The 56,302-nt window shown below is 63.6% G+C and carries 55 protein-coding genes and 1 riboswitch (2 of these 56 cut by a window edge); of the genes, 24 read left to right on the top strand and 31 right to left on the bottom strand.

The features are described from left to right. The 5 genes in view from NKJ15_RS06640 to NKJ15_RS06660 are tightly spaced (each overlapping or abutting the next) and all read right to left on the bottom strand, a layout consistent with a single transcriptional unit that may run on beyond the window. On the bottom strand, positions 1–1,162 hold the 5' portion of the coding sequence (locus NKJ15_RS06640; RefSeq protein WP_352768487.1) for an NAD(P)/FAD-dependent oxidoreductase. The gene continues 131 nt to the left of window position 1, outside the view; only the first 1,162 of its 1,293 coding nucleotides appear in the window; the start codon lies at positions 1,160–1,162; its stop codon lies beyond the left edge, outside the window. Beyond that, positions 1,159–2,136: a branched-chain amino acid ABC transporter permease gene (locus NKJ15_RS06645; protein WP_352768774.1), complete on the bottom strand. Its 978-nt coding sequence runs from the start codon at positions 2,134–2,136 to the stop codon at positions 1,159–1,161. Before NKJ15_RS06645 ends, NKJ15_RS06640 begins: the two co-directional genes overlap by 4 nt. Beyond that, a complete protein-coding gene (locus NKJ15_RS06650; protein ID WP_352814644.1) occupies positions 2,133–3,041 on the bottom strand; it encodes a branched-chain amino acid ABC transporter permease in 909 nt (302 codons plus the stop codon). Before NKJ15_RS06650 ends, NKJ15_RS06645 begins: the two co-directional genes overlap by 4 nt. Then, positions 3,038–3,787, bottom strand: coding sequence for an ABC transporter ATP-binding protein (locus tag NKJ15_RS06655; RefSeq protein WP_352472217.1), 750 nt, complete (start codon positions 3,785–3,787; stop codon positions 3,038–3,040). Before NKJ15_RS06655 ends, NKJ15_RS06650 begins: the two co-directional genes overlap by 4 nt. Further along, positions 3,784–4,581, bottom strand: coding sequence for an ABC transporter ATP-binding protein (locus NKJ15_RS06660; protein ID WP_352502974.1), 798 nt, complete (start codon positions 4,579–4,581; stop codon positions 3,784–3,786). Before NKJ15_RS06660 ends, NKJ15_RS06655 begins: the two co-directional genes overlap by 4 nt. A 125-nt stretch (positions 4,582–4,706) precedes the next feature. Between NKJ15_RS06660 and NKJ15_RS06665 the strand changes: the two genes are divergently transcribed. From NKJ15_RS06665 to NKJ15_RS06690, 6 genes are read left to right on the top strand one after another with little or no spacing between them, the layout of a single operon-like run. Beyond that, positions 4,707–5,444, top strand: a complete 738-nt coding sequence (locus NKJ15_RS06665) for a GntR family transcriptional regulator (protein WP_352502975.1) — start codon at positions 4,707–4,709, stop codon at positions 5,442–5,444. Next, positions 5,441–5,929 (top strand): DUF3830 family protein, encoded by a 489-nt coding sequence (locus NKJ15_RS06670; RefSeq protein WP_352452384.1) that lies wholly within the window; start codon positions 5,441–5,443, stop codon positions 5,927–5,929. The genes NKJ15_RS06665 and NKJ15_RS06670 overlap by 4 nt, the downstream gene beginning before the upstream one ends. Beyond that, on the top strand, positions 5,930–6,289 hold the full coding sequence (locus NKJ15_RS06675) for a TIGR04076 family protein (protein ID WP_352472221.1): 360 nt from the start codon (positions 5,930–5,932) through the stop codon (positions 6,287–6,289). Then, positions 6,286–7,341, top strand: a complete 1,056-nt coding sequence (locus tag NKJ15_RS06680; RefSeq protein WP_352502977.1) for an aldo/keto reductase — start codon at positions 6,286–6,288, stop codon at positions 7,339–7,341. The genes NKJ15_RS06675 and NKJ15_RS06680 overlap by 4 nt, the downstream gene beginning before the upstream one ends. An 8-nt stretch (positions 7,342–7,349) precedes the next feature. Further along, the gene (locus NKJ15_RS06685) at positions 7,350–7,778 is read left to right on the top strand and encodes a DUF4440 domain-containing protein (protein ID WP_352472224.1); all 429 of its coding nucleotides are present in this window, start codon (positions 7,350–7,352) and stop codon (positions 7,776–7,778) included. 48 nt (positions 7,779–7,826) lie between these two features. Next, positions 7,827–9,086, top strand: coding sequence for an ABC transporter substrate-binding protein (locus NKJ15_RS06690; RefSeq protein ID WP_352472226.1), 1,260 nt, complete (start codon positions 7,827–7,829; stop codon positions 9,084–9,086). Here the strand turns inward: NKJ15_RS06690 and NKJ15_RS06695 are convergent. Then, complete coding sequence (locus tag NKJ15_RS06695) at positions 9,080–9,343, bottom strand: sigma-70 region 4 domain-containing protein (RefSeq protein WP_352503014.1); 264 nt, start codon at positions 9,341–9,343, stop codon at positions 9,080–9,082. The two genes, NKJ15_RS06690 and NKJ15_RS06695, sit on opposite strands and share 7 nt — an antisense overlap. A 202-nt stretch (positions 9,344–9,545) precedes the next feature. Beyond that, positions 9,546–10,085: an Lrp/AsnC family transcriptional regulator gene (locus NKJ15_RS06700; RefSeq protein ID WP_352452390.1), complete on the bottom strand. Its 540-nt coding sequence runs from the start codon at positions 10,083–10,085 to the stop codon at positions 9,546–9,548. A 48-nt stretch (positions 10,086–10,133) separates the two neighbouring features. Here NKJ15_RS06700 and NKJ15_RS06705 point away from each other — a divergent pair, with 48 nt between their 5' ends. Next, entirely contained in the window at positions 10,134–11,309 is a 1,176-nt protein-coding gene (locus tag NKJ15_RS06705) for an MFS transporter (RefSeq protein WP_352814648.1), read from the top strand. Positions 11,310–11,358: 49 nt separating this feature from the next. Next, complete coding sequence (locus NKJ15_RS06710; RefSeq protein WP_352502980.1) at positions 11,359–11,790, top strand: GNAT family N-acetyltransferase; 432 nt, start codon at positions 11,359–11,361, stop codon at positions 11,788–11,790. On the opposite strand, the gene NKJ15_RS06715 is transcribed toward NKJ15_RS06710, so the two are convergent. The 9 genes from NKJ15_RS06715 to murA all read right to left on the bottom strand — a co-directional run bounded on the left by NKJ15_RS06715 (position 11,787) and on the right by murA (position 22,442). After that, entirely contained in the window at positions 11,787–12,917 is a 1,131-nt protein-coding gene (locus NKJ15_RS06715; RefSeq protein WP_352542249.1) for an anhydro-N-acetylmuramic acid kinase, read from the bottom strand. The genes NKJ15_RS06710 and NKJ15_RS06715 overlap by 4 nt on opposite strands. Positions 12,918–12,922: 5 nt before the next feature. Further along, complete coding sequence (locus tag NKJ15_RS06720) at positions 12,923–13,924, bottom strand: serine hydrolase domain-containing protein (protein WP_352502982.1); 1,002 nt, start codon at positions 13,922–13,924, stop codon at positions 12,923–12,925. 68 nt (positions 13,925–13,992) lie between these two features. Beyond that, positions 13,993–15,741 (bottom strand): ABC transporter ATP-binding protein, encoded by a 1,749-nt coding sequence (locus NKJ15_RS06725; protein ID WP_352814650.1) that lies wholly within the window; start codon positions 15,739–15,741, stop codon positions 13,993–13,995. Continuing rightward, a complete protein-coding gene (locus tag NKJ15_RS06730) occupies positions 15,738–16,577 on the bottom strand; it encodes an ABC transporter permease (RefSeq protein ID WP_352502984.1) in 840 nt (279 codons plus the stop codon). Before NKJ15_RS06730 ends, NKJ15_RS06725 begins: the two co-directional genes overlap by 4 nt. Then, positions 16,577–17,536 carry an ABC transporter permease gene (locus tag NKJ15_RS06735; RefSeq protein ID WP_352502985.1) on the bottom strand — a complete coding sequence of 320 codons (960 nt, stop codon included), beginning with the start codon at positions 17,534–17,536 and terminating at the stop codon, positions 16,577–16,579. Before NKJ15_RS06735 ends, NKJ15_RS06730 begins: the two co-directional genes overlap by 1 nt. Positions 17,537–17,570: 34 nt before the next feature. Beyond that, positions 17,571–19,091 carry an ABC transporter substrate-binding protein gene (locus tag NKJ15_RS06740; RefSeq protein WP_352502986.1) on the bottom strand — a complete coding sequence of 507 codons (1,521 nt, stop codon included), beginning with the start codon at positions 19,089–19,091 and terminating at the stop codon, positions 17,571–17,573. Between the two features lie 99 nt (positions 19,092–19,190). Further along, positions 19,191–20,114, bottom strand: coding sequence for an N-acetylmuramic acid 6-phosphate etherase (gene murQ / locus NKJ15_RS06745; RefSeq protein ID WP_352542256.1), 924 nt, complete (start codon positions 20,112–20,114; stop codon positions 19,191–19,193). A 184-nt stretch (positions 20,115–20,298) separates the two neighbouring features. After that, the gene (locus NKJ15_RS06750) at positions 20,299–21,189 is read right to left on the bottom strand and encodes a glucosamine kinase nucleotide-binding domain-containing protein (protein ID WP_352542245.1); all 891 of its coding nucleotides are present in this window, start codon (positions 21,187–21,189) and stop codon (positions 20,299–20,301) included. After that, entirely contained in the window at positions 21,186–22,442 is a 1,257-nt protein-coding gene (gene murA, locus NKJ15_RS06755; protein WP_352542244.1) for a UDP-N-acetylglucosamine 1-carboxyvinyltransferase, read from the bottom strand. The genes NKJ15_RS06750 and murA overlap by 4 nt, the downstream gene beginning before the upstream one ends. Before the next feature lie 187 nt (positions 22,443–22,629). Here murA and NKJ15_RS06760 point away from each other — a divergent pair, with 187 nt between their 5' ends. The 3 genes from NKJ15_RS06760 to NKJ15_RS06770 all read left to right on the top strand — a co-directional run bounded on the left by NKJ15_RS06760 (position 22,630) and on the right by NKJ15_RS06770 (position 25,766). Continuing rightward, positions 22,630–23,478, top strand: a complete 849-nt coding sequence (locus NKJ15_RS06760) for a MurR/RpiR family transcriptional regulator (RefSeq protein WP_352542243.1) — start codon at positions 22,630–22,632, stop codon at positions 23,476–23,478. 236 nt (positions 23,479–23,714) lie between these two features. Then, complete coding sequence (locus NKJ15_RS06765) at positions 23,715–24,824, top strand: carbohydrate kinase (protein ID WP_352680983.1); 1,110 nt, start codon at positions 23,715–23,717, stop codon at positions 24,822–24,824. A gap of 12 nt (positions 24,825–24,836) precedes the next feature. After that, positions 24,837–25,766: a pseudouridine-5'-phosphate glycosidase gene (locus NKJ15_RS06770; RefSeq protein ID WP_352502990.1), complete on the top strand. Its 930-nt coding sequence runs from the start codon at positions 24,837–24,839 to the stop codon at positions 25,764–25,766. 35 nt (positions 25,767–25,801) lie between these two features. Here the strand turns inward: NKJ15_RS06770 and NKJ15_RS06775 are convergent, their stop codons facing one another. The 7 genes from NKJ15_RS06775 to NKJ15_RS06805 form a co-directional block, all read right to left on the bottom strand. After that, positions 25,802–27,193 carry an FAD-binding oxidoreductase gene (locus NKJ15_RS06775; RefSeq protein WP_352680985.1) on the bottom strand — a complete coding sequence of 464 codons (1,392 nt, stop codon included), beginning with the start codon at positions 27,191–27,193 and terminating at the stop codon, positions 25,802–25,804. A 604-nt stretch (positions 27,194–27,797) separates the two neighbouring features. After that, a complete protein-coding gene (locus tag NKJ15_RS06780; protein WP_352542240.1) occupies positions 27,798–29,078 on the bottom strand; it encodes an amylo-alpha-1,6-glucosidase in 1,281 nt (426 codons plus the stop codon). A gap of 31 nt (positions 29,079–29,109) precedes the next feature. Further along, positions 29,110–30,150, bottom strand: coding sequence for an ABC transporter ATP-binding protein (locus tag NKJ15_RS06785; protein WP_352542239.1), 1,041 nt, complete (start codon positions 30,148–30,150; stop codon positions 29,110–29,112). A 21-nt stretch (positions 30,151–30,171) separates the two neighbouring features. After that, positions 30,172–31,014, bottom strand: a complete 843-nt coding sequence (locus NKJ15_RS06790) for a carbohydrate ABC transporter permease (protein WP_352680989.1) — start codon at positions 31,012–31,014, stop codon at positions 30,172–30,174. Beyond that, positions 31,011–31,856, bottom strand: a complete 846-nt coding sequence (locus NKJ15_RS06795; RefSeq protein ID WP_352472253.1) for a carbohydrate ABC transporter permease — start codon at positions 31,854–31,856, stop codon at positions 31,011–31,013. The genes NKJ15_RS06790 and NKJ15_RS06795 overlap by 4 nt, the downstream gene beginning before the upstream one ends. Before the next feature lie 75 nt (positions 31,857–31,931). Further along, a complete protein-coding gene (locus NKJ15_RS06800) occupies positions 31,932–33,200 on the bottom strand; it encodes an ABC transporter substrate-binding protein (protein WP_352814656.1) in 1,269 nt (422 codons plus the stop codon). A 36-nt stretch (positions 33,201–33,236) separates the two neighbouring features. Further along, entirely contained in the window at positions 33,237–34,280 is a 1,044-nt protein-coding gene (locus NKJ15_RS06805; RefSeq protein WP_352612238.1) for a substrate-binding domain-containing protein, read from the bottom strand. A 226-nt stretch (positions 34,281–34,506) separates the two neighbouring features. Here NKJ15_RS06805 and NKJ15_RS06810 point away from each other — a divergent pair, with 226 nt between their 5' ends. The 10 genes from NKJ15_RS06810 (at position 34,507) to NKJ15_RS06855 (ending at position 46,243) form a co-directional block, all read left to right on the top strand. Then, complete coding sequence (locus NKJ15_RS06810) at positions 34,507–35,481, top strand: sugar-binding transcriptional regulator (protein WP_023676028.1); 975 nt, start codon at positions 34,507–34,509, stop codon at positions 35,479–35,481. Between the two features lie 44 nt (positions 35,482–35,525). Continuing rightward, on the top strand, positions 35,526–36,971 hold the full coding sequence (locus tag NKJ15_RS06815; protein ID WP_352455241.1) for an ABC transporter substrate-binding protein: 1,446 nt from the start codon (positions 35,526–35,528) through the stop codon (positions 36,969–36,971). 152 nt (positions 36,972–37,123) lie between these two features. Beyond that, complete coding sequence (locus NKJ15_RS06820) at positions 37,124–38,047, top strand: carbohydrate ABC transporter permease (protein WP_352452414.1); 924 nt, start codon at positions 37,124–37,126, stop codon at positions 38,045–38,047. A gap of 9 nt (positions 38,048–38,056) precedes the next feature. Next, positions 38,057–38,914: a carbohydrate ABC transporter permease gene (locus NKJ15_RS06825; protein WP_023676025.1), complete on the top strand. Its 858-nt coding sequence runs from the start codon at positions 38,057–38,059 to the stop codon at positions 38,912–38,914. 4 nt (positions 38,915–38,918) lie between these two features. Further along, positions 38,919–40,037, top strand: coding sequence for an ABC transporter ATP-binding protein (locus tag NKJ15_RS06830; protein ID WP_352680993.1), 1,119 nt, complete (start codon positions 38,919–38,921; stop codon positions 40,035–40,037). Then, on the top strand, positions 40,034–41,158 hold the full coding sequence (locus tag NKJ15_RS06835) for an ABC transporter ATP-binding protein (protein WP_352680995.1): 1,125 nt from the start codon (positions 40,034–40,036) through the stop codon (positions 41,156–41,158). The genes NKJ15_RS06830 and NKJ15_RS06835 overlap by 4 nt, the downstream gene beginning before the upstream one ends. Beyond that, positions 41,158–42,720, top strand: coding sequence for an FGGY-family carbohydrate kinase (locus NKJ15_RS06840; protein WP_352814659.1), 1,563 nt, complete (start codon positions 41,158–41,160; stop codon positions 42,718–42,720). Before NKJ15_RS06835 ends, NKJ15_RS06840 begins: the two co-directional genes overlap by 1 nt. 7 nt (positions 42,721–42,727) lie before the next feature. Beyond that, positions 42,728–43,768, top strand: a complete 1,041-nt coding sequence (locus tag NKJ15_RS06845; protein WP_352814661.1) for a 2-hydroxyacid dehydrogenase — start codon at positions 42,728–42,730, stop codon at positions 43,766–43,768. A 19-nt stretch (positions 43,769–43,787) separates the two neighbouring features. Beyond that, a complete protein-coding gene (locus NKJ15_RS06850) occupies positions 43,788–45,305 on the top strand; it encodes a glycerol-3-phosphate dehydrogenase (protein ID WP_352542233.1) in 1,518 nt (505 codons plus the stop codon). Continuing rightward, on the top strand, positions 45,305–46,243 hold the full coding sequence (locus NKJ15_RS06855) for a sugar phosphate isomerase/epimerase family protein (protein ID WP_352472317.1): 939 nt from the start codon (positions 45,305–45,307) through the stop codon (positions 46,241–46,243). Before NKJ15_RS06850 ends, NKJ15_RS06855 begins: the two co-directional genes overlap by 1 nt. 47 nt (positions 46,244–46,290) lie before the next feature. On the opposite strand, the gene fba is transcribed toward NKJ15_RS06855, so the two are convergent. After that, positions 46,291–47,355: a class II fructose-bisphosphate aldolase gene (fba, locus tag NKJ15_RS06860; RefSeq protein WP_352472270.1), complete on the bottom strand. Its 1,065-nt coding sequence runs from the start codon at positions 47,353–47,355 to the stop codon at positions 46,291–46,293. 255 nt (positions 47,356–47,610) lie between these two features. Between fba and NKJ15_RS06865 the strand changes: the two genes are divergently transcribed. The 3 genes from NKJ15_RS06865 to derI are packed head-to-tail and all read left to right on the top strand — an operon-like array spanning position 47,611 to position 49,614. Continuing rightward, positions 47,611–48,375 carry a DeoR/GlpR family DNA-binding transcription regulator gene (locus NKJ15_RS06865; protein ID WP_023676017.1) on the top strand — a complete coding sequence of 255 codons (765 nt, stop codon included), beginning with the start codon at positions 47,611–47,613 and terminating at the stop codon, positions 48,373–48,375. 10 nt (positions 48,376–48,385) lie between these two features. Beyond that, entirely contained in the window at positions 48,386–49,144 is a 759-nt protein-coding gene (locus tag NKJ15_RS06870; RefSeq protein ID WP_352472271.1) for a triose-phosphate isomerase, read from the top strand. A gap of 26 nt (positions 49,145–49,170) precedes the next feature. Then, on the top strand, positions 49,171–49,614 hold the full coding sequence (gene derI, locus NKJ15_RS06875; RefSeq protein ID WP_023676015.1) for a D-erythrulose-4-phosphate isomerase: 444 nt from the start codon (positions 49,171–49,173) through the stop codon (positions 49,612–49,614). Here derI and dhaL read toward each other — a convergent pair. The 7 genes from dhaL to NKJ15_RS06910 form a co-directional block, all read right to left on the bottom strand. Further along, positions 49,611–50,249 (bottom strand): dihydroxyacetone kinase subunit DhaL, encoded by a 639-nt coding sequence (gene dhaL / locus NKJ15_RS06880; protein ID WP_352472272.1) that lies wholly within the window; start codon positions 50,247–50,249, stop codon positions 49,611–49,613. The two genes, derI and dhaL, sit on opposite strands and share 4 nt — an antisense overlap. Positions 50,250–50,258: 9 nt before the next feature. Next, positions 50,259–51,266, bottom strand: a complete 1,008-nt coding sequence (locus tag NKJ15_RS06885; RefSeq protein WP_352768455.1) for a dihydroxyacetone kinase subunit DhaK — start codon at positions 51,264–51,266, stop codon at positions 50,259–50,261. A gap of 69 nt (positions 51,267–51,335) precedes the next feature. Beyond that, the gene (locus NKJ15_RS06890; protein ID WP_352681001.1) at positions 51,336–51,809 is read right to left on the bottom strand and encodes a 6,7-dimethyl-8-ribityllumazine synthase; all 474 of its coding nucleotides are present in this window, start codon (positions 51,807–51,809) and stop codon (positions 51,336–51,338) included. A 77-nt stretch (positions 51,810–51,886) separates the two neighbouring features. Further along, positions 51,887–52,033, bottom strand: a riboswitch (FMN riboswitch). A 116-nt stretch (positions 52,034–52,149) separates the two neighbouring features. Continuing rightward, complete coding sequence (locus NKJ15_RS06895; protein WP_352472275.1) at positions 52,150–54,459, bottom strand: xanthine dehydrogenase family protein molybdopterin-binding subunit; 2,310 nt, start codon at positions 54,457–54,459, stop codon at positions 52,150–52,152. A gap of 98 nt (positions 54,460–54,557) precedes the next feature. Next, complete coding sequence (locus NKJ15_RS06900) at positions 54,558–55,028, bottom strand: nuclear transport factor 2 family protein (RefSeq protein WP_352472276.1); 471 nt, start codon at positions 55,026–55,028, stop codon at positions 54,558–54,560. Between the two features lie 71 nt (positions 55,029–55,099). After that, positions 55,100–56,086, bottom strand: a complete 987-nt coding sequence (locus NKJ15_RS06905) for an FAD binding domain-containing protein (protein WP_352681004.1) — start codon at positions 56,084–56,086, stop codon at positions 55,100–55,102. Positions 56,087–56,089: 3 nt separating this feature from the next. Further along, positions 56,090–56,302: the 3' end of a 2Fe-2S iron-sulfur cluster-binding protein gene (locus tag NKJ15_RS06910; RefSeq protein WP_352681006.1), read on the bottom strand. It continues 447 nt past the right edge of the window; only the last 213 of its 660 coding nucleotides appear in the window; the start codon falls outside the window, past its right edge — the gene reads right to left on this strand; the stop codon is at positions 56,090–56,092.

A 56,302-nucleotide genomic window follows, 5' to 3' on the forward strand; every position in this document is an offset into this window, starting at 1 on the left:
CAGCCCAATCCGCAAGCACCTTGCCCATCGCAGTGGTCATGGCGATGCCGCGTCCGTTGCACGCCAAGCCGGCGATCAGCCCGGGGCCGAGATCGCCGAGGTGCGGCAGGAAGTCGGGCTCGACGGCAGCCATCCCCGACCAGCTGTATTCAAGCGGCGGGATGTCCGGGAGATCGAGATGCCCGGCAAGCCGCCGCCAGATCGCCCGCGGCACCCGCGTGTCGGCACCGGGGCCAAAAACATGCATGCCGCCGGTGATCAGCCTGTTTTCGCCGTCGAAGCGGAAGGTGAAGAGATTGCGTCTTGTGTCGCCGACGCCTTGCCCGCCAGGAAGCAGGCGAGTGCGTATTTCGCGCGGCAGCGGCGCTGTCGCGATCTGGAAGATTTTCAGCGGGATGTAGGTTCGCTCAAGCGTGCGGTTCAGCGACCCGCCATAGGCATTGGTGGCGACCAGCACTTTTTCGGCACGCACCGAACCGGCAGCCGTCTTCAAAGCCCAACCATCGCCTATGTGATCGATCGACGCGACACGCGTATTCTCGAAGATGCGCGCTCCGGCCTTTTCCGCCGCGTCGGCCAATCCGCGCGCATATTCGACCGGATTGAGGACGCCACCCGATCTGTCGATCCAGCCGCCGAGATAACCGCGAACGCCGGTCAGCTCTTCGACCGCCTGTCCGTCCAGCGCAACAGCCGGCCTTCCGCGCCTTGCCCATTGTTCGGCGCGCGATCTGGTCTTTTGCAAAGCGGCCGGTGAATGGGCTGGTTGTATCCAGCCGCTCTGGACAGAATCGCATTCGATGGCATGCCGCCTGATCAGGTCGAAGACGAGGTCGGCGCTGCCGGCGGCGAAATCGACAAGGCGTTCACCGCGTTCGGGGCCGAGCTGGGCAATGATATTGTCGGGGTCTCTTTTCGCGAAATTCGGCACGACGAAGCCGGCATTCCTGCCGGTTGCCCCCCAGGCGATGATTTCCGCCTCGAGGACGGCAACCGAGTTGCCTTTCTCGGCACTGTGCAGCGCGGTGGAAAGGCCTAAAAAACCGCCGCCGACAATTGCCAGATCGACATCGAGTGCGCCTTCGAGGGTGGGCCGGTCGCGGCGACTGCGGCTGACGGCATGCCAAAGGGAAACGCCGTGCGGCCCGGTCACGCCGTTCATGAGCCGCTCTCGCTCGGGGCCACGCGTCGACGTTTGCCGAACCTTGGACGCCGCGGCCTGTCGCCAAACAGGCCGTTCGGCCTGACCAGAAGGATGACGCACAGCATCACGCCGATGGCGACGATCTGCAGCGAAGCGGCGCGGGCCTGCTGTTCCGGCGAGAACAACATACTGGTCAGGGCTCCCGATCCGGCCCATATCGCCCAGACCAGGATGCTGCCGATGACGGCGCCGATGTTGCTGCCCGAGCCACCGACGATCAGCATCACCCAGACCTGGAAAGTCAGCGCCGGCAAATAATTGTCCGGGGCGATGAAGCCGGTGAAATGCGCCTGCAGCGCACCGGCAAGCCCCATGATGGCGCCACCGACGGCAAAGGCCTGGACGCGGTAGAACCGTGCGCTTTTGCCTAGGGATATCGCGGCCCGCTCATCCTCGCGAAGCGCCTTCAACACGCGCCCCCACGGGCTGCGCGACAGATGCTCCAGCGCGAGATAGACGATCAGCGTCACCACCGAGACGATTGCAAGGTTCGAAAGGTTGAACAGCAACGGCGTTTCGGCAAGACCGCCGAACGGACGCGGAATAAAGCCGATGCCGAACGGCCCGCCGGTCAGCTTCTGGGCATTGAGCGCTACCAGTTGCACGACGACGGCGACGCCGAAAGTAGTGATCGCCAGATAGTCCGATCTCAGGCGTAGCGTGGCAATGCCGGTGATGGCGGCGGTGACGCCGCCCAACAGCATGGCGCCAAGCCAGCCGATAAGGATCGGCAGGTCGAAGCCGCCCAGGCGCGCGGCATCGTCGGGCGTGGTCAGCAGCGCCGAGGTGTAGGCGCCGATGGCAACGAAGCCGGCGACCCCGACATTGAAAAGCCCGGTCAGCCCCCATTGCAGATTGAGCCCGAGCGTGATGAGCGAAAAGATCAGCGCGGTGGTCAGGAAGAAGGCGCCGTAGCCGAGCAGATCCATCAGCGTTCCCTCACTCCGAAAAGGCCGATGGGCCGCACGAACAGCACCGCCATCAGGATGATGAACGAGGCGGCTGCCCGCCATTCGGCGCCGATCAAATGCACGGCAGCCGCTTCGGCCATGCCGATGATCAGGCCGCCGAGAACGGCGCCAGGCACGCTGCCGATGCCGCCGAGGATGGCGGCCGCGAACATCGGCAGCAGCATCTCGAAACCCATGAACGGGCGGATCTGGATGAGAATGCCGATCATGACGCCGGCGACGCAGGCCAGCGCGCCGCCGATGATCCAGGTGACGCGCACCACCCTGGCGACGTCGATGCCGACGATGCGGGCAAGTGCCGCGTTCTGACTCAATGCCTGCATCGAGCGGCCGGTCTGGGTCCGCGTCATCAGGAGATGCACGCCGAGCACCAGCACGGCGGTCAGCAGCAGCAGCGCGATCTGGTCCGGGGTGATGCGGATGCCGAAACCTATCGGCATGGCGATCTGGATCGCCCGGCTGAAATAGGTCGGACGCGAGGTGAAGATGAATTCGAGCAGGCTTCTCAGCGCCATCGAGGCGCCGAAGCTGGCCATCACCACGATGATCGCCTGGCCCTTGGCCCGCAGCCGCGCGAACAGCACCATGTCGAGCACCAGCCCCAGCAGGCCGGTGGCCGCCATGCCGATGATGAGCGCGACGATCAGCGGCCAACCGAATGAGAGGGGCGCGATCGGCGCGATCTTGCCGAAAATCGCGCCAATGGCGCCAACCACGGCGAGCGTCGCATAGGCGCCCCAGGCCATGAAGTCGCCATGGGCGAAGTTCGAGAAGCGCAGGATCGAATAGGTGAGTGTCACGCCGATGGCGCCGAGGCCGATCATCGAGCCTGCCAACAGTCCGTCGACGACGAATTGCAGGTTCATGCCGCGCTTCCTTGTCCAAGATCGAGGCGGCGCTGGCCAAGATAGAGTTCAGCCACGACCGGGTCGCTCCAGAGCTCGGAGGCGACGCCTTGGTGCCGCTCCTTGCCCTCAACCAGCACATAGGCGCGGTCTCCAATGGCAAGCGCTGCCTTGGCGTTCTGTTCGACCAGCAGGATGGTGACGCCGGACTTTCGGATGCCGGCCAGCATCTCGAACACCATCGCCACGAATTTCGGCGACAGGCCGGCCGACGGCTCGTCGAGCACCAGCACCTTGGGATGGACAATCAACGCCCGGGCGACGCCCAGCATCTGCCGCTGTCCACCCGACAGATTGCCCGCGGCCGTTCTGCGCTGACGGGCGAGATCGGGAAAGGCCGCATACATCTCCTCGATGCGGGCTGGGACCTCGCGCGGCCTCAGGATGCCGCAGGCGACCCTGAGATTGTCCTCGACCGACATCAGCGGGAAGATGTTCTCTGTCTGTGGCACGAAGGCAAGGCCACGGCGGACCATGATGTGAGCGGGCGACGCCGTGATATCCTTGCCGTCCAGCAGCACCGTGCCGCCGGTGATCGGGACAAGGCCGGCGATGGCCTTGATAAGGCTCGACTTGCCGGCGCCGTTGGGACCGAGAACGACGACGATCTCGCCCTGGTCGACGGTGATCGAAGCGCCGCGCACGATCGGAACGCCAGGCTCGTAGCCGGCTTCGAGATCGCGGACATCGAGTACCTTTTGGCTCATGCCGTGCCTCCGAGGTAGGCCTCGATGACGCGCGGGTCGCGCGCCACCTCCTCCGGGGTGCCTTCGCACAGAAGCTGGCCGCTTGCCATGACCAGGACGCGGTGGCAAAGCCGCGTCACCATTTCGATATTGTGCTCGATCAGCAGGAAGGTGATGCCGCGCGCATTGATGTCGCGGATGCGATCGATAATGATCTCGAGCAGGGTTGCGTTGACCCCGGCCGCCGGCTCGTCGAGCAGGATGATCGCCGGGTCGGCCATCATCACGCGGGCCAACTCGAGCAGCTTGCGCTGGCCGCCTGAAAGCACGCGCGCAGGTTCGTGCGCGAGGTGAGCGATCGTGACGAGCTCGAGCAGTTCGACGGCTCTTGTCTCGGCAGCCCTTTCTTCGGCAGCGACTCGCCGGGGCGTCAGGAAATTGGCGAGCAGTTTTTCTCCAGTCTGTCCTTGCGCGGCCAGCATGACGTTTTCGATCAGCGTCAGGTTAGGCAAGGGCCGGGGGATCTGGAACGTGCGGCCAAGGCCGCGGCCGATGCGGCGATGGGCTGCTTCCCCCGACACCGATACGCCATTGAGGAGGATTTCGCCGCTGGTCGGCAGAATGCTGCCGGCGAGCAGGTCGAACATCGTGGTCTTGCCGGCGCCGTTCGGGCCGATGAGGCCGAGTATTTCACCCGGCCGGACGTCAAACGAGACATTGTTGACCGCGACGAGGCCGCCGAAGCGCTTGACGACGTTCCTGGCCGTCAGAACCGGCGTGCGGATCTCCTCCTGCCGTTCCGTCGTGTCGCCCATGAATCCCTCAGGCCGAAAGCGATCTTCGCCGCCTATGATTTGATTTGTGATCACACTTGCTTTGATCACGCTATTCGGCTTTAATTTCTTCCGCAAGCCGAAAACGGCCAAGACCGGGATTGCCCATGCAGAAGGCCGCCATCGAAAAGAACAATGAGGTGATCGCAGCCCAGCTTACGCCGGTCGGCCGCGAGACCGTGCAGGATCGCGTCTATTCGGAGCTGCGCCGCGCCTTGATCGGCGGCCTTTTCGAGCCGAGCCAGGTGCTAACCATCCGCGGCCTCGCCGACGCGCTGGTCACAAGCACCATGCCGGTGCGCGAGGCGCTCGGACGGCTGATCACCGAGAAGGCGCTGGAGGCGCTTCCCAACCGTTCGGTGCGCGTGCCGCCGATCACGCTGGAGCGCATCGACGACCTCTTGCGGGCCCGCTCCCTGATCGAGGGCGAAGCGATCGCCCTGGCCGCCACGCGCATGAACGCGCGCCAGATTGCTTCGGTCGAGGCCATGCTCGGCGAATGGGACGAGATGCGGGCGCTGAAGCACAAGAAGGATATCGACCGCGAGGCCACGCTCAACCAGAGCTTCCACTTCGAGATCTACCGTTGCTGCGGTTCCGCCGTGCTGATCCCGATGATCGAGAGCCTGTGGTTGCAATCCGGGCCTTGCATCCGCGTTGCCATCTACGCCTTCTCCGACGCCGGCGAGGTCGATACGGCCCACTACCACCGCAGCATCGTCGCAGCGCTTGCGAGGCAGGATGCGCAAGCGGCGCGCGAGGCGCTGGTGGCCGATATCAGCCGGCCCTTCGCCTTTCTGCGCGACAAGCTCCAATCCACAAGCAAGGAAGGATTGAGGGCATGACGGCGCCTGGCATCAGCATCACCGAGCCACGCTCGAAGCTTTCCGTGACCGCGCTTCTGTTGCCTGAAAAGGCGCCCGACAACGCCGCCTTCCTGCTGGCGTATCTCGAGCAGCCGCGCGTCGTTTCCGGCATCCATGCTATGTGGACGGGGCCGGAAATCTCCTGCCCGGTTCCATCAGCCGAACTTGAGGGCCAAACCTATGCCAGGCCCTTGCCGGCGGAGAACGCAACGCTGACGCCGCAGCCGGGCGACATCGTGTTGTCCTACGTGCCGCCGCGCATGTGGGGCGGCAACCCGAATGCCATCTTTGACGTCGGCCTGTTCTACGGAGCGGGTGCACGCCTGCTGTTCCCGATCGGCTGGCTTGCCGGAAGCGTCGTCGCGCAGGTGGTGCCTGAGGATCGCGACAAATTCGCAGCTGCTTGTGGCGTGATCCGCCGCAACGGTGCCTGCGACATCACCTTCACCCGGGTGGAGATCTGAATGGCTGAGACCGACGACAGTTTTGAGCTCTTCGACCTTCGCGTCGAGGCGGTTATCCCCGAGGGCAAGCCGATCTATTGCGGCGCCAAGCCCGGCGACTATTTCGAGTTGAAGGGCGAGATGCTGTCGATGCCAGCGGGGCAAGGTTTCTCGATCTATTCCATTGCGGCAGTGTTGCCGCTTCTGGCCGCAAAGCAGCGCCCGACCCACAGGAACGACTGGATGACGTCGGACGCCGAGATCGCTTGTCCGGATCCCAATTGTGCCAGCCGGCTGAGGATCGTCAGGACCGGCAAGCGGCGGTTCAGCCATGCCGAAACGACGGCGGTGCCGCTGCCGAAGGAGAATGACCGGAGATGACCGCCAAGGCTTTCGAGCTCAGCCCCGGCTATACGATCTCGCGCGTTATTCGCGGCGGCTGGCAGCTTGCCGGCGGGCACGGCGCGATCGACCGCCAACAGGCGGTAACCGACCTGATCGCCACCTTCGACGCCGGCATCAGGACCTATGATTGCGCCGATATCTATACCGGTGTCGAGGAGCTGATCGGCGCGGCACGCCTGCGCCTTGCCAATGAGCGTGGCCTTGATGCTGCCGCCAAGATGAAGGTGCACACCAAGCTAGTGCCTGACCTCGAACGGCTTTCCACGATCAGCCGCGACTACATCAGCAGCATCGTCGAGCAGTCGCTGCGGCGGCTGAAGACCGAGCGGCTCGATCTCGTGCAGTTCCACTGGTGGGACTATGCGCTGCCCGGCTATGTCGAAGCGATGGGCTGGCTCAACGAAATCCGCGGGGAAGGCAAGGTGCGCAACATCGGCACCACGAACTTCGACACGCCGCGGTTGGCCGAGATCCTGGCCGCCGGTGTGCCGCTGGTCAGCCAGCAATTGCAATACTCGGTGCTCGACCAGCGGCCAGCCAACAGCCTTGCAGCGCTCGCCAGCCGGCACGGCGTCAGTTTCCTCTGCTACGGTTCGGTGGCGGGCGGCTTCCTCAGCGAAAAATGGCTTGGCGCTGCCGAGCCGCAGACGCCGCTCGAAAACCGATCGCTGGTCAAATACAAGCTGATCATTGACGACTTTGGTGGCTGGGAGCTTTTCCAGGAGTTGCTTCGCACACTGAAGGCCGTCGCCGACCGCCACGGCGTCGATATCGCCACCATCGCCAGCGCCTGGGTGCTGGAGCAGCCGCAAGTGGCGGCCGTCATCGTCGGCGCTCGCAACCAGGCGCACGCCCTTGCCAATGCCAGAATCATGGACGTCGCGCTCGATGCCGACGACTGGGCGAGGATCGCTGCCGTGATCGCGCAAAGCCGTGGGCCGCTGGGCGACGTCTACACTTTGGAACGCGACCGTCACGGCCGCCACGGCTCGATCATGCATTACAATTTGAATGCAGGCAGGAAATGAACGCGGCCATGGACGAAAAGCCCTCCTTGCTTTCCCGCGCCAGCGCCGAGGTGGTCGATCTCCACCGCTTCTTCGTCGACTGGTTCAATGCGGCGAGTGCGGACAATTCAGATTTCAGGCGCTTCGAACGCGTCATGGGCGAAGGCTTCCGCATGGTTGTGCCGGATGGCCAGGTCCTCGATCGTGACGCGGTGCTCGACCATGTCAGGGCAAGCCGCGCCACTTGTGACGGCAATTTCACCATCTCGATCGAGGAAATCCGGGCCGGCTGGCAACAAGGCGACACGATCGTCGTCAGCTACATCGAAGCGCAGCAGCGCGCCGGCAAACATAGCCGCCGCCGCTCAAGTGCCGTTTTCACCACCAGTTCATCGGCGCCCAACGGCGTCGAATGGCGACATCTGCATGAAACCTGGCTGCAGATGCCGGAAGGCTGAACAGGCTCAAGACATCAATGAGAGTCGTGTAACGAAAGGGGAACAACAATGAAAAAGACCATACTTCAGATCACCACCGCGCTCGCACTGCTGACAGCGGCCGGCGCAGCGCAAGCCGCCGATTGCAAGATCACCGTCGGCCTCGTCATGGAACTGACAGGCCCGGCCGGCGAGTACGGCCAGGCCGGCGCCAAATCGGTCGAGATGGCCTTCCGCGACATCAACGATGCGGGTGGCGTCCGCGGCTGCGATCTCGCAACCGACACGCGCGACAGCCAGAGCCAGGGCAACATTGCGGTCGACGCCGCGACGCAGCTCGTGCAGGTCAAGAAGGTGCCAGTGATCATCGGCGGCATCATCTCCTCGGTGTCGATCCCGATCCTGACCTCGGTCACCGCTCCGGCCAAGATAGTCCAGGTGTCGCCTGCTTCCTCGTCGCCGACGCTGACGGCGCTCGGGCGCGACGGCAAGACCAACGGCATCTTCTTCCGCACCATCACATCTGATGCGCTGCAGGGCGTCGCCGCCGCCAAATATGCCATCGACAAAGGCTTCAAGAAGCTGGCGGTCATCCACGTCAACAACGACTTCGGCGTCAACATGGTGGCGGAATTTTCGCGCGCCTATAAGGCACTCGGCGGCACCATCGTCTCCGACACGCCCTACAATGAAAAGCAGTCGAGCTATGCCTCGGAAGTGACGGCGGCGATGGCCGGCGAGCCCGACGGGCTTTATCTCGTCAGCACGCCTGTCGACGGCGCAACCATCGCCCGCACTTGGATTTCGCAGGGCGGTGTCCAGAAATTCCTGCTCAATGACGGCATGAACAGCCCGGACTTCATCGAATCCGTTGGCGCGGATTATCTGAAGGATGCGTACGGCACTTCCTCCGGCACCAGCCCGACCGCATCGACCGAGTATTTCACCAAGAACTATAAGGAATTTTCGGGCATCGAACCGTCGAACCCGGCGGCCGACCGGTCGTATGATGCCGGCGCCATCGTCGGCCTGGCCATCGCCATTGCGGGCTCCGAGGATCCGGCCAAGATCAAGGAGGCGATGTACAAGGCGGTCGACCCGGCCGGCACGCCGATCTATGCCGGCAAGGATGAGTTCGCCAAGGCGCTCGGCCTGATCAAGGATGGCAAGCCGATCCGCTACGAAGGCGTCATCGGCCCGGTCGCCTTCGACAAATACGGCGACATCACCGGCCCGTTCCGCCTCTGGAAGATCGTCGACGGCAAGGTGACGACCGACGGCGAAATGACGACGGATGACGTCAACGCCCTGCAGGCGAAGCTTCAGTAAGCCGCCCATGTCTTGTCCGGCATCGATCCCATTCCATTGAGGTTGATGCCGGACACTTGCATGTCCTGTTGCTGGTCAGGCCGGCCTGGAAACGACCACCGCACCAGCCCAGAGCGGCCTCGGTTCAACGCAGCTTTGACACCACCCACGGTCGAGCCGACGAGATCGGCAATCTCTTCCAGCGAATAGTCGAAGACATCCTTGAGCAGGACGCAGGCGCGCTCCTTGGGCGGCAGATGGATCACCAGCCGCTCGATGGCGCGATCCGCGCCCTGGCCCGCCGTCCAGCGAAATGAAGCTGCCCACGATCAATTTTCTCATCGCGTGTCTCCGGTTGCGCAACAGGCATCCAGTCGGATCCAAGAACCGGCGCAAACGAACCGGCCCGACGGATGACCACAGGATGCTTGCCTGAGACGTTTCCGGTTCGACTTTGGATACGCGTGAGGACCGTTTGAGCTAATAAAGCGGCTTGGCCATGTGCCGGGGGGTCGGCCATTCCGTCGTTATCCCCGGCTGCACCGGCCGCTCGAGATAGGTCGACAGGACCACATAGCTTCGGGTCGAGGTGACGCCGGGTGTTTCGTAGAGGCGCGACAGCAGGCCCTCGAGCGCCCGCGTGTCCTCGGTGCGGACCTTGATCAGCATGCATGTGTCGCCGGCCACCGAATGGATCTCCTCGACTTCGGGGTGTTCGGAGATTGCCATCAGCTCCGGCGTCTTTCCCCACCCCTTTGTGTCGATATGGACGAAGGCAAGCAGCGGCTTGTGCACCGCCTTGGGATCGATGATGACCGCGGTGTTGCGGATGGCGCCGCTGCGCCGGAGGCGCTTGACGCGTTCATGGGCTGCCGGCGGTGAAAGGCCGACGCGGTCGCCGAGCTCGGCATAGCTGATCGTGGCGTCGTCGACCAGAACGCCTAATATTTTTCGGTCGGTTGCATCGATATCGCGGGCGGCGGGCCTGTTCTGCGGAATGCCATCTGTTTCTTCATCCATATTAAAATTCCCGATTGATGCAGAATTTAATACGGCCATTATTGCCATATGTCGAACACTGATCAAGTCGCAACATTTACAGCAAGGCCGCCTATCCCGGCCCTCGCTTACCTCCTCACCGGATGCATTGCCGTGATCGGCTCGAACTCGCTGGTGCTCGGTCCGATCGCACCGGCGGTGGCCGCGTCCTTCGGCACAAGCGTGCCGGCGGTTATGATCGCGTCCGCCGCGTTCGGGCTCGGTACGTCGGCGAGCGCCTTGTTCCTGGCGCGCTATATCGATCGGCTTGGCGCCCGTCGCATGCTGCAAGGGGCGTTGCTGCTGCTGGCGATAGCGCTCGTCGCCAGCGCCGCTGCGCCGACCGTGACGACGCTGGTCGCGGCCCAGCTTCTCGCCGGCATCGCTGCAGGTGTCGCCATGCCGGCAATCTATGCCAGCTCCGCCGCGATTGCGCCGCCCGGTCGTGAAAGCGGCACCATAGGCGTCGTGCTGACCGGCTGGACGCTGAGCATGGTCGCCGGCGTTTCGCTGTCGGCCGTACTTGCCGATCTGGTGCATTGGCGCGCCGTTTTCGCGGCGGTCGCGGTGCTCGCAGCACTCGCATTGGCAAGCCTGGCGCTGACGTCGCTGAGCGATGTCAGGAAGAGCGGTCCGGCACCGACGCCGCTGGGTGCGTTGGCCGTTCCGGGCATAGTGCCGCTGCTGGTCGCCTGCGCCGCCTTCATGACCGCGTTCTACGGCATCTACGGCTATCTTGGCGATCACCTTCACAACGGCTTGGGACGGCCGGTCAGCGCGAACGGGCTGGCCGCGCTCGCCTATGGTGTCGGCTTTGGCGCGGCGGCGCTCGTTGACGGCGTTATCGATCGCCTGGGTGCGCGGCGTGTCATGCCGTTTGCCTACCTGCTCGTCGCGGTCGTCTATGTCGCGATTGCCGCGGCAAGCAGTAGTTTTCATCTGACCATAGCGGTGATAGCCGTCTGGGGCCTTGCCAATCATTTCGGGCTGAACGTGCTGGTGATGCGCCTGTCGGCGCTCGACCCTGCGCGCCGCGGCACGATCATGGGTTTGAACAGCGCGGTGACCTATCTTGCGGTGTTCGTCGGCACCACGGCGTTCGGACCGCTCTATTCCACGTTCGGTTTTGCGGCATCGGCGGTGGTTGCAGCCTTGCTCATGCTAATCGCTGCTGCGGCAGCGGCGTGGCGTTCGCCGAAGCTATAGCACAGCAAGGCTTGCGTCTCGGTCCCGTCCTTCGATAGATGCTTGGTGGATGGACAATACAACGCTTGAGACAACCGCCGACCCCTTGCCGCACGAGCTGGCTTTTCTCGGAGAGCGGCTTGCGGCGTTCAACGACAGTGATGTCGGCGCCTCCTGCAGGAAGGCATTGGCCGTGTTCGTGCGCGATGAGCACGGCGCTATTGTCGCCGGCATCTCGGGATACACCGCCTGGGGCTGGCTCTATGTGCAATGGCTCTGGGTCAATGAAAAACTGCGCGGTCACCGCATGGCCGGCAGGATGCTCGAGGCGGCCGAGAGGGAGGCGATCGCGCGCGACTGTCGCGGCGCCTGGATCGACACGTTCAATCCCAAGGCCGCCAAGGCCTATGAGCGCCAGGGCTATCAGCCCTTCGGCGTGCTTGCCGATTTTCCCGTCGGCCGCAGCCGCATCTTCCTGCAGAAGAGGCTGAAGCCTGACTAGCCGGCAAGGCGTCCGCCGCACATCGGCTTTGGCACGCCGGTCGTACTGGGGAAGCTGATCGGCAAGCCCCTGAGCACGCGCACTGCCAGGAACGCAAAACACTCCGCCTCCACCGCATCGCCCTTCCAGCCAAGCGCCTCGGCCGGAACCGCTTCGACGCCAGCGCGGCTGGCAAGCATGGCCATGATCGTTGGGTTGTGTCGACCGCCACCGCTGACCACCAGCCGCTTCGGCCGGCGCGGCAGAAGATCGAGCGCCTTGCCGACGGCGGCCGCGGTGAAGGCCGTCAGCAGGGCTGCGCCGTCCTCGGCGTTCATTCCGTCCGCCATTGAGGCGCCGAAATCGAAACGGTCCAGCGATTTCGGGTAGGGTTTGGTCAAATACGGATGCTGCAGGAGCTTGGCCAGCCGCGCTTCGTCGACCGTGCCGGCGCGGGCAAGGGCGCCGTCGCGGTCCATTTCGCCGAGCCCCTTCGATTTGATGAAATCGTTCAGCGGTGCGTTGGCGGGCCCGGTGTCGAAGGCAACAACATTGTCCGTGCCATCCCACCAGGTGATGTTGGCGACGCCGCCGAGATTGAGCACCGCCGTGTCGCCGGTGGCGTCGGCTTCGCGCAGCAGCGCGGCGTGATAGGCGGCCGACAGCGGCGCGCCCTGGCCGCCGGCGCGCATGTCGGCCGAGCGGAAGTCATAGGCGACCCTGGTGCCAAGGATGGCATGCATCAGCTCGCCGTCGCCAAGCTGGCGGGTCTGGCCCAGTCGGCCCACTTGCGGGGCACGGTGCAGCACGGTCTGGCCGTGGAAGCCGACGACCCCTATATCGGCCATCGTCAGCCCGTGGCTTTCGACCAGATCCTTGACTGCCGCGGACTGGGCGCGCGTCAGCGCTTCCTCTGCCTCGTCGAAGATTGCCGGTTCCGGCCCTGTGAAATTCCAGCTCCTTGCCTGCCGCAGCGTCTCTTCCAGCAAGGTCCGGATCGACTGCGGGTAGGGGGCAAGCGTGTAGATGCCGAAGTCGTCAATCCGTTCGCCGTCGGTCTTGATCAGCGCGACATCGATATTGCCGTCCAGCACGGTGCCGGTCATCAGGCCGACGGCCCACATGGGTTCGCCATTTTTCGGATTCATGGTTGTCAGGCTCCGTTGACGAGATCGCCGACCGCTTGGCGAAGCGCTACGATCCCGCTGTTGAAATGACGTGTCGGATGGATCCGGTTGGTGAGCAAGGTCCAGGCTCTGCCTTTGTCGAAGTCGACCCACAGCCCGACACCGGTAAAGCCGGTATGCCCGATGGTTTCGGGGCTGCATAACCGGCCGCCGGACCAGCCTTCGTAGGGTCGCTCCCAGCCATGGGTGCGGGTTGCCGACAAGGGCGTGCGCATTAGCGCGATCGAACGCTGCGACGCGCCGGTCCCGTCCAGCAGCCCTTGCGCAAAGTCGAGGACCGAAGCCGCCGTTCCGAACAGGCCGGCGTGACCGGCACCTTGCAAGGCCGAGCAATTGTCGTCGTGGACTTCGCCGCAGAGCACGCGATGACGCCATGTGCAGTCTTCGGTCGCCGCCGCTTGATCTGGTTCGGCGGAGAACGCGAAGCCCGGACCGGGATCCATCTCGCGAATGGTCTTGCCAGACAGGCGCTCTAGGACGAAGCCGAGCAGGATGAAGTTGATATCAGAATAGACCGGCTCGCCAGCCTGCCATTCGCGCTGCAGGATGAAGGCGCGCAGCAGGTCCGGATCGTGGCCATAGGTGTAGATCGGCGCGACGGCGGGAAACGGTGTCTGATGGCCGAGACACTGGCGAAACGTTACGTTCCGTTCCCAGGCTTTTTCGTCATATTGGCGAAGGTCGGACAGGACGGAAATCAGCGGCGCGTCGAGGTCGATGACGCCTTCTTCCGCCAGTGCCAGGATACGCGACGTGGTGAAGATGACTTTGGTCAGGGAGGCCAGGTCGAACCATGTCCCGACATGCATCGGCCGTATCTTGGGCACGACTTGGGCTGAGCCGATTGCCCGGACGATGCGTTCGCCGTCCCCGTCAACTATGCCGAGCACGCAGCCCGGAATGCGCGATGCGGCCACGGCCGCTTCGAGCGGGGCGAATGCGCGGGAGAAGAAATCATGGTCGATCAACTACGCCTCCGTTTGGAAGGCAGCGAGGGGCTGTCCGTCTGACTCTGCATGCTTTCGAGCGACAATCATCACGCTTCCACCCGTGCCCTATGATCCGGCCCGAATTGCTGCCAATTGGCCGGCCCCGGCTCAAACCCCAGCGGACGCACGAGCGAGGGGACCTGGCGCGTGTCCAGCTCGAAACGTTCATGCCGCCGGTCTATAGTAGGAACGGCCGCGATAAGCTGTTTGGTATAGGAGTGCTTCGGCTCCGAGAGCACCGATCTGGCATCGCCGATCTCGACGATCTGGCCGGCATAGATGACCGCGATGCGATGGGCGATCCGCTCGACGACAGCCATGTCATGCGAGATGAACAGATAGGCCAGCCCGAATTCACGCTGCAGCTCGATCAAAAGCTCCAACACCCTGGCCTGCACCGACACATCGAGCGCCGAAACCGCTTCGTCGAGGACGACAACCGAAGGATTGAGCATCAGCGCGCGAGCGATGCACAGGCGTTGCCGCTGGCCGCCGGAGAATTCGTGCGGATAGCGCTGCAGGCTGTTTTCCGGAAGGCCGACGCGTTTCAGCAGCGCGGCCATTTTCGCCCGCGTTTCAGCAGTTATCCGTCCGCCGGTAGCGATCACAGGCTCTGCGAGGATGCTTTGGATGGTGAGTCTGGGATTGAGCGAGCCATAGGGATTCTGGAACACCATCTGCATGGGAAGGGCGCTCTGCCCGGTGACGGGCTTGCGCGCGCTGGCCGAGATCGTGCCGCGCGTCGAGCGCACCAGCCCCAGAATCGCGCGGGCGGTGGTGGACTTTCCGGAACCGCTCTCGCCGACGACCGCCAATGTCTCGCCCGGCGTTAGCTCGAAATCCACACCGTCCACGGCATGGACGGCACCGCTGGTACGGCTGAAAAACCCAGCCTTGACCGGAAACCGCACTACGAGGCCATCGACCTTCAGCGCCGGCTCGGCAGCTTTTTGCGTTTCGCGTTGCACGTCCTTGCGTGCGGCACTGCCGCCGGCGAAATGCGGCACCGCATGAAGCAGATGCCGCGTATAGGGATGCCGCGGATCGTCCAATATCTGGTTCAATGCGCCCTGCTCGACAGCTTCTCCGCCTTGCATCACCATCACCTTGTCGGCGATGCCTGCAACCAGACCGATGTCGTGGGTGATGAAGATCATCGACATCCCGGTTTCCTGCTTCAACTCGGCGAGCAGCGCCATGATCTGCGCCTGCACCGTAACATCCAGCGCCGTCGTTGGCTCGTCGGCAATGAGCAGGCGCGGGTTGCACGCAATCGCCATGGCGATCATCACCCGCTGCAGCATGCCGCCCGAAAGCTGGTTGGGCGTGTATTTCAGCCGCCGTGCAGCGTCGGGAATACGCACGCGGTCGAGCGCGTCCTTGGCCGCCGCCGTCGCTCGCCGGCCGGTCAGGCCGCGATGCAGGCGAAACGATTCCTCGATCTGCCTGCCGATGGTCAGCACCGGATTGAGCGAGGTCATCGGCTCCTGGAAGATCATGCCGATTTCGCCGCCGCGGATCTTCGTCAATTGCGGCTCGGCTGCGGCTGTCAGGTCGAAGGTGCTGCCGTCGGCCCGCCTCAGCTTGATCGACCCGCCGGTGATGCGGCCGCCGCCATAATCGACGAGGCGATTGATCGACAGCGCCGTGACCGACTTGCCCGAGCCGCTTTCGCCGACGATGGCCAGCGTTTCGCCGTCGGCGAGATCGAAGCTGACGCCGCGCACGACCTCATTGGCTTGCGGGTTGCGACCGAAGCCGACGCGCAATCCGCTGACGGACAGCAGCGGGATCATGCGATCGATCTCCGCATCTTCGGGTCGAGGACATCGCGCAACGCATCGCCGAGCAGGTTGAAACCGAGGATGCCGATCATGATCGCCACGCCCGGGAAGATCATCAGCCAGGGAGCTGTCTCCATCAGATTGCGGCTGTCGCTCAGCATCAGGCCGAGCGACGCCGCGGGCGGCTGCGTGCCGAGCCCGAGGAAGCTTAAGCCGGCTTCGGTCAGCAGTGCCCAGGCCAGCGCCAGCGTCACCTGAACCGTCAGTGGCGCCACCAGATTGAGCAGCAGATGCCGTGTTACGATATAGCCCGCACTGCTGCCGAACGTGCGGGCCGCGTCGACGAACTCGCGCGCCTTGAGCGACAGAGCCGGACCTCGCACGACGCGCGTGAAGATCGGTGTGTAGACGACGGCGATGGCAATGACGCTGGTCGAGGTTCCCGGTCCCGCAACCGCGACGATCAGCAGCGCCAGCAGGATCGCCGGGAACGCCAGCACAACGTCCATGATGCGCATCACCATGCCGTCCCAGCGGCGCCCGAACCAGGCTGCCGCCAGCCCGAGCACGGTGCCGGCCAGTGTCGCAAAGGCGACCGAAAAGAAGGCCACGATGAAGGACTGGTCGATCCCGGTCATCAGCCGACTTGCGACATCGCGGCCGAACAGGTCCGTGCCCATCCAGTAGATGCCGTCAGGCGCATGCAGTCGCTCGACCCGGTGCTGCGTCAACGGATTGTGCGGCGTCAGCCCCAGCATGCCAAGCACGGCAAGCAGCAGATAAAGCGCAACGATGGCACCGCCGATCCGGCCGCTGGGATGCGCAAATATAGCCCGCAATGTCGCCATCAGTGCTCGCTTAGCCGGATACGCGGGTCGAGCGCGACATAGGCGAGGTCGACGAGGAGATTGACGATCATGAAGTTGAAGGCGATGAATAGCACGCTTCCCTGCACCAGCGCGTAGTCGCGCTGCAGGATGGCATCCAGCACCATGCGGCCGAGACCGGGCAGCGCATAGATCTGCTCGACGATGACAGCTCCGCCCAGGAGGTAGCCGAACTCTATGCCGCTCAGCGTCACGACCGGGATGAGCGCGTTGGGCAAAGCATGCCGCCAGATGACGCCGCGCGCCGAAACGCCCTTGCTGCGCGCCGTCCTGACATAGTCGTCGCTGAGCACATCGAGCATCGCCGAACGCGATATGCGGGTCACCGAAGCCGCGAAGGCAAATCCAAGCGTGACCGCAGGCAGCAACAGCTGGCCGAGATTGCGCAGCGGATCCTGCCACAGCGGCGAAAACTCGCCCATCGCCGGCAAAACGCCAAACCCCGCCGACAGCGTGTAGATGATCAGCAGGGCAAGGACGAAGTTCGGCGTCGACTGCCCGATCATTGCGACAACGCGCACGCCGAGGTCGGATAGCTTTTCATTATGGGTGGCGGCAAAAATCCCGGCCGGCATGCCGACAACCAGGGCGATGATCATCGACAGCAAGGCGAGTTCCAGCGTTAGCGGGAAACGCTCGAGGATGACGTCGAGCACCGGCCTGCCATAGGTGGACGAAATGCCGAGATTACCTTGGAAAAGACCAAGCAGCCAGCGCCAGTATTGGATGAACCAGGGCTGGTCGATGCCGAAATAAGCTGCAAGCGCATCGCGCTGCTGCGGCGTCAGCAGGCCGGCTTCGGTCCCCAGCATTGCCGTGATCGAATCGCCCGGAACCATCCTGATCGCCAGGAACACCACGATGGACACGCCAAGCAGGACGAGAGGGAAGGTCGCCAGTCGCCGCATCAGATAGTTCACGCGAAGAATATCCTCTCGTCCGGCATCAAAGCAGCTACTGGATCGTCACCTTGGCGAGGCTGAACAGCGAACCTGTCGGCACCGGTTCGAATCCTGCGATATTCTTCTGCTGTGCCGTGTAGCTGTAGGACGTGTAGAGCCAGATCCAGGGCGACATCTCAGTGATGTGCTTCTCGAAGTCGGCGAAGATCGCTTTGCGCGCTGCCGGGTCGGTCTCGGTGCGGCCCTTCTGCATAAGACTGTCCAGCGTGTCGTCGACATAGTTCGCCACCTTCTGCAGATTGCCCGTCTTGGTCCAGTAGCGGTTGTACATAGTGTAGGGATCGGCCCTGCCGCCGTTCAGCGCGACGGCCATGTCGAAATCGCCCTTCAGCCAGGCGTCGACATAGACGTTGAGCTCCATCATCTTGATGTCGAGCTTGACGCCGATTTCTGCGAGTTGCGACTGGATGACCTGGGCTTCCGCCGCTGCCGTCGGCGGCTCGCCGGTGGCGCCGATCACGGTCGCCGAAAAGCCGTCGGCATACCCGGCTTCGGCCATCAACTGCTTGGCCTTCTCAATGTCGCGCTTATAGCAGAACAACTGCTTCGGATCGGTCGCCAGTGCCGGGATGGTCAGCGGGCCGGTGACCTTGCCTTCGCCGAGCGAGGCGGTGTCCAGCACTTCCTGCCGGTCGATGGCGCAGGAAATCGCCTGACGCACCTTGAGTTCGGTCATCGGTTTGCGGGAGGGATTGAGCTGCAGCACGTGATAGGCAAGCACCGGCACGCGGTTCAACTGCAGGCTGGCTTCCTTGGGCACCAGCGTGGCGACAAGCGGATCGTTGAGCAGGGCAAAATCGATCTGCTTGGTGCGCATCGCCGCCAGGATCGCCGTCTCGTCCGGCAGCACGCTGATATCGATGCCGTCGACGCCGGTCGCGCCGCCTGCCCAGTCCTTGTTGGCGACAAGCACTTCCTTGGAATTCGGATCCCATTTTTCGAGCTTGAACGGACCCGAGCCGATCGTTGTCGTGCCGATCGAGCCAGTCGCGATTTCGCTTGCCGGGACGATCGCCGCGTTGACGTCGCTCATCGCCGTCAGGATCGGCACATCCGGCTGCGAGAGGTGGAACACGACGGTGGCTGGATCGGGCGTGTCGATGCTGGCGATCGAGAGAAAGTTCGCGCGCGCCGCAGCACCCGTCTTCTCGTCGAGTATGCGCTCGAACGATGCCTTGACGTCGGCCGAGGTCACGGCGGCGCCGTTCTGGAATTTTGCTTTCGGATTGAGCTTGAAGCTCAGCTCCTTGCCGCCCGGCGAGAACTGCCATGAATCGGCAATCGCGGGCGTGATTTGCAGGTTTGCGTCGAGCCGCACCAGCGGTTCGTAGATCAGCTCCAGCAGCCGCAGTGAGGAGAATGCCGTCTGCTTGTGCGGATCAAGACCGGTGGCGTCCTGCGACCACGCCATATGCAGCGTCGCCGCACTCGCCTGCACCGGTAGCGCGGCGATGCCAACCATTGCCGCGAGCGTCATGCCGGAAAGCAGTTTCTTGCCAATGTGCCGTACCATTGTCGTCTCCCATTATTGTTAAACCAGATGCCTTGCAGTTCCCCGGACCGCTTCAAAGGGACACACGCCCCGGAACATCGGCCCAGTATCCATGCGGTTTTACACCGTCTTTTCGCCTATCGCCTTGCGCAGGAAACCTCCCGCGTTGGCAAGCGCCTTACGTGCTTCTTCGACACCCATGCCGGTGATCGTCACGAGGATTGCCAGTTTTACATCATTGCCGGTCTGGTCGAGTGCCTGTCGTGCCTGCTGTGCCGCGCAGCCGGTCGTCTGCATCACGATCCTGACCGCCCTTGCGACAAGCTTCTTGTTGCTTGGATTGAGGTCAACCATCAGGTTCTGATAGCTCTTGCCGATGCGGATCATACTGGCGGTGGACAGCATATTGAGCACCAGCTTTTGCGCGGTTCCCGATTTCAGCCGGGTCGAGCCGGTGAGGACCTCCGGGCCAACCACCGGAGAGATGGCAATATCGGCAATGCCGGCAATGGTCGATCGAGGATTGCAGGACAACGCCACGGTGGTGGCTCCCACCTCCTTGGCATAGGTCAGGCCGCCGATGACATAAGGTGTGCGTCCGCTGACAGCGATGCCGACCACCACGTCGTCGGCGGTCAGCTTGATGTCCTGCAGCGCCTTTATTCCCTGTTTCGGATCGTCCTCGGCGCCTTCCGCAGAGTGCACCAGCGCGTCGACGCCGCCGGCGATCAGGCCCACCACCATGTCCTCGGGTACGCCGAAGGTCGGCGGGCATTCCGAGGCGTCAAGGACGCCGAGCCGGCCGCTGGTGCCAGCCCCCATATAGACAAGGCGTGCACCGTCCTGGAACGCGCTCACGATCCGGTCCACGGCCGCAGCAATATCGGGGATGACCTTCTCGACGGCTGCCGCAACGCCTTTGTCCTCGTCATTGATCTTGCGCAGCACCTCGAGGGTCGGCAACAGATCGATGTCCATGGTTTTCGGGTTCCGGTCCTCGGAAACCAGCCGCTCCAGCTCCGACATCAACCCTTGTTCGACCACTTCGCTTACTTTCAAGTGCGACTGCGAGCAGGACTGTGATGCCCACAGCAAGCGGCGTCCAGTGCCTGCACCTGGCCGTCGGCTCCGTACCGGCTGCGCCGGTTCTGTTTCGTTAACTTTTTAGAATTCGATATTCCCTATGTCAACAGAAAGTAGGAATATTATATTCCTTGCGAGCAAGGCATCACTGGCGGCAGAGGGATTTTCTGGCCAGGATTATGGCTCCCGAAACCGCGTCGCCGTCGGCCGGCTTCAGCCGTCGGCGGACGTCGGGAGCGAGCCATGGCTCAAGCGGGCTGGACAACCCTCCGAGCAGCGTAACCCGCGGCGCGCCTTTTTCGAACAGCACCCGCACGAAGGTGTCGATCTGCTCGGCAGCGCCTTGCACGATCCGCCGACCGGCCGGATCGCCCTGATCGGCATGGCGGATCACCATCGGCGCCAGGGCGGCATAGTCAGTCGCACTGGCGCGGTCCATCCAGGCCACCGCCTCGAACGGATCGTCCTTGAAGCGCTGCATCACCTCGGCCAGCAGCGCCGTCCGCTCATGCCGACCGTCATGGGCTCGCAAGGCAAGCTGCACTGCCTTCAGTCCGAGATCGGCGCCGCTGCCCTCATCGGAAATCGGAAAACCGTAGCCGCCGACGCGCAGGTCGCGCCCTTCGACAAAGCCGAGCCCGATCGAACCGGTCCCGGCTATGACGATGGCGCCGTCTTGACCCGAATGCGCGCCAAGGCAAGCCGCGACGCCGTCGCTGACGAAGTCGATGCTCGCAAAGGGTTGTTCGATGCCATGAAACGCCTCGAGCGCACCCTTACGGCCGATGCCGGCAACACCGATACCCGCGCGGATCCTGGCGATTTCCGCCGCCGTGAACCCTCCCTCTTCGATCGCCGCGCCAAAGGCTTTGGCAATCGAGGCCCAGGCCACCTCTATACCGAGTCGCGTTGTCGCCGGGCCCGACAGGCCTTGCCCGAGCACGGTTCCTGCCTCGTCTTCGATACGCGCCCGGCAGCCGGTTCCGCCGCCATCGACGCCCAGGAAATAATGCGGAGACGCCCCACCGGCACTCATTGCCTTATTCGTTCGATCTGGGCACCGCACAGCCGGAGCTTGCGGTCCAACTGCTCGTACCCGCGGTCGAGATGATAGACGCGATTGATCGTCGTCTCGCCCTCCGACACCAGCGCTGCCAGCACCAGCGAGACGGAGGCGCGCAGGTCGGTCGCCATCACTTGCGCGCCCTTCAGCTTCTCGCCTCCGCGCACCAGCGCCATGGTGCCTTGCAGCTTGATATTGGCGCCGAGCCGCATCAGTTCAGGCACATGCATGAAGCGGTTCTCGAAGATCGTCTCGCGCAACAGCGAAGCGCCCTCGGCACAGCACATCAACGCCATGAACTGCGCCTGGAGATCGGTCGGAAAGCCCGGATATGGCTCCGTCGTCACGTCGACCGCCTTGAGCGGCCCGTCTCTCGACACGATCAGCCCGCGGTCGCCCGGCCATATTTTCACACCGGCTGCTTCGAGCAGCTGGACGATGGATGCCATGTGCTCGAGCCGCGCGTGGGTCAGCTCGAGCTGACCGCCGGTGATGGCCGCTGCGACGGCATAGGTGCCGGCCTCTATCCGGTCCGGGATGATGTCGTGCGTGGCGGCGCGCCAGTCTGTGCTGCCCCCGATCAGGATGCGGTGCGTGCCGGCGCCCTCGATCTGCGCGCCCATGTCGTTCAGGCAGGCGGCAAGATCGGCCACCTCCGGCTCGCGGGCCGCGTTGAGGATCTCGGTCTCGCCGTTTGCCGTCGTCGCCGCCATCATCGCCGTTTCGGTCGCGCCGACCGACGGCGAGCTCAAAACGATGCGCGCGCCTTTCAGTCCGCCCGGCGCAGACGCGACGATCAGTCCGTTTTCGATCGCGATATCGGCGCCAAGTGCGGCAAGTGCGGCGACATGCATGTCGACCGGCCGTGCGCCGATCGCGCAGCCGCCAGGCAGCGAGACCCGGGCATGGCCGAAGCGGGCAAGCAGTGGACCGAGAACCAGCACCGTCGCGCGCATGCGCCTGACTGTATCGTAGCTTGTCTCCCTGGAAGCGGCGGCACTGGTATCGATTGTGGCGGCATGCGCCGATCTGGTGACTTCGGCCCCATGAAGGCCGACGACGCCAAGCATGTTATCGACATCCGTCACCTCAGGCAGGTTGGTCAGCTGCAGCGGATAGGGGCTGAGCAACGCCGCCGCTATTTGCGGCAAGGCCGCGTTCTTGGCGCCGGAGATCGTAACCGCGCCCTCAAGCCTGTGCCCGCCGACGATCCGCAATTTGTCCATGGCTCTGACCTAATCCCGAGCTGTCGGCGAGTCTACGATCTTTTCATGTCCGAATCGTCGACATGCCCGAAGGCTGGGCCGCAACTGCATCAGTCGAGATTTGATGGTTCATTCTTGGCTGTCAATCAGAGACGGAATAATTTATTCCTTGGCTTGGCATTGTCGATGACAGGCAATGGGGGAACGCATGTCCGTCCTGAAGAAGATCGAGGCCAAGCTCGAAGTCATGGCGCCCGGCGACCGCGAGATCGGTCGGTATATCGTCGATAATCCCGACCAGATGCTCCGCCTGTCGACGGCGGCGCTTGCCGCCGAGATCGGCCGCAGCCAGTCGAGCGTCGTCAAGTTCAGCCAGAAGCTCGGCTATTCCAGCTATCAGGAGCTTAAGCTCGCCGTCAGCGAGGCCAAGTCGCAGGAATGGCACGTGCCGGCCGGCATGATCCACGGTTCGATCGAGGTCGGCGACAGCTATCTGGTCATCCTGCGCAAGCTGATCGGCAGCAAGCTCTTGTCGATGCAACAGACCGTCGCGGCCAACACCGAGCAGGAAATCGGCAAGGCCCTCGAAGCGTTGAACGGTGCGCGCCGCATTCATTTGGCCGGCGTCGGCGCATCCTCGCTGGTGGCGCGCGATTTTTCCTACAAGCTGATGAAACTCGGCCGCAACGTGCTGCACGACAGCGACAGCCATGTGCAAATGGCCAATGTCTCGACGCTTGGACGAGGTGACGTGCTGTTCGCGCTCTCCTATTCCGGGGCGAGCATCGAAACCCTGCGGATAGCTGAACTTGCCCGCAAACGTGGCACCACCGTGATCGCCGTCACCGGACTTCGCGACAATCCGCTGAGCCGGGTTGCCGACATTCGCCTCCACACGATCGCCGATGAAGAGCGCGCGCGCTCTTCATCGATAACTGCGCGTGATGCACAACTGACGCTGACCGACCTGCTGTTCATCCTGCTCGTGCAGAAGCAGCCTGACGCCAACGAATACGTCCACAACAGCGAATTGGCCGTCTCGGTGCTGAAGGCTTAGCGGTATTCGCGGCCTGGTGTTAAAGAGTCCCGTTTTTCGACGGAATCCCCGCGGCGTACGGACCTTCAGCGTGAGCACGATCGATACGTCGATACAGTCGCCAAGTGGACTGACTGGGCGTCGCCGAAATGCGGGCAGTCGACTGGAACGCCCAGCTTCAAACAAATATTGACAAGAGCATCTGTTGTTTAGAATATCGTACATTCAGCCTCGAATTTGGCGGGCCAGGTGAGACGATGGACGACATTGGAGCACAGGAACAAGCGGTTCTCGACCTCATTGCGGCGAATCCGTTCGCCGGCCAGCAGGATATTGCAACCGCGCTCGGCATTGCCCGCTCGACGGTTGCGGCCCACATCGTGCAACTCGTCAACAAGGGATACATTCTCGGCCGTGGTTACGTCTTGCCGACGTCAAAGCGCATGGTCTGCGTCGGCGGCGCGGTGCTCGACCGCAAATGCCACGCCAAGAAGGATCTGATTTTCGAGACGTCGAACCCGGTCGACGGCTATCGCAGCTTCGGCGGGGTTGCCCGCAACGTCGCCGAAAACCTTGCCCGCCTCGGCGTCGACATAAGCTTCGTCTCGATCGTCGGCGACGATGAAACCGGCCGCTCACTGGTGCGGCATCTGCGCGACCTCGGCGCCGATGTCAGCCAGGTCATCACCACCACGGAACGGCCGACGGCGGAATACGCGGCCATCCTCGACCGCAACAACGACCTCGTGCTCGGCATTGCCGACATGGAGATCTTCGATCTGTTTTCGTCGTCCTATCTCGACCGCTTCTGGCCGCATCTGGCTTCGGCGACATGGGTGTTCATCGACTGCAATCTGCCGGCCGCGACCCTCGCAGCACTGATGTCGCGCAAGCAGGGTGCGCGCTTCAAGCTCGCCGTCGACACGGTATCGGCGCCGAAATCAGCGCGCCTGCCGAAGGACCTGACCGGCATCGATCTTCTGTTCACCAATCATGACGAGGCCAATACGATGCTCGGCATGACGGATGCCGACAGGCGGCTGACGCCGGAGGAAGCAGCGGCAGCGCTGCGCGCGGCCGGCGCCGGCGAGGTGATCGTGACCGTGGGCGCGCATGGATTTGCCGTTGCGACTGAGAGCGGTGTGACGACCATGCACTCCGTCCCGGCCAAGCCCGTCGATATCACCGGCGCCGGTGACGCGATGATCGCCGGCACACTGTACAAGGTGCTTTCGGGTGAGCCGGTCGCTCATGCCGTGCGCACCGGCGCGCTGCTTGCCACACTGACCACCGAGAGCGAAGCCAGCGTCCATCCCGATCTGTCGCCGCGCTTCCTTGCCGCCGGCATGTACCGCATTCCTGCCTGAAAGCGAGATGATATGAAACCTTTCCTTGTCCACCTGAACGATGAAGTCGCTGCTGCGCTTGATGAAGGCCGCGCGGTGGTGGCATTGGAATCGACGATCATCACCCACGGCATGCCCTATCCGGCCAATCTGGAAACTGCCCGTGGTGTCGAGACCGTGGTGCGTGAAAACGGCGCCGTGCCCGCCACAATCGCAGTGGTCGCCGGCAAGATCAAGGTTGGCCTCGACGACCGTGAGCTGGAAGAGCTGGCAGCGGCAAAGGGCGTGGTCAAGGCTTCCGGGCGCGATCTCGCCGCCATCATGGTGCGCGGCGGCTCGGCCGGAACCACCGTCTCGGCGACGATGCGGATCGCCGCGTTAGCCGGGATCGGCATTTTTGCGACCGGCGGCGTGGGCGGCGTGCATCGCGGCGCCGAAGCCACTTTCGATATCTCCGCCGACCTGACCGAACTCGGCCAAACCGGCACGACCGTGGTCTGCGCCGGAGTTAAGTCGATCCTCGATATTGCGAAGACGCTGGAATATCTGGAAACTCAGCGCGTGCCGGTGATCGCCTATGGGAGCGATGATTTTCCGGCTTTCTACACCCGCTCCAGCGGGCTCAAGGCCGATCATCGCCTCGACACGCCCGACGAGATCGCGCGAGCCATGCTGCTGCATGACGAGATGGAATCCGGCACCGGCATTCTCGTCGCCAACCCTATTCCCGAAGCGGACGCGCTCGATCCGGCGTTCATCGACGGCACGATCGCAGCGGCCGTGGCTGAGGCCGAGAAGCGCGGCATCGGGCGCAAGGAACTGACGCCGTTTCTGCTCGCACGCATCAATGAGCTTTCGCAAGGCCGCAGCCTGAAGGCCAACATCGCGCTGGTCCGCAACAACGCCGCGCTTGCTGCCCGCATCGCGGTTGCGCATGCGGAATTGAAGGGCGCGACCAGATAGAGACAGCGCCCGGCCAGCGCTACGCACCTTCGATTTCAGCCCGGCGCGAGGTCGAAGATGCGCCCGGCATTGAGGATGTTGTTCGGGTCGAAGGCTGCTTTCAGGCGCCGCATGGCCGCGATCTCGGCGTCGCTGCGCACAAGGTGCAGCCATTCCTTCTTGTCCAGGCCGATGCCATGCTCGGCCGAGACGCCGCCGCCAGCCGCGGCCACGCGCCGGTAGACGATGTCGTATGCGGCCGCCGGATCCCCGGTGCGAACCTGATAATGCAGATTGCCATCGCCAAGATGGCCGAAGACGTAGACGTCGGCGCTGCGGTCGACGGCCTTGATGACGGCTTCTGTTTCGCCCAGGAAAGTCGCCATTCTCGCCAGTGGGATGCTGATATCGACGCCGATCAGGCCTGCCATCGAAAACAGGAAACGGTTGGCCTCCTCGCGCACCGCCCAGAGCGCCCGGAATTCGCGCGGCGATTGCGAGACGACCACGTCGTCGATCACGCCATCTTCAACCGCCTGCATCAGCACCGCGGCAAAACGTTCGCGGTCGCGGTCGGGCTCGCTGCCCTGTATCTCGGCAAGCACATAGACGGGCGAGCCGACCGGCAGCGGCGCCGGCGCCTCCATGCCGGCGATCATGGCGCCATAGAGCGGTGCGAAATTCACCTCATAGGCCGATAGCAAGGGCCCGAGCTTCCGCCTGAGCAGCGCAAGCAACGTGATCGCCGCGTCCAGCGAAGCAAGCGCGCAGAAGGCATTGATCTCGGTGGCCGGCTTCGGATGCAGCCGCAGGCATGCGCGCGTGACCACGCCGAGCGTGCCTTCGCTGCCGATGAACAATTGGCTGAGGTCGTAGCCGGAGTTGTCCTTCGCCAAACCCTTGAGCGAGGTCAGGATACTGCCGTCGGCAAGCACCGCTTCCAGCCCAAGCACCTGCGCCCGGTACATGCCGTAGCGCAGCACACGGATGCCGCCGGCATTGGTGGCGACATTGCCGCCGACGGTGGCCGTGCCGCGCGCTCCGATGTCGACGCCGAACAGCAAGCCGGCCGCATCGGCGGCTTCCTGCACCGCTTGCAGCGGCGCGCCGGCCTCGGCGATGATGGTCGCCGCCTCGCGGTCGATAGCCTCAACGGAAGTCATGCGCTCCAGCGACAGCACCGCTTCGCCGCGCTGGATGCGCGCCGCGCCCGCAAGACCGGTGCGGCCACCCTGGACGACGAGCCTTTGCCCGACCTCGTTGCACAGGCGCAGAATGTCCGACACCTCGCCGGTCGTGCGTGGACGCAAGACGATCGCCGGCGGCGCGCCGTCCTTGCCGTCGGGGTCTTCCCGGTAGCGTGGTCCGGCCTCCTCAGCCGAGACAATCGCTGACCTGTCCAGCCGCTTTTCCAGCCGCGACAGAAGCTCGGTAATTTTCTGCGACATGTGGCTCAAGGACATGAACGGCCCGGGCGAATCGACGCGGCCGGGAGAGGGAAGGGCGAGGGCTGTGAAAGCGGCCGTGGCTGATTTCTACTGTTCAGCAAATGTGCGGAAAACCCGCCAAGAATACAGCCGGTTGTCTTCGCCATGCGTCGCTCCTGTAACAGGTCGACCATAGGCGCGGCCGGCTATTTGTCAAACCTTTGACCGCAAGCGCTTACCTGCGGGCGGCCCAGTATTCTGGACCGAGGCAAACGCTCACTCACGCGTCCCAGGCGCCTCAGCCTCGGCGCAAATGAGCTTGATGTCGGCTCCCGCCGCCCAGGCGCCGATATCCTCCCGCCGCAGTGCCGCCGCCATCATGTCCGGAAACAGATCCGGGGTGCAGGCGAAGACCGGAATGCCAAGTGCCGCGAGCCGCGCTTCTCCCCGCCTCGACGCAGTATAGATAGCGGTTTGTGAAGAATTATTATAGCTCTGGCATGGTGAAGATTGGCATGCCTTGGCCCTGTTTTGATGGACCAGGACGTGCCTCAGACGCAAATAGTATCGACTGTTATTCGGCGGACAGAACGGGCTTTGGTAGCCGGCGGCCTTGGCGGAAGCTTCAGGCTCTGCCCTTCAGGAACTCGATCACCATTGCCGCGGTCCAGGTGAAGCGATTGCCGCCGAGCGGCTCGCCGTTGAGGGGATCGTAATATTCGGCAAAACCGCTCTCGGCGATCAGCTCGAGACTGGATTGCGTGATGCGTTGTGCGATTTGGCTGTGGCCGGCGACGGCAAGGCCGTCGGCGATCATGTAGTTGACCACCAGCCAGACCGGGCCGCGCCAGTAGCGCTTTGGGTCGAAGCGCCCATCCTCAGGATCGTGCGACGGGACGATGCAACGCGTTTTGCCGGCGATGCGCTCGATCGTTGCAGCGATGGTCGCTGCCCGGCTTTCCGGGATGGCCGAAAATACCGACAGAATGCCGCCGACCGACGCGCTGTCAACATGCTTTCCGGCCACTCGGTCGAAACAAATGTACTGGCCATGCGCGTCGCTCCACAGCCGTTCCATTGCCGAAAGCCCCTTTTCGGCACGGGCGCGATTGGCTTCTGCGATTTCGGTTTCGCCAAGTGCCTCGGCGAGATCGGCAAGGTCGGCGGCGGAACGGATCAGGATGGCGTTGAAGCCGGGATCGACGACCTGGAATGGCGAGGCATCGTGCAGCCGGGCATTGTCCCAGCCAAGCCCGCGGAAATGCTGCAACAGCCAGACATAGCGGTCATACTGTGCCTTGGTTGGACGATGCGCCGGATCGGCGTGCAGGATGTCGCGGCGGGTGTAGGGCTCGACGCCTTCGGTCGGCACGCGCTCGAACGCCTCGTCCCAGTCGATCGAGTTGTCGCGACCGGACTCCCATGGGTGGATTATGGCGACCAGCCCTTCGCCGTCCGGGTCGCGATTTTCGTAGAACCAGCGGTGCCAGGCATCGATTTTCGGCAACAGTGCGCGGGCGCGCTCGGCCGCCGGGGTCTTGTCCTTGGCCTGGTCGAACAAGCGGCGCACGGCAAAGCCGGCGACCGCCGGCTGGGTGATGCCGGAGGTGGCAGTCGGGCGATTGGTTCGCCAGACCTCCGGCCCGGGGAAATAGCCGTCGCTCCAGACATGGAAGACGATGTGCGGCACCATGCCGTCTGGCCATTGGTGGGCGAACAGCGTGTCGATCTCGGTCCAGGCGCGCGCCTCGTCATAGTGGGCAAGGCCGAGCGCGGTCAGGCAGGAATCCCAGTTCCACTGAAACGGGTAGAGGCCCTTGGTCGGTATGGTGTAGGTGCCTTGGTCATTTTCCCTCAGCACCTCGACGGCGCGGGCGATGGTTTCGTCGACAGCAAGAGATATCATCGGGCGTTCGTACTTTCAGAATCGAAGGGGATCAAAGGGCGTTGGTGGTTTCGGGATCGAACCAGCGGATGCGATCGGGTTTGGGCGAAAGCCGCAAGTGATCGCCGACGGCGACCGTGGCATTCGATTCGAGGATGGCGCGGAACAGGCCGCCCTCGACGCCGCAGGTGACCAGCGTGTGCGGTCCGAGCGGCTCGACAACGCGCACGGTGGCGTTAATACCTTCGTTGCCGGCGTCTACATCCTCGGGGCGAATGGCGAATTCTATCGTCTGCTTGTCCGATTTGGGGCCGGGCAGCGTCAGCCCGGCGACGGTCCAACTGCCGTCGGCCGTCTTCGTCGCCGGGATGAAATTCATCGGCGGGTTGCCGATGAAGGAGCCGACGAAGCGGGCCGCCGGATTGCGGTAGACCTCTACCGGCGAGGCGGCCTGGACGATACGGCCCTGATGCATGACGGCGATGCGGTCGGCAAGGCTCATCGCCTCGACCTGGTCGTGGGTAACGTAGATGGTGGTGGTCTTGGACGCCGCGAGCACACCTTTGAGCTCGGCGCGCATTTCGAGCCGCAGCAGCGCGTCCAGGTTGGACAGCGGCTCGTCCATCAAGATCACGTCAGGCTCCATCGCCAGGGCGCGGGCCACAGCCACGCGTTGGCGCTGACCGCCGGAAAGCTGGCCCGAATAGCGCTTCAAAAGCTGTTCGATATGCATTAGCTCGGCGGTGCGGTTGACGCGCCCGTCGACCTCCTGCTGCGGCAGCTTCTTCATGCGCAGGCCGAAGGCGATATTCTCGAATACCGTCAGGTGCGGAAACACGGCGTAATTCTGGAACACCATAGCGATGCCGCGTTCGCGCGGCGGCAGATGGTCGACGCGACGGCCGCCGATCCAGACCTCGCCCTGGCTTGGCGTTTCCAGCCCGGCGACGATCCTCAGCAGCGTGGTCTTGCCGCAACCCGAGGCGCCGAGCAGCACCATGAATTCCTGGTCGGCGATGGTCAGGTCGATCGAATGCAGCGCGGTGAAGCCGCCGAAACGTTTTGCCACCTGCTTGATGACGATCTCAGCCATCGGCGTTCTCTTTTGTGCGCGTCATCGATTGGCGATCCCCCACATGGCGAACAGATATTTGCGGACGGCAAAAATGAAGATCAGTGCCGGGATAACCAAGGCAGCACCGCCGGTGAATTTGAGGTAGAGCGGCGATTCGCCAAGGCTCTGCAGCAGGAAGGCGGTCAGCGTCCGGTTCTCGATGGTGAGCACGGCGGCGGCAAACACCTCGTTCCAGGAGATGGTGAAGGCAAACACCGCGGACGCCGCGATGCCCGGCAGCGCCAGCGGCAGAATGACTTTTCGGAATGCCTGCAATCTCGTGCAGCCGAGCGTCCAGGCCGCCTCCTCCAACTCGACGGGAATGCCGGAGAACAGCGAGAAGGTGATCAGCACCGCAAACGGCAGCGCCAGCGTGGTGTGGACCAGCGCCAGCCCGATCGCGGTGTCGTCGAGGCCGGTGCGGATGAACATCACCGCCAGCGGCAGCGCCAGCAGCGGCAGCGGGAAGGCGCGGGTCATCAGCACGAGGAAACGGAACGTTTCCTTGCCTGGGAAATCGAAGCGCGACAGTGCGTAGCCCGCGGGTGCGCCGAAGCCGATCGAGAGGAGCATCGTCAGCGTGGCGACGAGAACGGAGTTCCACAGCGCCTTGGCGACGCCGGCGAAATTGATGAAGAAAGAAAGGCTGCCGAAATCGAATGACGGGAAGAAGCGCTTGGGGAAGGCGGTCACCTCTTCCGGCGACGACAGCGCGTTGACGATCAGCAGATAGATCGGCAGCAGCACCCAGACGCAAAGCAGGATGACCGTTGCGACCAGCAGCCAGTTGCCGGCTTTGCGGGCCGCAGGCGCGGCGATCGAGATCTCCGCGACGGTGCTCATATCCGCGCCTCCTTCGGCACACGCAGCACACGCAGGAAGAACAGTGTGAAACCGATCGAGATGGCGAGGATGAACAGCGCCATGGCGGCGGCGACATTGTGGTCCTGCAGCGTGAACTGCCAATTGTAGGTCTCGCCCATCAGCACCGGCAGATTGGTGCCGCCGAGTGCTGCAACCACGGCAAAGACCTCAAAGGCAAGGATGACGCGCAGGATGATCGCCGTCTGCAGGCTTGGGCGCAGCAGAGGCAGCGTGATCTTGATGAAGCGCTTCCACGGGCTAGCGCCAAAAACCTCCGCCGCCTCGTAGTATTCCCGGGGGATCAGCCCCATGCCGGCGACCAGAATGACCATCATGATGGCGGTCGCGCGCCAGATCTCGGCCAGCGCCACGGCGATGAAGATCGTCAGCTTGCTCTGGTAGCCGAGGAACATGACCGGGCTGTCGATGACGCCGAGATTGGAGAGCAAGGTGTTCAGGAAGCCGGACTGGTCGAAGATGGCGAGCCAGATCAGCCCGGCGGCCAGATCGGAGATGCCGAGCGGAATGGCGAAGATATAAAGCGCGGCGCTGCGTCCCGTTTCGAGCCGCGACACCGCGGTTGCCATCAGCAGTGCCATGACCAACTGAATCGGCACGACGACGACGCTCAGCAGTAGCGTATTGCGGACAGTGACCGGAAACTTCCAGCTGCCCGCCATGGTGCGGAAATTGTCGAGCGTAAAGCCGCCGTCGCGGGTGAACGCCTCGAAGGCGACCAACACGAACGGGTAGAGGAAGAAGACGCAGAGGAACAGCGTCGCCGGTGTCAGCAGCAGATAGGGCAGGGCCTTGCTGTGCATGGAGCGCTCTCTATTCGAAGCTTCAAAAGGGGTGGGCGCCCGGCGCGCTGGAAATCCGGACGCCCGGGAGGATTCTTAATCGACCGGGCAGGCGCCTTGCGAGGGCTTGTCGGGCGCCCAGCACGGCGCCTTCGCCTGTTCGATGATCGCTTTCAGCGCCGTCGCCTGTTCGTCGAGCACGCCGTGCACATCTTCGCCGCCGAGCACGATGCGCTCGAAGCTGTCGGTGTAGATCTGATTGAACTTGCCGCCGAGGCCGCCAAGTCCCATCGGCAGCAGCGCCGGCAATGCATCGGGAGCTCCGGTCATGGTGGCGATCACTGGGCTGAAGGCCTTCACCGAGGCCGGCATGTCGTCGGGCAGCTTGACGTCGACGATGGGGAAGAAGTTTGTCGCCTTCAGCGTCGCGATCTGGGTTTCCGGTTTCAGCATATAGGCGACCAGCGCCTTGGCCTTGTCCATGTCGGGCGAGGTCTTCGGGATAGCGACGCCGGCCACCACCGGCATGTAGCCGCGGCCTGACGGGCCAGCCGGCGCCGGGAAGGCGACGAAGTCATCGGGTTTCTGGTTGAAGGCGTCGGCGAGGCGCGCCACGTGATCGAATGCCACCCAGACTTCGCCGGTCAGCAGCGGCTCCTGCATGAAGGCATAGTTGGTCGAATTCGGGTTGGTGTATTGCCACAATTCCTTGAACTTGTTCCACGCCGTTTCGGCCTCCGCCGAGCGGAACTTCGTCATCATCGAGCCGGTATACGATGGAAGGAGAAAACCCTCGAAGAAACGGTGCTTCAGCCCTTTCGGGCCGGCCGGAAAACCGAATTTGGGCGAACCGGTCTTTTCAGCGATGTTTTTCGCCCACTCGATCAGTTGGTCATAAGTGATGGTGTTGAGATCGGTGCCGGCCGGCAGATATTGCAGCGCCTGTTTGTTGGCCGCCATCAGAAAGGTGGCCTGCATCCATGGAAGGTACTTCTGCTCGCCGGTGCCGAGCATGCCGAGCTTCTTGTAGGTCTCGTTGACCTTGACGCCACCGAGATCGACGCCAGAGAGATCGACAAGGTTCGCGCCGACGGTGGAGAAGTCTCCGTGCAGGCCGCCGAGCACGGCTATGGTGCCGGCGCCGGCCTGCAGTTCGGCCTGAAGGCGGGTGAGCCAGGGCCCGTCCTCGGCGACCTGATAGTCGACCTGGCCGTCAAACCCCTTCAGCACTTCGCTGCGCATCTTCTGTGTCTCTTCCACTGGTCGCGCCTGTGTCGACCAGAACAACACCTGCTGGGCTTGTGCTGCGCCGGCAGCAAGCGACAACGCCAGCACCGCACCTGCCAATGTCCTCAACGCATTCATCGTCGTCTTCCTCCCTGGTTGTGCGCCGCTAAGGCGTCAGTTCCGTCCTGTGGGTGCCGGGCCATGGCTTGCCCGCAAGACAAGTGTCGGCCGGACCAGCCGCGTCAGTGGCGCGTCCGGCCTGTCGCCGATGACGGTCAGCAGCATCTCGCCGATCTCGCGCGCGCACTGGCGGATCGAGGCGTCGAAAGTGGTCAGCCCCGGCGGCGCATAGGCGGAGGCGGCTATGTTGTCGAAGCCGATCACCGAAAGGTCGCGAGGAATGGCAAGTCCGGCGCGCCCCGCCTCTTCCATCACAGTCAGCGCCAGCTCGTCGAACAGTGCGACAATCGCCGTCGGCCGCTCGGTGGCGTGCAGAAGCCGGTTGATTGCCTGGATGCGGGCACCGCGATCGAAACGCGGCGCCGTCGCCACATCGAGACTGACGGACGGATCGCCCCGGCGGGCGATCGCGGCGGCGAGCCCGTCCTGCCTGAGATGGCGAAATGTCATCGGCTCCGAAATCGTCACCAGGCCGAAATGGCGGTGTCCGAGATCGTAGAGCATGTCGAAGGCCTCGCCGAAAGCATGCGCGCCATCGGTATCGAGCCAATGGTAGGCAAAGTCGCCGTCGAGCAGCCGGCCATGCGCGACGAACGGGAAATTGCGCTGGCGCAGATAGGCAAGCCGCTCGTCGACCTCGGCGATGCGGGTGACGACGACCCCGTCGGCGCGGCCCGATTCGACGACATGGCGAAGCACGGAAAGTTCCGACTGGCCCTGCGCCGCTGCGGCCAGGATCAGGTCGGAGCCGTGCGAAACCAGCCCTTCGCCGAGCCCTGTGACGAATTCACCGAGGAAGGAGTCGACCAGATTGGGGCCGCGGATCGGAAGCACCATGCCGACAAAGCCGCTGCGGCCGGAGACCAGCGTGCGGGCTGCGGTGTTCGGCACATAGCCGGCCTGATGCGCAGCCTCGGCGACACGTTGGCGCGTTTTCAAGGCGATCTGCACGTGGCCGGCAAGGGCGCGCGAAACGGTGGTAATCGACAGGCCGAGCTGCGCAGCAAGTTCCTTGAGGGTGGTAACGCGGGCCGGCATCGTTTCTCCCGAACGAAGTTTGAAACGTTTGTAATGCGTCCAATCCAAATTGCAAACGTTTTAAATGCGCATGGTCGGTGTTGTTTCTTGCCCGTTGGTTAGCGCGGCCCAATTCGGCCCCGGCCGGCAAGCTCCTGGCCGGAGATTTAAACGCAGCGGTTGCTTGACTCGGGCGACGCCTTGTGAAAAATTTTGCAGCAACTGATAAAAATATCAAAGGGCGGAAATGGTTGGTTTTGGCAACGGCCTGCTGCGCGACGATGAGACCGGGATGGCCGCCCGTGCCGCCTGGCTTCACTATGCCGGCGGCCTGACCCAGTCGGAGGTCGCCAAGCGGCTCGGCCTGACCAGTCTCAAGGCGCATCGCCTGATCACCAAGGCCAATCAGGAAGGCCTGGTCAAAGTCTACATCGACGGCGAAGTCTCAGAATGCGTGGAGCTTGAGGATGAGTTGTCCGGCCGCTACGGCCTCGACTACTGCGAGGTGGTTCCGGACTTCGATGCCGAAGACCTGCCGCTCAAGGCGCTCGGCATTGCCGGCGCGCAGTTTCTCAAGCGCGAGATCGAACGCGGCGAAGAGGCGCTGATCGGCGTCGGCCACGGCCGCACTCTTGCCGCCTGCGTCGAATATCTGCCGCGCATATCGGCGGGCAGGATCCGTTTCGTTTCGCTGCTTGGCGGCCTGACGCGCAAGTTCTCCGCCAATCCGCATGACGTCATCCACCGTGTCGCCGAACGCACCGGCGCGGAGGCCTATGTGATGCCCGTACCGATGTTCGCCAACACGGTCGAGGATCGAACAGTATTGCTCGGGCAGAAAGGCGTCAGCGATGTCTTCGACCTCGCCAAGTCCGCCGACTTGCTCATCGCCGGCATCGGCACCGCTGAACGTGAGGCCTCGCTTGTCGCCACCGGCATGATCGAGAAGGGCGAGATGGAGGAGATCCGCCGCAACGGCGGTGTCGGCGAACTGCTCGGCCATTTCTTCGACGATGCCGGAAAGGCCGTTGCGACGACGCTTTCCGACCGGGCGCTGGCACTGGCGCGCGAAGACATCAGCAACCGCAGGATTGTCGCCGTCGCCGGCGGCAAGGTGAAGGTTCGCGCCATCAAGTCAGTGCTGGAGGGCCGTTATCTCAAAGGCTTGATAACCGACGAGCGGACGGCGCGATCGCTCGTGGAACAGACGCCGGTCGGGTAGCCGGCAACCATTTCGTTGAAACTACCCTGTGGAGGAGAAGAGAAATGCATGAGAAAGAGAAAGACCTCATCGACGCATTCCTGCGTGGACAAGTCGACCGCCGTGGGCTGATCAAGGGCCTCGGTGCAATGGGCCTTGCCGCCAGCACCGCCGGCACACTGCTCAATTTCGGGCAGACCCGCGCCCTGGCGGCAGATTTCGACTGGCAGGCGCATAAGGGCAAGACCATCAAGCTGCTGCTCAACAAGCATCCTTACGCCGATGCGATGATTGCCAACCTCGACAATTTCAAGAAGCTGACCGGCATGGAAGTCGTCTATGACGTGTTCCCCGAAGACGTCTATTTCGACAAGGTTACCGCCGCGCTGTCGGCCAGCTCGCCCGAATACGATGCCTTCATGACCGGCGCCTACATGACCTGGACCTACGGTCCGGCCGGCTGGATCACCGACCTCAACGAATGGATCAAGGATCCGGCCAAGACCAACCCGAAATATGCCTGGGACGACTTTCTGCCGGGCGTCAAGAACTCCTGCGCCTGGAACGGCCAGCCGGGCGGCGCGCTCGGTTCGGCGGACGCCAAGCAATGGTGCATTCCGTGGGGCTTCGAGCAGAACAACATCACCTACAACAAGGGCATGTTCGACAAGGTCGGCGTCAGCGTTCCCGGCAATATGGATGAGATGGTCGCTACGGCGGCGAAGCTCACCAAGGACGTCGGTGGCGGCGTCTACGGCATCGGCGTGCGCGGCTCGCGCTCCTGGGCGACGATCCACCCGGGATTCCTGTCGGCTTACGCCAATTTCGACCAGAAGGACCTGAACGTCTCGGCTGACGGCAAGCTGTCGGCCGCGATGAGCACCGCCGAATCCAAGGCTTTCCACAAGCAGTGGGTCCAGATGATCCAGGAGAGCGGCCCGAAGGACTGGTCGACCTACACCTGGTACCAGGTCGGCACCGATCTCGGTGCAGGTGCTTCGGCGATGATTTACGACGCCGACATCCTTGGCTACTTCATGAATGGCGGCGACAACAAGATGGCCGGCAAGCTCGCCTTTTCGGCATTCAAGGCCAATCCTGCCGCCAAGGCGCCGACGCCCAATATCTGGATCTGGTCGCTGTCGATGTCCAACTTCTCCAAGGACAAGGACGCCACCTGGTACTTCATGCAATGGGCATCCGGACCCGAGCATGCATTGTTCGGTGCGACCAAGATGGACTTCGTCAATCCGGTTCGTCAGTCGGTCTGGAACGACGAGATGTTCCGCGAGAAGCTGAACAAGAGCTATCCGGGTTATGTCGAGATGTTCGACGTCTCGGCGCCGGGCGCCAGCATCAAGTTCACCCCGCAGCCGCTGTTCTTCGATCTCACCACCGAATGGGCGGCGACGCTGCAGAAGATGGTGGCCAAGGAAGTGCCGGTCGACGAGGGCCTCGACAAGCTGGCCGAGAGCATCAACAGCCAGCTCAAGGAAGCCGGGCTCGGCTAAGCCGCGGCCAAGGCTGGCCCGTCCGCGGGCCAGCCTTTGAGATGTGATACGTTTGCGACGCGGTCCCGAAAGGTGCCGCCTGCTCGCCCGACCGGCCGCCTTGCTCCCTTGGGCGGCCGGGACGGCGAAGCAACAGGATGACGGAGCAGCCGATGACTGCGGCGACAATACAAAGAAACAGGCCGTCGGGCTTCAGGATCAGCAAGCGGGTGCTGCCCTATCTCCTCAGCCTGCCGGCTCTGCTGGTCTGCATCGGCATCCTGATCCCGTTCCTGACGTCGGTGGTCTATTCGTTCCAGCGCTACCGGTTGAGCCAACCCTGGGCGCGGCAGTTCAACTGGGGCGACAACTATATCTCCTTCTTCACCGACCCGAAGTTCTGGAACACCCTGGAGATCTCGCTGCTCTACGCCGGCATCACCGTTGTGCTTGAACTGCTTCTCGGTCTCGGCATCGCCATGCTGCTGCAAAAGCGCTCGACGCTGAACAACTTCATCTCGATCATGCTGCTGATGCCGCTGATGACGGCGCCGGCGCTCGCCGCGCTGATGTGGAAGCTGATGACCAATCCCGGTTTCGGCGTGCTCAGCTATCTCGCCAGCCTGATCGGGTTGCAGGATTTCCGCTGGGCCTCGTCTCCGTCGACGGCGCTGCTCACCGTCGTGCTCGTCGACATTTGGGTCTACACCCCCTTCATCATGATCCTGCTGCTTGCAGGCCTGCGCAGCCTGCCAACGCAGCCCTTCGAGGCGGCAGCACTCGACGGCGTGCCACGCAGCTTCGTCTTCTTCCGCATCACACTGCCGATGCTGACCCCCTACATCCTGACGGCGACCCTGTTCCGCCTGCTTGATTCCATCCAGCAGTTCGACATCATCTACGCCATGACGCAGGGCGGTCCGGGCGACACGCTGACCGTGTTCCAGGTCGAGGCCTATCTCAATTTCTTCCAGTCGACCAATGTCGGCCGCTCGGCGGCACTGATGATCATCCTGTGGGCGATCACCTATTTCCTCTCGAACATTTTCATCAAGAACTGGCTGCGGCTGCGCGAACGCGCCCGCGGCCAGGCATAGGAGGCTGGCGTGGAACACACCTCGCTTCTCGAACGCATCCTGCGCGGCATTGCCCTGGCGCTGGTCGTGATCTTCTTCATGTTCCCGATCGTCTGGATCCTGATGATGTCGTTCCAGACCAACGAGACAATCCTGCGGATTCCGCCGCAGCTTGTCTTCGAGCCGACGCTCGCCAACTACACTGCCTTGATCACCGGCAAGCTGATGACGGCGGCCGGCACGCTCGACATCGCCTTCATGCGCAACCTCTGGAATTCCGTCTTCCTGTCGGTCACCTCGGTTGCCGTCGCGTTGCTGCTCGGCGTTCCGGCGGCCTACGCCTTTGCGCGGCACAAATTCCGCGGCTCGGAGGACATTGCCTTTACGCTGCTGTCGTTCCGGTTCGCGCCGGCGCTGCTGGTGCTCCTGCCGCTCACCCTCTATTTCCAGAAGCTCGGGCTGGCCAACACCTATATCGGGCTGATCTGGGTCTATCAGCTGATCTGCCTGCCGTTGATCCTGTGGATCGTGCGCGGCTATTTCGAGGACATTCCCGCCGACATCGAATACGCCTACCGCATTGCCGGACATTCCTGGTTTGCCACCTTCCGCAAGATCGCGCTGCCGCTCGCCGGCCCAGGCATCGCCGCTGCCGGTCTGCTCGCCTTCATCTTTGCCTGGAACAATTTCGTTTTTGCGCTGGTGCTCGCCTCGGCCGACAAGCAGCCGGTGACGGTCGGCGCGCTCGCCTTCATCACCTCCTCGGGCATCCAGTATGGCCAGATCTCGGCGGCGATCGTGCTGTCGATCACGCCAACGCTGGCGCTCGCGCTCTATGCGCAACGCTATCTCGTCGAAGGCCTGTCGCTTGGCGCGGTGAAAGGATAGTCCGATGGCAAGCCTCGAACTGCGAAACATCGTCAAGCGCTATAAAAGCCAGACTGTTCTCGACAATCTGTCGCTGACCGTCGCCGACGGCGAAACGCTGGTCCTGTTCGGGCCGTCCGGCGCCGGCAAGACCGTTCTGCTGCGGCTGGTGGCCGGCGTCATCGACCCCGACGAGGGAAAGATACTCATCGGCGGCGAGGACATGACCGATCTCGACGCCGAGTTCCGCGGCGTCGGCATGGCATTTCAGAACTTCGCGCTGTTCCCGCATATGACGGCGTTCGATAACATTGCGACGCCGCTGCAGGCGAAGCACTCATCGCAAGGCACGATAAAGACCGGCGTCGAGAGCGTCGCCAAGCTGTTGAAAATCGGCCATGTGCTCAGCCACAAGCCGCGGGCGCTGTCCAATGGCCAGAAGCAACGCACCGCGCTTGCCCGCGCCCTGGTCGGCTCGCCGCCGGTGCTGCTGCTCGATGATCCCTTGCGCAACGTCGATGCCAAATTGCGCTTCGAAATGCGGCTGGAACTGCCAAGACTGCTGGCGGATCGTGGCGCGACCGTCATCTACGTCACCCAGGACTACAAGGAAGCGATGGCGCTCGGCGACCGCATCGCGGTGATGTCGCAGGGCGTCGTCAAACAGCTCGGCACGCCCGAGCAGATCTATCGCGAGCCGGCCAATGTCGAGATTGCCCGGCTGTTCGGCGACCCGACCATCAACCTTCTGGACGTCAAGCCGGCGCGGGACGCCAAGGGCATCTATGTCGGCCTGTCCAACGTCCAGGTCCATCTTGCCGGCGCTCATGAGACGGCGGTCGGCCGCGACTGCGTGATCGGTTTGCGGCCGGAGGCGCTGGCGTTTGTCGATGAACGCACGCTCGGCGCCATCCCGGTGACGGTCGAGGCTGAGACGCCGCTCAACGAGAAGATCGTCACGCTGGTGCGCACCGTGCGCGGCCGTGAAATCCTGGTTTCGCGTCCTTCCGGGACACCGGGCCAATCCGAGGGCAAGGTCTACATTGCCGTCGACAGTAAAAGCGCCCTTTTGTTCGATCGCACAAGCGGCGAGCGCATCGGCTCGAAAAACGTCGTCAATTTGCGCAGCGGAGAAGCGGCATGAGCCCGACCGCAATCACCATTTCGGGCGTCGACAAGTTCTACGGTCCGATTGACCGTGGCGTACACGCCGTCAAGAACCTGACGATGGAAATCGTCAAGGGCGAGATCGTGGCGCTGCTCGGCTCCTCCGGCTGCGGCAAGACCTCGACATTGCGCATGATCGCAGGCTTCGAAGAGGTCTCGCGCGGCGCTATCGCGGTTGCCGGCCGCAAAGTGCACATGCTGCCGCCGGTCAGGCGCAACGTCGCAATGGCCTTCGAGGGCTATTCGCTCTACCCGCCGCTGACCGTGCGCGAGAACATGGCCTTCGCCCTCAAGGCCGCCAGGCTGGCGAAGAGTGCAGTCGATGCAAAGGTTGCCAACATCGCCAAGCTGCTCGAGATCGAGGACATTCTCGAGCGCTATCCGAGCTCGATCTCCGGCGGCCAGCAGCAGCGCGCCAGCCTTGGCCGGGCGCTGATCCGCGAGGCCGACCTGCATCTGCTGGACGAGCCGATGGGCCAGCTCGAGCCGCAGCTTCGCGCCGTGCTGCGCGGCCGCATCAAGCATTTCATCAAGGAGCGCGGCCTGACCGCGATCCTGGTCACCCACGACCAGACCGAGGCCAACGCGCTTGCCGACCGCATTGCCGTCATGGAGGGCGGCGTGCTGCAGCAGTTCGATACGCCTGACAGGCTCAAGGAGCGGCCGGCAAACCTGTTCACCGGCACCTTCGTTGGCGAGCCGCCGATGAATGTCTTCGAGGCCTATGTCGGCACGGCCGCCGGCAAGATCAGTCTCAAGCTGCCCGACGGGCTTTCGCTCGACTACGACAAGGATGCGTTCAGCGGCCCGGTTCGCGACGAATTGCTCAACCGGCAGCGCGTCGTCATCGGCGTCAGGCCCTATGCGGTCCGCCGCTCGAAGGATGGTGTGCCGGCGACGGTTTCGGCCAATCAATGGCTCGGCGACCAGACCCATATCGCCGCCGATTTCGCCGGCGGTTCGCTGGTCCTGGTCGAACATGACCGAACCCGCTTGGAGCTTGGCGCGCCGATCAAGATCAGCATCGATCCGAAAAACCTTCACGTCTTCGATCAGGCGAGCGGCAATGCCATTTCGCACGGCACGGAGCTGGCTTGATGCAGGATGTGCTGATCGGCATCGACGCCGGCACGTCTGTCATAAAATCCGTCGCCTTTGACACGGCGGGCAGGCAGATCGCGTCCGCCGCGCTGCCCAATAAATACGAGACACTGCCGGGCGGCGGCGCCGAGCAGGACCTGACACGCACCTGGGCCGATACCGCGACGACCTTGTGCGAGCTTGCCGACAAGGTGCCGGATCTCGCCAGCCGGACCATTGCCATCGCCGTGACCGGGCAGGGCGACGGTACCTGGCTGATCGACAAGGATGGCGAGCCGGTTGCCAAGGGCTGGCTGTGGCTCGACGCGCGCGCTGCCGCGGTCGTCGAGGAGATCCGCGCGCGGCCGGAGGACCGGCTGCGCTTCGAAAAGACCGGCAGCGGGCTCGCTGCCTGCCAGCAGGGATCGCAGTTCGTGTTCATGAAGCGCCACATGCCCGCGATGCTTGCCAATGCAGCGACGGCGTTCCACTGCAAGGACTGGCTCTATTTCAAGCTGACCGGCCACCGCGCCACCGACCCGTCCGAGGGCACCTTCACCTTCGGCGACTTCCGCACGCGCGGCTATTGCGATGATGTGCTCGAGGTACTCGGCGTCACCGATCTCCGGCATCTGTTGCCGCCCATCGTCGATGGCACCAGGCAAAGCACCTCGCTGTCGGCGGCAGCAGCCGATGCGACCGGCCTGCTCGCCGGCACACCGGTCGTTCTGGCCTATGTCGATGTCGCCTGCACGGCGCTCGGCGCCGGCCTGTTCGATCGCGAACGCAAGCCGGGATGCTCGATCATCGGCTCCACCGGAATGCATATGCGGCTTGCCGAAACGCCGGACCAGGTTCTGCTCAACGAGGCTGCAACCGGCTACACGATGACGATGCCGGCACCCGGCGTCTTTGCGCAGATGCAGTCGAACATGGCGGCAACGCTCAATATCGACTGGGTCCTTGGCCTCGCCTCCGGCATTCTCGCCTCGCAAGGTATTACGCGGACCAATGGCGAGATGATCGCGCTGGTCGACCAGTGGATATCGTCGTCCGAGCCAGGCGCGCTGCTCTACCAGCCCTATGTCTCGGAGGCCGGCGAGCGCGGGCCGTTCGTCGATGCCAATGCCAGGGCCGGCTTCATCGGCATTTCGTCCAGGCACGGCTATGCCGACATAGTCCGCGCGGTGTTCGAGGGGCTGGCTTTCGCGGCGCGCGATTGCTACGCCGCCATGGGGCCCCTGCCCAAGGAAATCCGCCTGACCGGCGGAGCGGCCAGGAGCCCGGCTCTGCGCAAGATCCTGGGTGCTGCGGTCGGCGCCGACATTCGCACCAGCGAGCGCGAGGAGGCCGGTGCTGCGGGCGCCGCAATGATTGCTGCGGTCTGCGTCGGCCAATACGCATCGATGGACGATTGCGTCAGCAAATGGGTCACGCCTTTGCTCCGTACGGCCGAACCCAGCGATCGGAAACTTGCCGCTGCCTATGAGGCGATGGCTCCGTCCTACACATTGGCGCATGAGGCGCTGCGGCCGGTCTGGCGCTCGATGGCCGCGTCCAGGCAAACCGACGTGAATTGAGAAGAGCATGCCCAAGAAAATTGCGATCATCGGCGACCGCTTCATGCTTCCGGAAGTGTTTCGCGAGAAAATCGAGGCGGCCTGCGGCTACAATCTCGACATCCGCAGCATTGAGACCGCTTGGCCCGACGAGCCGATGCAATTCGGCAATGCCGCGCTTGGTCTGGACAAGGTCAAGGAGTATTTCGGCGATCCCGACGAGGTGGTGGATTTCATCGGCGACGCCGAAATCTTCGTCACCCAGCTTGCGCCGCTCTCCGAAAGCATGATGCAGCGCCTGCCCACGCTCAAGCTGGTTGCGGTCTCGCGCGGCGGACCGATCAACATCGACATGGCCGCCGCCAAGGCCCACGGCATCACCGTGGTCAATGTGCCCGGCCGCAACGCCAGCGCCGTGGCCGAGTTCACCATCGGCGCCATTCTCGCTGAAACGCGGCTGATCCGCGTCGGTCACGAAGCCTTGCGCAAGGGCGAATGGCGCGGCGATCTCTACCGCGCCGATCGCACCGGCCGCGAGCTCAACGAAATGACCGTCGGCGTCATCGGCTACGGCAATATCGGCACCAGGCTGGTTCGCCTGCTGCGCGCCTTCGGCTGCCGCATCTTGGTTTGCGATCCCTATGTGCAATTGAGCGCCGAGGACCGCAATGCCGGCGTCGAACTGGTTGCGCTGGACGATCTGCTGTCGCGCTCCGATGTGGTCACGCTGCATTCCCGGGTCACCGAGGAGACGCGCGGCCTGATCGGCAAGAACGCCATCGCCCGGATGAAACCCGGCGTAATCTTCGTCAATACCGCGCGCGGACCGCTGGTCGACTACGATGCGCTCTACGATGCGCTCGTCTCGGGGCAGATCGGCAGCGCTATGCTGGAGACGTTCGCCATCGAGCCGGTGCCTGCCGACTGGCCGCTGTTGCAACTGCCGAACGTGACGCTGACGCCGCATATCGCCGGCGCGTCGGTACGCACCGTGACCTACGCGGCCGAGCAGGCGGCCGAGGAAGTGCGCCGCTACATCGCCGGGCTGCCTCCGGTCAATCCATGCTGACGACAGGGCATAGAGCGAGATGAACGGTGAAACCGAAATCGTCGACCTCTTCGTCATCGGCGGCGGTGTCAATGGCGCCGGAATCGCGCGCGATGCGGCGGGCCGGGGTCTGTCGGTCATTCTTTGCGAAAAGGACGATCTTGCCGAGGGCACCAGTTCGCGATCGGGAAAGCTCGTTCATGGCGGTTTGCGCTATCTCGAATATTACGAGTTCCGCCTGGTGCGGGAGGCGCTGATCGAGCGCGAGGTGCTGCTCGAATCCGCGCCGCACATCATCTGGCCGATGCGCTTCGTGCTGCCACACAGCCCCGATGATCGGCCGGCCTGGCTGGTGCGGCTCGGCCTGTTCCTCTACGACCATCTTGGCGGCCGCAAGCGACTGCCGGCCACCCGCACGCTCGACCTGCGCACCGCGCCAGAAGGCGCGCCGATCAAGGACAGCTTCAAGCGCGGCTTCGAATATTCCGACTGCTGGGTCGACGACGCCCGCCTGGTCGTCATCAATGCGCTCGACGCCGCGGAGCGTGGGGCCAGGATATTCACCCGCACTGCCTGCACCGCTGCCCGCCGCGAAAACGGCCTGTGGTCGGTGGAGATGCGCGACGGTCGAACCGGCGTCAGGACCACAGTCCGGGCACGGGCGCTGATCAACGCCGCCGGACCCTGGGTCAACGACGTCATCAACCGCGTCGGCGGCCAGAATTCCAGGCGCAACGTGCGCCTGGTCAAGGGCAGCCACATCGTTGTGCCGAAATTCTGGGAAGGGCGGCAGGCCTATCTCGTTCAGAACAGCGACAAGCGGGTGATCTTCATCAATCCCTATCAGGACGATCTGGCGCTGATCGGCACCACTGACATTCCCTATGAAGGGCGGCCGGAGGACGTGACCGCCGATGCGAGCGAGATCGATTACCTGATCAAGGCAGTCAATCGCTACTTCAAGCGCCAGCTCGCACGAAGCGACGTCGTCTACTCGTTTTCCGGCGTCAGGCCGCTCTATGACGACAATGCCGACAATCCGAGCGCGGTGACCCGCGATTACATATTCGAACTCGACGCACCGGCTGGGCAGGCGCCGCTGCTTTCGGTCTTCGGCGGCAAGATCACCACCTTCCGCAAATTGGCCGAGCACGCGCTCGACCGTATCGCCCCGTTCTTTCCGAAAATGGGCAAGCCGTGGACCTCGAAAGGGCACCTGCCGGGCGGCGATATCGCCAATGCCGATTTCGAGCAGTTCCTCGGCGACCTCGGCCATGAATTTCCCTGGATGCCGGCATCGCTGGTCAAGCATTACGGCAGGCTCTTCGGCACAAGGACGCGCGATCTGGTCGGCGCGGCCACCTCGCTCGCCGAACTGGGCCGGCGCTTCGGCAAGGATTTTTTCGAGCGCGAAGCCAATTACCTGTTCGAGCATGAATGGGCCGAGACCGCCGCCGATATTCTCGAAAGGCGCACCAAGCACGGCCTGCATCTGTCCGCCGCGGAAAGAACCGCCTTCGAGGACTGGTGCTCGAGCCGGCTGGCAAAGGCCGGCTGATGGCCTTTACGCTTTCGCTCAACACCAATCCGCTGGTCAACCGCTTTGCGGAGCCGGACGACCTGATCGACGCGATCGCCTATCAGATCGGTATCAGGGACGTCCAACTCACCCATGAATTCGTCAATCCCGGCTGGCCGGCGGCGACGATCGCCAAATTCGTCCGCCTGTTCCGCTCCGCGCTCGACCGCACCGGGGTGCGCGTGACCTCCGCGATGACCGGCCCTTACGGCCGGCTCAATCATTTCGGCCATCCCGATGCCGACGTGCGGCGCTACTACGTCGACTGGTTCAAGACCTTTTCAGAAGTTTCGGCCGAGCTCGGCGCCGCAGGCATGGGCACGCAATTCGCGATCTTCACTCACCGGGATTACGACAATCCTGAACGTCGCGCGCGGCTTTTCGACATCGCGCTGGAATGCTGGCGCGAGGTCGCCGAGCATGCCAAAGCAGCCGGCTTGACCTACCTGTTCTGGGAGCCGATGTCGGTCGGCCGCGAATTCGGCCATACGATCGAAAGCTGCCGGGCACTGCAGCGCGAGATCGAAGCGGCCGGCATGGCCGTCCCGTTCAAGATGATGGTCGACATCGACCATGGCGACGTGACCTCGAGCAATCCGGCGGACACCGACCCTTATGCCTGGGCCGAAGCCTTTCCCAGGCAATCGCCGATCATCCACGTCAAGCAGTCGTCGATGAACAAGGGTGGTCACTGGCCGTTCATTGCCGCTCACAACAAGGACGGCCGCATCACGCCGGAAAAGCTGCTGGAGACGGTTCGCCGTGGCGGCGGCGTCGACAACGAGATCTGCCTCGAATTGTCGTTCCGCGAGCGCGAGCCCGTCGACCACCAGGTCATCGCCATGATCCGCGAGTCGGTCGACTACTGGGCACCCTTTATCGAGACCGGCAGGGCCGATCTCTTGCCGCGAGCATGATCGGATGAGCAGGAGCTGAGGCAGCTCCTGCTCAGAGCCGGAATACGTCAGCCAAATTTCGGATCGAGGCTTCCGGACTTGTAGCGCTTGGCCATTTCCGACAGCGGCAGCGGCTTGATCTTCGGTGCGTTGCCGGCGGTGCCGAATTGCTCGAAGCGCTCCTTGCACAGCTTCCGCATCGCGGCCATTGCCGGCGTCAGATATTTGCGCGGATCGAATTCGCTCGGGTTCTCGGTCAGCACCTTGCGGATTGCGCCGGTCAGCGCCATGCGGTTGTCGGTATCGATATTGATCTTGCGCACCCCGTGCTTGATGCCGCGCTGGATCTCTTCGACCGGCACGCCCCATGTCGGCTTCATCTGGCCGCCATATTTGTTGATGATCTCCTGCAACTCCTCCGGCACCGAGGACGAGCCGTGCATGACGAGATGCATACTCGGCAGACGGCGGTGGATTTCCTCGATGACGTTCATGGCCAGTACAGCGCCGTCCGGCTTGCGGCTGAACTTGTAGGCGCCGTGGCTGGTGCCCATGGCGACTGCCAGCGCATCGACACGGGTGTCGCGCACGAACTGTTCGGCCTGCACGGGATCGGTCAGCAGCTGGTCGTGGCTGATGACGCCCTCGACGCCATGGCCGTCCTCCTGCTCGCCGCCGCCCATCTCCAGCGATCCGAGAACGCCGATCTCGCCTTCCACCGAGACGCCGCCCCAATGCGCCATGTCGACGACGCGGTGGGTGATGCCGGAATTATAGGCGTAGTCGGCCGGCGTCTTGCCGTCTTCCTTCAGCGATCCGTCCATCATCACCGAAGTGAAGCCGTGCTGGATCGCGGTGACGCAGGTCGCTTCGTTGTTGCCATGGTCGAGATGCATGCAGACCGGGATATCGGGATGGATTTCGACCAGCGCGTCGATCAGCTTGGCCAGCACCACATCATTGGCGTAGGCTCGCGCGCCGCGGCTCGCCTGCAGGATAACCGGCGATTTGGTCTCCTCGGCTGCCTCCATGATGGCGAGGCCCTGTTCCATATTGTTCATGTTGAAGGCAGGCACGCCATAGCCGTATTCGGCGGCATGATCGAGCAATTGTCTCAGTGTGATGCGAGCCACTCAGTAGTCTCCCGTATCCGGTTTCGAGCCAGTGTTTGCGGGCCGTTCGGTTGTCGACGAGCCCCTGATGCTTCTGGCCGGATTTCCGCGGCACCGCAACCGCTGGGCGCTCGGCCGGCAGCAATTCTTGTTACAGGACGCGACCAGAAGCGTCATGATATCCCAAAGAGATATAACATTATCACAAAAATTTGGTGGCTTGTGCGACGTTTGCTGTTATATCTCGGAACCGGATTGCACAAGGATGCCGCGGAAATGAAGAGCGACGGCCGCCGGCAAGGCATCATGGATTTTCTGATGGACATCGGCACCGCCAGTGTCGACGATCTTGCCTCACGCTTCGGCGTGTCAAAGATGACTGTCCACCGCGACCTCGACGAGCTCGAGGAAAGCGGCTTCCTGCGCAAGGTGCGCGGCGGCGCCTCGATCCAGCCGAGCAGCCTTTTCGAGAGCGATTTCCGCTACCGCCAGCGGCTGGCCGGCGACGAGAAGAAGCGCATCGCCGCCGCTGCCGTGACGATGATCGAACCGGGTCAGACGGTGATCATCGACGATGGCTCAACCGCGGGCGGCGTTGCTCGGCATCTTGCCGATCTGCGTCCGCTGACGGTGATCTCGAACAATCTGGCCGTCATCCAGGATTTGGCGGGCGTTGCCGGCATCAACCTGATTGCGCTCGGCGGCCAATACAACAAGAAGTTTCACGGCTTCTTCGGCCTGCTCGCCGAGGACACGCTGAAATCATTGCGCGCCGATGTCGCGTTCCTGTCGTCATCGGCCATCCATGGTGCCTCTGCCTTTCACCAGGATCAGGAAGTGGTCCAGACCAAACGGCTGATGATGGCCGCAGCAGCGCGCAAATATCTGCTGGTCGATCATGGGAAATTCGGCCGCACTGCCTTGCACTTCCTGACAGATCTCAAGGCCTTTGACACGGTCTTCACCGGCCGCGAGCCGCAGCCGCAGATGCGCGCCGCGCTGGATGGTGCCGGCGTTTCGCTGACAGTGATCGCAGAATAGGAGGGCACGTATGGTTTATTGGGTCGGCACCAGCTGGAAAATGAACAAGACGCTCGCCGAGGCGATGGCTTTCGCCGAGGCGCTGGCGGAGTTCGTCCCCGGTTTCGACGAGCGCATCCAGCCTTTCGTCATCCCGCCCTTCACGGCGATCCGCGAGGTCAAGAAAGCGCTGTCGCCGACGCGCATCAAGGTCGGCGCGCAGAACATGCATTGGGCCGACGCCGGCGCCTGGACCGGCGAGATCTCGCCGGTCATGCTGAAAGACTGCGGCCTCGACATGGTCGAGCTCGGCCACAGCGAACGGCGCGAGCATTTCGGCGAGACCGACAACGCCGTCGGTCTGAAGACTGCGGCGGCGGTGAAGCACGGTCTCGTGCCACTCATCTGCGTCGGCGAGACCCTGGCTCAACGCGACAGCGGGCAGGCCGCTGCGGTGCTGGCCTTGCAGGTGCACGGCGCGCTGCAGTTTCTCGAAGGCGCGGCGAAGGCGGCGACGATCCTGTTTGCCTATGAGCCCGTCTGGGCGATCGGCGACAAGGGCGTGCCGGCCAGTTCGGACTATGCCGACAGGCAGCAGGCGCTAATCAAGAAAATCGCACGCGACCTGCTGCCGGTGGTGCCGCCGGTGCTTTATGGCGGCAGCGTCAATCCGCAAAATGCCGCCGAACTGGTCGGCCAGCCCAACATCGACGGCTTGTTCATCGGCCGCTCGGCCTGGCAGGCGGACGGCTATATCGACATCCTCAAGCGCGCCTCGGCGGCGATCTGAATCACCAAACAGGAAGGAAACGGAACATGAAAATTGCCATTGGAGCTGATAGCGCCGGCAAGCCGCTGCTCGACGTCATTGCCGCTCACCTCGCTACCAAGCCTGGCCTCACGGTTAGCGACCTCAGCCAGTCGGGCTACTATGCCGACCTGTCACAGAAGCTCGCGCAGACCATCCTGGACGGCGAAAACGATCGCGGCATCCTGTTTTGCGGCACCGGCATCGGCGTATCCATATCCGCCAACAAGGTGCCCGGCATTCGCGCCGCACTCACCCACGACACCTATTCGGCCGAGCGCGCGGCAAAATCCAACAACGCCCAGATCATCACCATGGGCGCCCGCGTCATCGGCCCGGAACTGGCCAAGTCGATCGTCGATGCATGGCTTGCATCGGAATTCGATGAGAAGGGACCGTCGGCCGGCAATGTCCAGGCGATCGACAGGCTCGACGCGGCGAAGCGGGGTTAAGCCAGACTGTTCCACATCGCTCTGATAATCGTCACGGCCGATGCGGCGCCGGGGTCCATATGCCCGAGCGAGCGCTCGCCGAGCCGCGATGAGCGGCCCTTGGCGGCGATCATGTCCTTGGTCGCCTCGGCACCTCGTTCGGCCGCTGCAAGTGCAGCCTCCAGGCTCTCGGACAGGCTCTTGCCGGCTTCCTGCGCGGCACCCGCTGCTTGCGCAGCCGGCAGCCAGGCGTCGACCATGGTCTTTTCGCCGAGCTCGGCCTTGCCGCGATCCTGGATGCCTTGCGCCATCGCCCGGAGCATGGCGATGGTGTCAGCGTCCTCCAGAATTGCCTTGCCTTTGACGGCGGCGGCACCGCGCATGAAGGCGGTCGCATAGAGCGGGCCTGACGAGGCGCCGACCGCGTTGAGGAAGGATTTCGCCGCAGTGTTGAGCAGCGCCGTCGGCTCGGTCGCCGCGAGGTCGAGTTGTGCTAGTGCATCGCGCGCAGCTGTGAAGCCTAGTGCCATGGCGATGCCATGGTCGGCGTCGCCGATGACGCCGTCGAGTTGGCAGAGCCTGTCCTTGTCGGCGTCGATCGCCGCCGCGATCTCATCGAACATTCTTTTCAAGCCGACTGAATCGATCGAGGTCATGATGCTTTCTCAGCCGGCGCGGAACATGGCGCAGTCGCAAGGATGGTCGAGCATCGCCTGCAACTCGCCGTCGAGATGCATCAGCGTCACCGAGGCGCCAGCCATTTCGAGCGAGGTGCAGTAATTGCCGACCCAGGTCGCGTGGACGGAAATACCGACGTCATCCAGCCTCTGCTTGACGCGTCGGTTCATGATGTAGAGCTCCATCAACGGCGTTGAGCCGAGCGAATTGACCAGAACGGCGACCTTATCGCCGCGCGCCGGCGCCATCTCGTCGAGGACCTTGTCCAGCATTTCGTCGGTGATCTCGTCGGCCGTTTTCAACTTTCCGCGCGCGATGCCTGGCTCGCCATGGATGCCCATGCCGATCTCCATCTCGTCCGGTCCGATCTCGAAATTGGGCCGGCGGGTCTGCGGCAGCGAGCAGGGCGACAGCGCCACGCCCATGGTGAAGGTGTGATCGTTGGCCTTCCTGGCGATACGCTCGCATTCATCGAATGACAGCATCTGGTCGCATGCGGCACCGGCGGCCTTGAAGATGAAGAAATTGCCGGCGACGCCGCGCCGCTTCTGCCTCTGGTCGCGCGGCGCCGAGGCGACATCGTCGGTGGTCAGCACGGTGCGCACCTCGATGTCGTCCATTGCCGCCATTTCGGCGGCCATGTCGAAGTTCATCACGTCGCCGGCATAGTTGCCGTACATGAACAGCACGCCGGCGCCACCGCTGGCCGCCTTGGCGCATTCGAGGATCGGGTCCGGCGGCGGCGAGGCGAAGACATTGCCGATCGCGGCGGCGTCGGCCAGCCCCTTGCCGACGAAGCCGAGGAAGGTCGGCTCGTGGCCCGAGCCGCCACCGATGACGAGACCGACCTTGCCTGGGCGCGGTCCGTCGCGGGCGATAATGGCGCGCGGACTGCCGTCCGCGCTTCTGAGATGGCGCGGATGCGCGGCCAGGATGCCCTCCAGCATCTCGTCGACGGAGCGGTTACCGTCATTGATGATCTTCTTGGTCTGCACCGGCATCCTCCCTGGTTTTCGTGAGATACTACAGCGCCTTACCGGGATTTCCACCCGGCGGTGGAGGTTTCACGCCGCGATGTGTTCGCGTGCCGCCAGCAGTCGCACGCAGGCACTGGCCGCCTCTTTGCCCTTGACCTTGAAATGCTCGAAGAAGAAGCGGTGATGGTCCGCGCTGTCATGGTAGTTGTGCGGCGTCAGCACCGCCGAAAGCACCGGCACGCCAGTCGACAATTGCACATTCATCATGCCGTCGATGACCGCGCTTGCAACAAACTCGTGCCGGTAGATGCCGCCATTGACGACGAACGCGGCGCCGAGGATAGCGGCATAGCGGCCGGTCACGGCAAGCGTCTTTGCATGCAGGGGAATCTCATAAGCGCCAGGCACATCGAAGACATCGACGGCAACGCGTTTCTCTCCGAGAACCGCCAGTTCCGCCTCGAATGCTTCAACGCATTGGTCGACGATATCGGCATGCCAACGCGCGCGAATGACGGCAACGCGGATCGTTTCATAGTCGTTGTGGGAATGCTGATTCATGGGTCCATCCTTCCGTTTCGAACCAGAATCAGGACGCACGATATGGAGTCCGAACCGCGAAAGCGGACCGTCTTCCATTTCGTTCTCTTCCATCCGGACTGTGACCGTCGGCTCCGGAATCACACCGGATCTGCTGACCCCTCCGGCTAACCGGAAAGCGCTCGCGGGCTTGGGCCGAGACCCTTACCGCCGGTGGGGACTTTCGCCCCGCCCTGAGAACATTGACGGCGTTTGTATGGAAGGACCGGAAAGCGCTGTCAACCACCGGCATCGTCATCGATGGCGCAGAAATAGCGATCCGTTTCGACCTGGTCACCGTTGAGGGCGAGGGAGGAGAGCGTCAAATGGCGATCACAGGTAAGGCAGGCAGCACCTTGTCCAAGGTGATGGGAAATTCACGCACTCGCACGCCGGCCGCGTTGTAAACGGCGTTGGCGACAGCAGCCCCCGCACCGCACACGCCGAGCTCGCCGAGACCCTTTGCGCCAAGCGGGTTGGCCTTGTCGTCGTCTTCCTCGAGGAAGGCGACCTCCATATCGGGGACATCGCCATTGACCGGCACATGATACTCGGCAAGATCGTGATTGACGAAGTGGCCGTAGCGCGGGTCGAGCACCGTCTGCTCCATCAGCGCTGCACCGATCCCCCAGGTCATGCCGCCGATGATTTGCGAGCGCGCGGTCTTGGCGTTGAGGATACGGCCCGCGCCGATCACAGCCAGCATCCGGCGCATGCGGATTTCACCGGTATCGCAATCGACAGCGACCTCTGCGAAATGCGCGCCATAGGAATGCTGCGAATAGGTCTTGTATGACTGGGTGGTGGCGCCCGCGGCTACGGAGCCTTCGGCTTCGAGCCCGTCGGGAGAGATCCCTCGGATAAGATCGGCCAGGCTCGCCGATCGCTGGCCGACCCTGACCTCGCCGTCGGCAAAGCTTGCCTCGGTGGCGTTCGCGCCGCGCAACGGCGAGGCTTCGTTCGACTGCGCCGCCTCCAGGATCTGTTTCTTGAGGATGTTGCACGCATCATGCAAGGCCGAACCCGCGCTTGCTGCGCCCCAGGATCCGCCGGAGCCGGCGGTACGCGGGAAGCGGCTGTCGCCGAGCTCCACCTTGACGGACGAGATCGGCAGGCCGAGGCTCTCGGCGGCAATCTGAGTCAGGATCGTATAGGTGCCGGTCCCAATATCGGTCATGTCGAGCCGCGCCGTCACCCGACCGTCCCGGTCGATCGCAACCCGCGCCGTCGCCGCGCCGATATAGTTCGGACGGATCGCCGCCGCCATGCCGTGGCCGATAAGCTTGCGGCCCTCCCGAGTTCGGCCCGGTGTCGGGTTTCTCCGCTCCCAGCCGAAACGGCGGGCGCCTTCCTCCATGCAGGCGACGAGATTGCGGGTGGAGAACGGCACGCCGCGCTCGGGATCCTGTGCCGGTTCGTTGCGGATCCTGAGTTCGATCGGGTCCAGACCGGCGCGCTCGGCGAGCTCATCCATGGCGCATTCGAAAGCCAGCATGCCGGGCGCTTCGCCGGGCGAGCGCATCCATTCGCCGCGGTTGATGTCCAGCGGAACCAGGCGATGGCGGGTGAGACGGTTCGGCGCCGCGTAGAGCGAGCGCGCAAAAACTGCCGTTTGTTCGCAGTACTCCTCGAAGCTGGACGTTGCCGACCAGACATCGTGCGCGATCCCGGTGAGCCGCCCGTCAGTGTCCGCGCCGAGACGTACCTGTTGGACCATCTCTGCGCGATGACCGGCATTGGCGAACATCTGTTGTCGCGTCAGCGCGATCTTCACGGGGCGCTGCAGCACCTGCGCTGCAAGTGCGGCCAGGATCGTGTCGGCATGGGCAATCAGCTTGGAGCCGAAGCCTCCGCCGATGAAGGGGCTGACGATGCGCACTCGCTCGAGCGGGATGCGAAGCGTGCTGGCGACCCCGGCCCGGAAGTTCGCGAGGGTCTGCGCCGATGTACGGATCGTCAGCTCGTTGCCTGACCAGGCAGCATGCGTCGCATGCGGCTCCATCGGATTGTGATGTTCGAAGGGGGTCCCGTAAGTGGAATCGATCTTGATCGGCGCCGTCGCAAAGGCGCGCTCGAAGTCGCCGACCACGCTGTCGGTCTCGAAGCCGGCATTGGTCCGCCTTGGCGCGTAGGCGTCGGCGATATGTCCCGGTAGATCGTAGAGGCCTGGCTCCTCGTCGTAGCGTACTCTGATGAGGCCCGCAGCAGCGCGTGCAGCCTCGAACGTCTCCGCAACGACCAGCGCGACCGGCTCGTCGTAATACCGTACCCGATCGCTGTTGAGCGCGGGCCGGGGGCGCGTGAAGACCTCCGGCACCGTTGGCGTGACCGTTGGGCCGAAATCCGGCTGGGCCGGCGCATTCCGGTGCGTCATGACGAGCAACACTGCCGGCGCCCGTTCGGCTTCGGTCGTGTCGATCTCGGCGATGCGGCCCTTGGCGACGGAGGCGCCGAGAATGTAGCCATAGGCTGTACCATCCAGCTTATTCTCGTAAGCGTATGTGGCGCCGCCCGTCACTTTGAGCGGACCGTCGATGCGGTCGATCGGCCGCCCGATGATGCCAGCATCGGCACGAGGTTTCACCCTTGAATGGGTGGCGGAGCCGGGCAGTCCGGGTATGGTCTCGTTCATAAGTCACCTAAAGATTTTTCATCTGGAGTTCGGAAACATCGAGGCCGCGACGACGCCGCTTCCTCGCACCTTTATGTTCGTCGCGCGGCGGCCGGAGCTCACGCGGCGATCTCGCCGAAATACTCGCGAAACTCGACCAGCCTCCCTGTTGGGCCGGCTCGCATGAAGATCGCATGCAGGCCAGTGTAGGGCGCGCCACCGATTGTCCCGCTCCCGCGATCGCAGACGATGACCCAGTCGGCGGCGAAGAGCTTGAGATCGACGGTCGATTTGGTGATCCTGTTCCCCAGCGCTTGGTGCGCGGCGGTCCAGGCTGCGAGTGCCCGTTTGCCCTCTGGCGGTCCGTGTCGGCCTCGTTGCTCGCCGACAGGGAATTGGAAGGTCATCGTCTCATCGCAACAGTCAAGGAATGCCGTCCAGTCGCCAGAGGCCCAGCCGGCAAAGAAGGCGTCTACGGCGGCCTCGAGGCCGTGACGAGCTCCCGGATCGGATGTGGCGCCCCAGGCTGTGGCGGCAGAGACGAGAAGGCCGCCACCCGCGGCGGCAACGGCGCGTCGCGTGAGTTTCATATCGATCTCCTGCTCGGCGCCTGCATCTGGGAACCGCGATTCGGGGTCGTCGTCTCTGTCATCGCATCACCTCATGCACTCTCGGCGGCAGCAGCGAGCGTGTGCCGCATCGTCCGTTTCGCCAGCGGGATCTTGAAATCATTGCCGCCATGCCCGACGGCTCCGGCGAGCGCGGCTTCGGCGGCGTCGCTAAAGGCGCCGTCGGATGCCGCCGCTCCTGCGAGCGTCCGCTCCGCCTCCGTCGCGCGCCATGGCTTGGCTGCCACGCCGCCCATGGCGATCCGAGTGCTTCGGATACGGTCGCCGCTTTTCTCGACGATTGCTGCCACCGACACCAGCGCGAAGGCGTAGGAAGCACGGTCGCGCACCTTGCGGTAAACCTGTCGGCCGGGTGGCGGCGGCGGCAGGGCAACCGCGACGACTATTTCGCCGTGGCCGAGCACGGTCTCCACCTGGGGCGTCGCCTCGGGCAACCGATGGAAATCGCCGATCGGGATCGTGCGGGTCTCGCCGCCGGGCGAGACGGTCTCAATCCTGGCGTCGAGCCCGGACATGGCGACCGCCATGTCGGAGGGATGGACCGCAATGCAGGCTTCGCTCGCGCCGAGTACGGCGTGCATGCGATTGAAGCCCTGAAGTGCCGCGCAGCCCGAACCCGGCTGGCGCTTGTTGCAGGGCATGTTGCGGTCGTAGAAATAGGGACAGCGCGTGCGCTGCAGGAGATTGCCGCTGGTCGAGGCCTTGTTGCGTATCTGTCCGGACGCTCCCGCCAGCAGCGCTTGCGTGAGCATCGGATAGCGCGACCTTACCCGCGGGTCGGCGGCAAGATCGCTATTGCGGACCTGGGCACCGATCCGAAGTCCGCCTTCCGCCGTCTCCTCGATCCGATCAAGCGGCAGCCGGCTGATGTCGACGAGATGCGCTGGGCGCTCGATCTCGAGCTTCATCAGGTCGAGCAGGTTGGTGCCGCCGCTGATGAACTTGGCGTCCGGCCGGGCCGCAACCGCGGCCGCCGCCTGCTCAGCACTCGCCGCACGTTCATAAGTGAAGGACTGCATTGCTCATGCCTCCTCTGCCGCGTCGCGGATTGCAGCGACAATGTTCGGATAGGCGGCGCAACGGCAGATGTTGCCGCTCATCCGCTCGCGGATCTCGGCATCGGTGAGAGCGACGGAAGCCGCTGCCACGTCGGCGCTCGCATGGCTTGGCCAGCCGGCCCGCGCCTCGCCCAGCATGCCAACCGCCGAGCAGATCTGGCCTGGCGTACAGTAGCC

The sequence above is a fragment of the Mesorhizobium sp. M0207 genome (assembly GCF_040321995.1).
GTDB lineage: Bacteria > Pseudomonadota > Alphaproteobacteria > Rhizobiales > Rhizobiaceae > Mesorhizobium.

What these genes read in the sequence shown, in the direction of transcription:
- NKJ15_RS06820 (WP_352452414.1), top strand. Translation starts at nt 37,124, where the DNA reads ATGACTGCGGCGACAATACAAAGAAACAGGCCGTCGGGCTTCAGGATC.
- NKJ15_RS06900 (WP_352472276.1), bottom strand. Translation starts at nt 55,028, where the DNA reads ATGAAACTCACGCGACGCGCCGTTGCCGCCGCGGGTGGCGGCCTTCTC.
- NKJ15_RS06815 (WP_352455241.1), top strand. Translation starts at nt 35,526, where the DNA reads ATGCATGAGAAAGAGAAAGACCTCATCGACGCATTCCTGCGTGGACAA.
- NKJ15_RS06905 (WP_352681004.1), bottom strand. Translation starts at nt 56,086, where the DNA reads ATGCAGTCCTTCACTTATGAACGTGCGGCGAGTGCTGAGCAGGCGGCG.
- NKJ15_RS06890 (WP_352681001.1), bottom strand. Translation starts at nt 51,809, where the DNA reads ATGAATCAGCATTCCCACAACGACTATGAAACGATCCGCGTTGCCGTC.
- NKJ15_RS06845 (WP_352814661.1), top strand. Translation starts at nt 42,728, where the DNA reads ATGCCCAAGAAAATTGCGATCATCGGCGACCGCTTCATGCTTCCGGAA.
- NKJ15_RS06660 (WP_352502974.1), bottom strand. Translation starts at nt 4,581, where the DNA reads ATGGGCGACACGACGGAACGGCAGGAGGAGATCCGCACGCCGGTTCTG.
- NKJ15_RS06750 (WP_352542245.1), bottom strand. Translation starts at nt 21,189, where the DNA reads ATGAGTGCCGGTGGGGCGTCTCCGCATTATTTCCTGGGCGTCGATGGC.
- NKJ15_RS06855 (WP_352472317.1), top strand. Translation starts at nt 45,305, where the DNA reads ATGGCCTTTACGCTTTCGCTCAACACCAATCCGCTGGTCAACCGCTTT.
- NKJ15_RS06840 (WP_352814659.1), top strand. Translation starts at nt 41,158, where the DNA reads ATGCAGGATGTGCTGATCGGCATCGACGCCGGCACGTCTGTCATAAAA.
- murA (WP_352542244.1), bottom strand. Translation starts at nt 22,442, where the DNA reads ATGGACAAATTGCGGATCGTCGGCGGGCACAGGCTTGAGGGCGCGGTT.
- NKJ15_RS06725 (WP_352814650.1), bottom strand. Translation starts at nt 15,741, where the DNA reads ATGATCCCGCTGCTGTCCGTCAGCGGATTGCGCGTCGGCTTCGGTCGC.
- NKJ15_RS06710 (WP_352502980.1), top strand. Translation starts at nt 11,359, where the DNA reads ATGGACAATACAACGCTTGAGACAACCGCCGACCCCTTGCCGCACGAG.
- NKJ15_RS06850 (WP_352542233.1), top strand. Translation starts at nt 43,788, where the DNA reads ATGAACGGTGAAACCGAAATCGTCGACCTCTTCGTCATCGGCGGCGGT.
- NKJ15_RS06760 (WP_352542243.1), top strand. Translation starts at nt 22,630, where the DNA reads ATGTCCGTCCTGAAGAAGATCGAGGCCAAGCTCGAAGTCATGGCGCCC.
- derI (WP_023676015.1), top strand. Translation starts at nt 49,171, where the DNA reads ATGAAAATTGCCATTGGAGCTGATAGCGCCGGCAAGCCGCTGCTCGAC.
- NKJ15_RS06685 (WP_352472224.1), top strand. Translation starts at nt 7,350, where the DNA reads ATGGACGAAAAGCCCTCCTTGCTTTCCCGCGCCAGCGCCGAGGTGGTC.
- NKJ15_RS06655 (WP_352472217.1), bottom strand. Translation starts at nt 3,787, where the DNA reads ATGAGCCAAAAGGTACTCGATGTCCGCGATCTCGAAGCCGGCTACGAG.
- NKJ15_RS06805 (WP_352612238.1), bottom strand. Translation starts at nt 34,280, where the DNA reads ATGCCGGCCCGCGTTACCACCCTCAAGGAACTTGCTGCGCAGCTCGGC.
- NKJ15_RS06675 (WP_352472221.1), top strand. Translation starts at nt 5,930, where the DNA reads ATGGCTGAGACCGACGACAGTTTTGAGCTCTTCGACCTTCGCGTCGAG.
- NKJ15_RS06800 (WP_352814656.1), bottom strand. Translation starts at nt 33,200, where the DNA reads ATGAATGCGTTGAGGACATTGGCAGGTGCGGTGCTGGCGTTGTCGCTT.
- NKJ15_RS06700 (WP_352452390.1), bottom strand. Translation starts at nt 10,085, where the DNA reads ATGGATGAAGAAACAGATGGCATTCCGCAGAACAGGCCCGCCGCCCGC.
- NKJ15_RS06670 (WP_352452384.1), top strand. Translation starts at nt 5,441, where the DNA reads ATGACGGCGCCTGGCATCAGCATCACCGAGCCACGCTCGAAGCTTTCC.
- NKJ15_RS06810 (WP_023676028.1), top strand. Translation starts at nt 34,507, where the DNA reads ATGGTTGGTTTTGGCAACGGCCTGCTGCGCGACGATGAGACCGGGATG.
- NKJ15_RS06895 (WP_352472275.1), bottom strand. Translation starts at nt 54,459, where the DNA reads ATGAACGAGACCATACCCGGACTGCCCGGCTCCGCCACCCATTCAAGG.
- NKJ15_RS06795 (WP_352472253.1), bottom strand. Translation starts at nt 31,856, where the DNA reads ATGCACAGCAAGGCCCTGCCCTATCTGCTGCTGACACCGGCGACGCTG.
- NKJ15_RS06715 (WP_352542249.1), bottom strand. Translation starts at nt 12,917, where the DNA reads ATGAATCCGAAAAATGGCGAACCCATGTGGGCCGTCGGCCTGATGACC.
- NKJ15_RS06830 (WP_352680993.1), top strand. Translation starts at nt 38,919, where the DNA reads ATGGCAAGCCTCGAACTGCGAAACATCGTCAAGCGCTATAAAAGCCAG.
- NKJ15_RS06775 (WP_352680985.1), bottom strand. Translation starts at nt 27,193, where the DNA reads ATGTCGCAGAAAATTACCGAGCTTCTGTCGCGGCTGGAAAAGCGGCTG.
- NKJ15_RS06650 (WP_352814644.1), bottom strand. Translation starts at nt 3,041, where the DNA reads ATGAACCTGCAATTCGTCGTCGACGGACTGTTGGCAGGCTCGATGATC.
- NKJ15_RS06770 (WP_352502990.1), top strand. Translation starts at nt 24,837, where the DNA reads ATGAAACCTTTCCTTGTCCACCTGAACGATGAAGTCGCTGCTGCGCTT.
- NKJ15_RS06780 (WP_352542240.1), bottom strand. Translation starts at nt 29,078, where the DNA reads ATGATATCTCTTGCTGTCGACGAAACCATCGCCCGCGCCGTCGAGGTG.
- NKJ15_RS06705 (WP_352814648.1), top strand. Translation starts at nt 10,134, where the DNA reads ATGTCGAACACTGATCAAGTCGCAACATTTACAGCAAGGCCGCCTATC.
- NKJ15_RS06865 (WP_023676017.1), top strand. Translation starts at nt 47,611, where the DNA reads ATGAAGAGCGACGGCCGCCGGCAAGGCATCATGGATTTTCTGATGGAC.
- NKJ15_RS06665 (WP_352502975.1), top strand. Translation starts at nt 4,707, where the DNA reads ATGCAGAAGGCCGCCATCGAAAAGAACAATGAGGTGATCGCAGCCCAG.
- NKJ15_RS06790 (WP_352680989.1), bottom strand. Translation starts at nt 31,014, where the DNA reads ATGAGCACCGTCGCGGAGATCTCGATCGCCGCGCCTGCGGCCCGCAAA.
- NKJ15_RS06835 (WP_352680995.1), top strand. Translation starts at nt 40,034, where the DNA reads ATGAGCCCGACCGCAATCACCATTTCGGGCGTCGACAAGTTCTACGGT.
- NKJ15_RS06765 (WP_352680983.1), top strand. Translation starts at nt 23,715, where the DNA reads ATGGACGACATTGGAGCACAGGAACAAGCGGTTCTCGACCTCATTGCG.
- NKJ15_RS06740 (WP_352502986.1), bottom strand. Translation starts at nt 19,091, where the DNA reads ATGGTACGGCACATTGGCAAGAAACTGCTTTCCGGCATGACGCTCGCG.
- NKJ15_RS06690 (WP_352472226.1), top strand. Translation starts at nt 7,827, where the DNA reads ATGAAAAAGACCATACTTCAGATCACCACCGCGCTCGCACTGCTGACA.
- NKJ15_RS06785 (WP_352542239.1), bottom strand. Translation starts at nt 30,150, where the DNA reads ATGGCTGAGATCGTCATCAAGCAGGTGGCAAAACGTTTCGGCGGCTTC.
- NKJ15_RS06680 (WP_352502977.1), top strand. Translation starts at nt 6,286, where the DNA reads ATGACCGCCAAGGCTTTCGAGCTCAGCCCCGGCTATACGATCTCGCGC.
- NKJ15_RS06870 (WP_352472271.1), top strand. Translation starts at nt 48,386, where the DNA reads ATGGTTTATTGGGTCGGCACCAGCTGGAAAATGAACAAGACGCTCGCC.
- dhaL (WP_352472272.1), bottom strand. Translation starts at nt 50,249, where the DNA reads ATGACCTCGATCGATTCAGTCGGCTTGAAAAGAATGTTCGATGAGATC.
- NKJ15_RS06730 (WP_352502984.1), bottom strand. Translation starts at nt 16,577, where the DNA reads ATGGCGACATTGCGGGCTATATTTGCGCATCCCAGCGGCCGGATCGGC.